Raw genomic sequence first — 57,671 nt, 5'->3', positions numbered from 1 at the left:
ATCAAAAGCCAATGCCAAGTAGCTCGTTACGCCTTCTACATTAAGCTGAACATCCGTAATGTTAATGGTTATAGTTTTGCCTTTATAAGGTCCTTTTATTGCTGTAATTTCATGTTCCCCCATATATAAGTTGATTTTTTCGGAAGACGCCTGTTTAGCCTCTTCTATTGGAAGCCCAAAACTCAATGGAACGTCTACCTTATTGGTCTTACCTGATTTCCAAGCAGCTAAGGCTAATCCCGCTAAAGTTGTTACTACATGGATTTCATTCCCTAATTTATCTCTAGCATCACTGCTGGTTTCTCTTAAATTATTTTTGTCATTCGTTGAAATTTGAGCATATTCCCCTACTGTATAATAAGCATTTGTTCGATTCTTTGGTAAGGCTTTACTTTTAATATGTAAATGAAGAATCATATCATCAGGAAAAGATTTATCTGCGCTTTCATCTGGCATATCTTCTGCAGTCGTTTCCGCGTTTTCCCCGATAATACTCGCGATATTTAATGAAACAACATTTCCTTTTTGATCGATATATGTAATTTTATTAGAAATGTTCCCACTATCCACTCCTGCAATTAAATAATCCTCTTTAAATAAAAAATCAAGTTTTGTCATGATCTTCCTCCTTCGGACTAATCTAGTTTAGTCTACTTACTATCCAATATATAGAGATTTCCTATTAAAGTCAACGAAAAACTAGCGCTAAATTGGCGTTATCGATATTCCATCGCCAATATTATATCGGTAAATTAGCGCTATCTCAACGCTTAACACAACCTCTACGAACGGTTATGTCATTTTAACTATATGTTTGCCGACAATTTGGCGTTATCGAATTTTTGACTTCTTTTATCACTAGATAACTGTCCGCGATTTACCGCTAAACTATTCCGCGTTATTGCTACTTATCGTCAAATTAACGTTATCGATCATTTAACGTTGGTTGTATAAGAGAATTCACTCCCATACAAACCATACTAAACTAGATTAGATTGGTTTAGAAATGAGATTATCATCCGTATATTAACGCTAATAATTGTATATTGTTGTATTCTACCGCTAGATTAGCGTTATCGGTTATTTAACGTAAGAAATATAGAAGAAACTCGCCGGAAATATAAACTAGATTAGACTAGACTGGTTATTATTATTATTATCGTGCTTCTAATTTAATCTAGTCTAGATTAAATTAGAAGGAATCGTTAATTATTTCTATTAAAGCAAACAAACTTAGTTGATTAGTCTTTATCTAGTAGGTAAACTATAGATACAGATAAATTGACGCTTAGCGATAGGTTGATAAAAATAAGCTATAGTTAAACTAGCGTTAAGAGGAGGGTTATCGTGTCAAATAGAGTCCAGGCTAATAAAGATTTCATTATAGAAGCACTTCGTGACGATGCTTTATTCACTTCGTTGGTGCTTGATAAGGAATACAGTGCCAAACTATTCAAAAAAGATATACTAGAGTTGGATCCCAATGCCATGTATTCAACTACCGATTGTTCCGATAAGATTTTTAATATCGCTAATTCCACGCTAAGGTATTACGTTAGGATGCTAGAGGGATACTTAGAGATTTATGTAGAAGGTAGAAAGAAGCGTTTGCCATTTCTCACTGTATTTAAAATCCATATGACTTTACTGGCAATTGAGAGGGGAGAAACGATTTCCGATATTCAAGTTAAGTTATCGCTAAAATCGATTCCTCAACAAAATGGTGGAAAAGCAAAAGGGAGTAAATATAACGAGGATACCTTAGATCAATTATTCTCGGAATTTGATAGAAGGCAGAATGTAATGATGAGAACCTTCACGCTACAAAACACAATCAATCTAATTGAAGTGGAGTTGCTGAGAAGGAGAACTGGAATAGCTGATAGACAAAGACAAATTGAAGTTATAGAAGAAAAGATTAAAAATCATCGGTTAAATCGAAAAATGGATCGACAAGCAGCGAATGTGTTACGAAAAAGTTTGGAGCAAAAGAAAAGTACAGGTTTTTTCTCTTTCTTTGCAAAAAAAAATACAGAAGATACTCTGAATATAGAATCTGAAATACTAGTGGATGAAAGGGATATCAAAGCTGATCATATAGAAGTGGAACTCATTGATGAAATTAACACAATAAGGCAGAAGATTAGTCAAATTGAAGAAGAATCACTTGCTTTAGAAAAAAGGTTAAAATCTGAAACAGCACTCCTAACAAATGAAAGGGAAGTATTAGAACAATCTATGGGAGATTAATGATTCTTTTTTATTTTTTCGGTCTATTAAGGAGGAAAATTGGAGCCTCCCAAAGTTTTATATGTAGTACGCTTGCTTGAAGTTGGATATTTAACATTTCATTTTGTAGAGTGAAATTAGGAATAAGCGTGTCCTATTGCTTTGTGAAGATCAATGAGGGTCTATAGCTTCTCTATGAGCTCTGTAGAGCTATATAGCAATTAAGAGGGGCAAAGGGCCCTTGCCCCTTATTTAAATACGTTGAATGCAGGAAAATGATATAAATTTAGGCCACCGTCTTGGGTGGTCTAATTTTGTTACAAAGTATTTTCTTTTTTTAGGTATTACTTACAGAATTTTTGGTGAAAAGCGATTTCGTGAAAGGTGTTATAGAGTGCTGCTCATTTCACTTATGCTGAATGTTCATAGGTGCCGTTTTAAGCTCGCCCCAACTAATTGGAAGGTTATTCTGGTGATTGTTTAAAATTTATAATAAATGAACCTTAATCTAACTAATATGGTTGATTAATCTTTTCATTAGTTTTCAATATGTAATTTTTGAAAGTCACATTGTTTTACATCGAGTACATTATTCTTAATAATCTAATATTTTAAATTCTGTTTAAAGTGATTTATTTCGTAAGTAAACAAATTTAATAAAAAGGCAAATTTAATAAGAGAAAACAGATTTAATAAAAGAAACAGAAGTGATAGGCATTTTTCAATTGTTATGTATATCCATTGAGGGACAAGGGTTCTGGCCATTCCTAAGAGTGGTTTTAACAGAGTTTCCACTTTCCCACATATAGAATGTAAAAGAAGTCACATATACACAAGGCTTTTTTTTAACTATTTACATTTTCACAGGATGGTATTTTTAATATCCACTATTTCACAAGGCTACATTCGGAATCTATTAGGCGTAAAAAAATAATCCTTCTCGAAAACTCTGCCAGAAATCGTGACAGAAGAGGGAAGGAAAGACTTTTGTTTTAAGGGAATACCTCATTATTTTTTTTTTAGTATATTCGAATAGCCCTGTGAATGTCTTATTTTTTCACAAGGCTGGTTAATCTATTAAATTACACCGTGTAGCTCTGGTGTTTGACCGGTTTTGGTGTATTCCCTGATTTTGGCTTCATGGATTAATTCATAAGGAATCTTTTTTAAGGCCCCAGGAAGATACTTTCTAAAGGCCATTCTGAAAAAGGCGCCAATCGAGTAGAAATGGAATGAACCTTTTCGTTGTTTTTCTGTATGTATATGAATTCCTATCTGATCCATTGTTTGTAAAAAGAAGTTTTTCATGAATCGATCACGTATGGTGAAGCTTTCATAGTCCTCATCATCCATAAGATAATTCAGTTTTTTCATTACTTCCTGCTTAAAGGAAATCATGACATCGATTTGGTCTCTTGGTTTAAATTTAATTTGATGTCCATCAAAGAAGTAGGTGAGCTCTTTTGATAGTTTCGCCATGAGTGAGTTGACATTGAATTCATCCGTGTTTTCTTCCACACATTCTGGCTTCAAGGAAAAGGAGGCTTTTTTTATCCATATTTGCTTGCCACGAATCTCCATCCCTGTGAATTCGATGGAAAAAAGAGCTTCTAAAACGCTTAAAGTTTTACGAACCCCTTTTGCATTTTTGTTTAGTTGAAGTTTAAGTGTCTTCATTGTCCGTTCTTGTTTTATTTTCTCCATTTCACCTGTCTTGCTGAAAGACAGACCAGTCCGGAACTGGTTAAGTAAGGATAAGAGTAGTTCGATACCTTCTGGGTTCGAGGTACGTACGAATTCCGCTAAAATATTCGTTTCAAAAAGGGCGTGCGGTATGATTAGGTAGTTGAGAGATACACCATTAAGTTCAGGTGTATTATACTTGTCAACATCTTTTAACATGATAACAGGTAACTCTTCGTGGATTTCCTCTTTTACAAAATGATGATCTTCTAAAAACTTTTTTCCTCCCCAAAGGGTAGAATAAGAGATTCCAAGTTTCTTTGCCCAGTAAGAAAGATTATATTCCTTAAGTATGCCTCGTTGGTTTTGTTCTACTTGTAATTGGTTTAACATGGTCATATATACGACATAGGCAGAGGCAGGAGGGCGCTCAAATGACTGATCACGAAGAAAATGGAATTCTTTTAAGATGGCGTGATGCATTCTAAAACCATCGATTCTTATTCTGGATTCTTTCATTTTAGGCCCTCCTCACGTCTATTTTTCTAGTTTGAATTATAGCAGAATGGAAAAACAGGAAATGCTGTCCTTTATTAAGGGAAATTCAAAGTTGCACAACATGTGCTCATCCCTTGGGGGGCAAGGGATTGAAAAAAACACTAAAAATTTTTGTGTGAAAGGAAACGTCATTTTTTCACACCATTTGTGCATATTGTGAAAGGAAACGTCATGAATTAATAGATAAGCACATTAGGACAAACGCTGATATATCAATGTTTTCATGAAATAGTCCATCCATAAATGGAAAAGAATAAAAAAACTTGCACAGAAACGTGTGCAAGTTTGTGTGAGAGCAAACGTCATTTTTCTTCATTTTAGAACAAAAAGAGATAAATTTAGGCACTATTTTGTTTGGGCTTTTCACTTTTGCTGAATTTTTGTTGGTGATTTAGGGGTGTAAAAGGTTGGTTGATTAAAATGTTTGGAAAAATCTCAATTCAAAAAAGGAGAATTGTGCACATTGTGAAAGGAAACGTCAAACCTGAAAAAGTTGCACAGCTTATTATGGCTGAGGCTAGATGCAAGAAAGAGCCGAGCTTAGGGGAGGTTGTTAACGGATATAAACTTGCATCCCCTTATCATTGTGCACATTGTGAGAGCAAACGCCCATTGAAGGAAAAGTTGCAATCTTATATAATGCTGTGCATATTGTGAAAGGAAACGTCATGCTTTAATCATTTAGGGAGGAGGTTATCCCCGGTATATCAACAATCTAATGAAAAAAGCCATTTATAATCGAACTAAAATCGTAAAACTTGCACAATAACGTGTGAAAGGAAACGTCAATTCCCTTTTATTTGACCAGAGGGGATTCCTTATGCAAGGCTTTAGGTAAAGAACCTATATTTTAATAGAAGTTCAATAATCAGGCTTGTGCACATTGTGAGAGGAAACGTCAAAGGAAAGATAAGTAGCAATTTTATGGAGAGTATCCAATCTGCTGCTTTTTTGATTTATTTTTATCAGTTGCATTCCCAATGGTGAAGCGTCGCAAGCCTAACCTTCTTAGAGCCTTTCCGGCAGGAAGCCAAGAAGGCAGCCAATAGATCAACGGGCACCACACTTTATACTTTCGGACGCTAGCGCAATTTAAAAAACTAAGTGCCCAACTTGCGCAGGAGCGATTGTTTATGCGTTTTTTCATTCTGCTTGCAAATGGGTAAAAGCATCCCCTTTGGTGAACTGATGCGCTTCGCAAGTTTAAAGGGGAAATATTGCAAGTGAACAAAAAAGAAGTTTTTTGTGCACATTGTGAAAGGAAACGTCAAAATAAAAAAAGTTGCACGTTTAAACCGTGTGTTGACAAAAGCAACAATGCTCACTCATAATTACCATATTACTAGATTAGAAGGGAACCTAGATGGATTTTTTAGTAGGAGTTAAAGAGGTGGGGGAAATTCTCGGATGGGATCGGAGAAAGGTCTCCACCTATCAGCTGCGTGGCGTGCTTCCTAAACCAGTGGTCCATTTATACAGTGGTCCCATATGGTTTCGAAAACAAATCGAATTTTTTAAGGATGGGAAAGAATTTGGTGTCAGGACTTATTATATAAAAGATGAGATGGTCTATGAATGTATGCGTAATCAACCTTTCAAAGATACAATCTATTCACCTATGGACATTAAAGAACAGATGGGAAATTATATTCTTTATCAGGAAAAGGACATTCAACAGTTGAAAAATGCCATCTTAGAAAAAAATCCGATCGTTCAGTTCCTTTCTTTTGAGTCCGTTAGCTTTCTGCACGATTTGGGTATTTTGGAAACCGTTATTTTTCAAGATTACATCCAACAGTACTCATTTGAGGACATAGAGTCGACAAAAGAAGGGTGGGTTAAAGAGTAATGTTACAACCCCTGCAAACGAAATTTTTGAATGTCATGAAAACGATTTTCCCGGATTTTCCTCAACTCTTTGTCGATTGGAATATGGATATCAACCATCTTATGTCCGGTCAAGATGATTACCAGCCTAGCCAAACATTAAAAGCATTTTTTGTGATTTTGGATAGCTTGGTGAAAAATTATGGATTGAAGTTCGAGGAAATGGAACAATGGGTTGATGATTACATAGAAGAAATTAGAGATTTTGTCCTTCCATACATACAGATTATAGGAGAAGAGAATTCAGCACATTCCCCAAAGTCAAACAACAGGGAAGTGATAAATGCCTTGTTGAATCAAAATTTTGCTGAGTCCGGTTCGGCCTTATTATTTCATAAATTAAGGGAGACCATCAGTAAAAATGAATTCGACATTACGACTGATATTCCTACTGCGAGGATTGCGGAGAGGGCTTTAGAAGCGACGGCTCAAGTGAGGGCAGAAAATGATTATCTGATGATGAAATCCAATGTAGCCATCGAACAATGGAAAAATCTCACCTCTCAAGCCATCACGTCGATGGACGACTTAACCGCAGATATTTTTGATATTGTCTCGATTCTTTGGATGCAACAGGCTACTCATAAGGACCAAATGATTCATTTTCATACGGATGATGCTTTGAATCTAAGGAGATTGCAAGGTCGGAAAGAAGATTTAGACGGATATCAAATGTCTTATCGAAAAAAAGAACGTGATGATATCATGAAAAGGTTGGCCGCTCTCACAACGATATGGATAAGAATTGAAAAAGAGAATTTGAGGTTCATTAATGAGGACCAGGGAGATTTTGAAGAACTTGGACAAGTCCAGTTTAATCCCTTGTTTTTGGTGGATAGCGTGACGGTAGCCTATCGGGGGGATAACCCGATTGGTATTTATGAATGCAGCATTCGACCAGGGGAAATGCTCGCAAACTTTTTATACGGTTCCCAAAGGAGCAGTGGGCTGCTTGCATTAAAGACGCTAGAATACCATCCAATTAAACAAAAGTACCATAAACGGTTATCCAGGTACCTGTCCTGGCAGTGGAGGATTCGCCAGAAGAGTGCAGATTATCTCAGGGCTTATCATATTGGGGGAGACAAAGGGCTTTTAAAAGTCATGGATTTGGACGTGAATCCGCGATACGGTTCAAGGATTAGAGAACAATTTGAGGAAATATTGGACACCCTGCAACAGGATGGAATCATTAAAGGGTGGAGCTATAAGGAAAAAAACCTAGAGAAACAAATTGAGCAGGAGAGAAATTGGTTCGCGAATACTTGGTTGAGGGCACGTGTCCAAATCATCCCACCTACTGAAATCACGGGAATGGGAGATGACCAGGACTTATTATTGATCGAGGATCAGCACAATTTTCTAACTATGTTGAAGGGGATGACGGACAGGGAGACTGGTGCAACCAAGGAGATGGTTGAAGAAAAGCAAGTTTCTCCTGAAACGATAAATAAGGAAAGAACGGATCGGGGATTAAGCATTTTTGAGGCGGCTAAGGAAATGGGAATCTCCCATAGTACCTTGTCCAGGTATGAAAGGAATCTAATTAAACGCCCATATACAGTTAGTTTAGAAAAGATGAAAGAGTGGTTAAATGCAAAATAAGCATCAAAAAGGTGCTTATTTTTTTTGAGAATTTTCTAACATATCATGCGGAGCATCACCTCAAGAAATAAAGATAAAGGCATTTTATTTTGCACTGATATAAATCATGCAGGGTGTATGAAGGATCTGTTATTTCGCTTGTGAAAAAATGGCATTGAATGTTTATGGTGAAATGTGTGTTTCAAGGGATGATTTTAAATAATTTAAACAAGAATCAATAGAACGTTTATAGTTTATTGAACAAGCAAAAAAGGTTCAGGACATTAAAATTTTTTGTGATTGAAGCAGAGAGCAAGGATCGCTGGTGAAAGTGCTATTGGTGACTAGGTTGCCTTGCTCGGAATATACTATTCCCGCAAAAGGTTAATGTTACATAGCAGCAACAAACTGTGAAAAGATAGAAGAGAGGTTATTGGTTTAACGAAGGGGGCTAGTGCAGAACACCAAAAAACATAGGTAATGAGCTTGGAGAAACTTATACAAGTTCATACCTATGCGAATTGCATTGTGAATGCATTAGTTCATATTTTGAAATTTAGTCTGAGATTAATCGATTTTCCCCTTCAAATGTTTTCCCTAGCCTTTCGGATATATTCTATTCGGTTTCATCATCAAGCAGGCGCAGGATATTTTCTATGACGCCCGCATGATCACCTTTTCGAAATTTATCAATAAAGTCTATATAAAGAAGCTCAAATACTTTCTCAAGTGTGTAGCCATGTTCAGGCTGAACTTCCTCCATATCGGCAAGCAACACCTCTCCACGCAAGGCGAATTTCCTTCTCATGCGTAAATTCAATGTTTTCATTTCTTGATTCTTATCTATATGGATTAATTTAAAGGTAGATTCACCATACTTTTCAAGTCTTGAATTTTTATCAGCATATTTATCCAATGAGGTGAGCAATCGGAATAAGGCCCTTGAATCTGGATTTTTTTTCGCAAAAAGTAAGAAGTCATTATATAAAAGATTCATTAAGTCGTTTTGTTCGAAATGCATGTCTGATAGGTCTTGAATATCTTCACAGAAAACTTCTGCTCTTAAAAATAGATTCAAGGGAACTTCTATACTCAGTATGACAGTTGAAGATTTATTTGCTTTATGGAGAAGTTTTCCGATAAAGTTTGATGATCCGATCAAAGATAGTTCTTCATCTATAAGATTGACTTGGCTATATTTCCCCATCGGTTACGCCCCCTAGTTGTTTTTTATTGTATGCTTCTACAAATATTCGATGAGCTGCTTTTCGAACGCTACATTTCCAAACGGCCGCATAATCGCCTATTTTTTGATAAGTTTCATGATTTACTTTGCAATGAACTGTGTAATTTTGGTCTGTATAGGTGACGTCAGGATAAACGAGCACCTCTTCAAGTCCAAATAACAGTATTTCCGTTCCCAAGGCTGTTTTAGAGCCATTCCAGTATCGTCGGGATTCCCTTCTTAATATTATGTCCACGCGTTCGTCTACGGGAATTTTTATGTCATGCAGCTTATCCGAACGAACTTTTCTTTTTTGTGGTTCAATCATTTTTTTTTTAGAAGAAGAGAGAACTGGATTTAAATGGTTAACCTTTCCCATTTGTTATTCCCCTTTCAAAATCGTCTTTTTCTTTGGGTTGGTTGGTCAGTTGGTTACGTCGTTATGCAATCCCAAGAGTGAAGGGAGGTATATTTGCTATGAATTGTGGCAAGGCTTTTTTTAAGTGAGGTGATACGAAATGAGTAAAAATATATCAAAAGAACTGGCTGAAAAGCTTGCTAATAAGGCATCCACGTTACATTACGTAAAGAGCACAAATGAATCTAAAAAAAAATAATTAACCCAAAATAATCTTAATTCCACCCTGTTCAGTGATTTTAAATGGAGCTAGATTCTGTTTTTTTATATAGTTTTGATCTTTCCAGTAACCATCTTCATCCTGCCCCCAATCCGGGCAGGGGAGAGGGACGTCAGCAATTTTATGTTTTTGGAGGATAGTTTTATACTCTTTTGAATGTGCGGCGACAAATAAGGCTAAACGGATAATTTGATTTCGATCTAGATCGGTCGCTTTATAAACATTCTCTATATAATTTTTATAAGCATCGGGGTATCTTACGGTAGGTCTATACACCATTTTCCTGCCTCCCTTTTACCAATAGTATATGGACGTCCTCTGGTTAAAATGCCATTTGGTCATATATCATCGGACAAGAAAATTAGTTTGATCTGGAAATAATTAAACTAGTTTAGTCTAAACTGGTATTTGGAATTGTACAATAGACTAGATTAGATTAGATTATTATAAAGTTATGAGGTTTTTTCTTGTAATAGCCAAAGTATGGATTTCAATGGACGAGAAACGGACTAGTTTTCTTTAAATCAAAGTACTTTTGTTTCGACAATATAGTTGCTTGAGCACCTTCTAACCCCAAAAACTCCGTAGTTTAGTTTCAGACCCAATTTTCTATCCTATACAGAATTTAACATCCCCCAAAACTAACTGCTCCCTATTCGTACATAGTAGGATTTATTGTTAAAAAATATTAAATATATCCAATTTATTAAAAGGGGATTCTTTAATTTTATTAATGAAATTACCAGGGGTCCTTCTGTTATCAGGAAAAAGTTAACATAGTCATAAAGCTTGTAAGGTATATATTGCGAATTTTGTAAGGGTGGTTCTAAGCAAATACCTAGTTTAATTAATTTTGAAAAGAGCGAATAATGAAAAAAGTTTATTATTTTAGTTATTTTATAGACAAATATCAGTACGAAAAATGTGATCAAAGCAGTTATTGGAAACATTGTTAAAAAAGTTTTATATGTTACAACTGTTAAAGTTGCGGACCGCTTTTTTAGTATTCTATTTATGTTCCATGTGACATCTATCCAAAATAAGAGCATCCCTTCAAATAAAAGATGATTTAATTTTAAACGTACCAAACCCCTATATGGTTAAATCCAAGTTTTTAATTACAAAAATAAGTATTTAAAACATTATTATCCATTTAATATTGACACGTTCCAATAAAGTGTTAAAATTCTATTTAAGAAAGCGTTAACAATTTGGCGTTTCGATGTTAAAAGTATAATTTAATTATTTCTATGGTGGATTTTTTTTAGTACGTACCTGATAAGGTTCTGAATAGACAAAATAGGAATCTATGCTTATGAACATAGAATTAATTATTAATGGTAACTACTCCAATAAATACTTTATTCAAGAAACGAATGCGATTATTGTAGCTTTCTGTTTAGCATTGGGCAATTATTTTTAGAACTATAGGTGTTGAAAAGGGGGGAATAGGTATCTAAATTTGGAAATGAGCCGACACATTGAACTCAATTTTTGCTTTCTAATAATTCGGTAATTGGGAAGTGGAATGTCTTCACTTATATTCATAAAAGATAACTAAAGGGCTCATTCCTTATACGAGTATGAAGTAATTTTAGGTACAGTACTAAGCGGTTAGATTTTAGCCAGAGTGTTCCGTGAACGGCGTGCACTAACAGGGGTAAACTTCATGCTAGGAAAATAATTGTTTACCTAATTATTAGATCAAAATAAATTTTTAGTTGGCTATATTGCTTAGTTGCAATTAGATTCTTTATTTATAAGACCGTTTGTTAAGATGATTTCTAGTTCTGGCTTTGGTACCCAAAAGGCTATACGAAAAGCTGCGGATTAATTGCCTATCTTATTGGAGCAACATTCGCGATAGGGGCGATAGGTTATATTGATAATTAGTATGAGGATGAAGGTCTTACTTATATTCTTGTAATTTGTTTACTCGCTACTTTTTTCTTCGCTTTAACTTGGAAAATTAAGCTTGCTTAAAATCTATCTAGAATATTAGCATTCATTTAGGGAGAACTCGGGATTAAAAGAGTGAATATTCAGACTTAATATGTCTTAACTCGTTGGACATCTGACTTTATCATAAAAAAATTAATTCTTAATTTATTTGGATTTAATCTCTGAAAGTTCATCGGATGTTTATCTCTAAAGTGTAGTGCTGGAGAAAAAGACGGAGAAGTGATATCAAAATGTGACTTAGAATCGAAATCATTCTGTTCATGTTACATTTCTAAAAAGTTTAAGTTAATGTCTAATGAAAAAACTTAAATTAAAATTTTGGAGGTCGTTATGAAAAAAAAGAAAAAGTTCTTAGGTATGGGTACAGTTTTGATGGTGTTCTTTTCATTAACCGCATGCAGTAGCCAATCCGAAACAAAAGCGCAGCCCGCACCTCAAAAAGAAATGAACGAAGAAAGGTATGGAGAAGAATCTGTCATGGCTGTTTTATGGTATCAGAATTCAGGGGAAGCAGAAGCGTTGTACTACCAAGGGTATAGTCTCGGTAAAGTGAAACTGGATGAGGTTTTGGAGAAAGAGGTAAGTCAAAATCCAGCTATAGTACTTGATTTGGATGAAACAGTGGTGGATAACAGCCCATGGCACGCGTTAGTGGTTAAAACAGGGAAGGGATACCCGTATAAAAGGGATGAATGGGTAAAGAACGCAAGTGCAAAAGCACTTCCAGGAGCAGTGGATTTCCTAAATTATGCAAATGAAAAAGGAGTGGAGATTTACTATATTTCTAACCGGAAATCTAATCGACTAGACCGAACGATTAAAAATCTAAAGATGATTGGAGCTCCACAAGCAACTAAGGAACATGTATTACTGAGTGAACCCAATAAAGAAGGAAAGGAATCCCGAGTTCAACGGGTTGACCAGTCGCATGACATTTTGTTGTTCTTCGGTGATAATTTATCAGATTTTCCTGGTTTCAAGGGGAAGTCTCTAGAGGAGAGAAATAAAATAGTGAATGAAGAGAAAGACAAATTTGGTAGTAAATTTGTTATTTTTCCAAATCCGATGTATGGAGACTGGGAAGATGTACTGTATGACTTCAAGGACAAAACAAATCAACAGAAAGTGCAAATACGCAAAGAGAATTTGCAATATTTCGTGAAGTGAACCAAAACATAAAAATGAATTAGAATTATTGAGACCCAAGGCTTCTTACATTTTCTAATTAGCGGACGTACAGACATGTTCCAAACCACTTCCCGTTTTTTAGTGTGAAGGGAACAGGTAGGGGAGGTAGTTTTTTTGAGTTTTTTTAGTATTGATAGAATTAAAGATTCTAATATTTCTATTGAATTTCAACGCAAAAACTGGTTGAAGCAGTTTTTGAAAGCGTTCTTAGTTGTTTTTTTTTCCTATATGGCAATGTATCTAATACGAAATAATTTTAAGGCTGCTCAACCTTTATTAAAATCGCAATTAGGTTTTTCAACAAGCGAATTAGGATACATTGGTTTGGTTTTTTCCATAACCTATGGTATTGGTAAAACTTTATTAGGTTATTTTATTGATGGTAGAAATACTAAAAGAATTATTTCTTTTCTTTTAATTTTATCAGCTATTATGGTTTTAGGTATTGGTTTATCAATGAGTGCGGGAGGATCACCCATTGGGATAATTATGGTTTTGTGGGGAGTCAGTGGTTTATTTCAATCTACTGGAGGGCCTGCTTCATATTCAACCATTTCTCGATGGACGCCACTTGAAAAAAGAGGAAGTTTTCTTGGGTTTTGGAATACTTCACACAATATTGGTGGTGCAATTGCAGGAGTCATAGCTTTATGGGGAGCTAATGTATTTTTTAATGGACATGTAGTAGGCATGTTTATTTTTCCAGCAATCATAGCGTTGATTATAGGTATTTTCGGTTTATTTTTTGGTAAAGATGATCCTGAAGAATTAGGATGGAATCGTAGTGAAGAGATTTTTGATGAGCCTATTGAAGAAGAAAATATTGAATCTGAATCAATGTCAAAACGAGAAATTTTTGTAAAGTATGTTCTGAAAAATCCATGGATTTGGACTTTATGTGTGGCTAATGTATTTGTATACATTGTTCGCATAGGTATTGATAATTGGGCTCCGTTATATGTTACTGAGCATTTACATTTCAGTCCAGAGAGCGCTGTAAATACAATATTTTACTTTGAAATAGGGGCTCTTGTAGGTAGTTTACTTTGGGGTTATATTTCTGATTTATTAAAAGGTCGTCGAGCCTTGGTAGCAGTTTTTTGTTTATCTCTAACTGCTTTTGCTGTACTAGGCTACCGTTATGCCACAAGTGAACTGATGGTTAATGTTTCTCTTTTTGTTTTAGGTGTGTTAATATTTGGACCACAGCTTCTAATTGCTGTATCAATTGTTGGATTCGCTCCCAAAAAAGCAACAACAGTTACAAATGGATTAAGTGGAACATTTGGATATTTGTTTGGAGATTCAATAGCAAAAGTTGGATTAGCTAAAATTGCAGACCCTACCACAAGTGGCTTATCAATTGTTGGTTTGACATTACACGGTTGGAGCGATACTTTTATTGTCTTTTATGCCGCATTGTTCTTAGGTGTTATATCCTTATTAATTGTATCTTATGGTGAAGAAAAGAAAATTAGATTATTAGAAAACAAAAAGACTAAATTAAATACAAGTATAAAAAAATCGGTCTAATCTAAAATAGCACCTGAATCAATACACAAAAACAGCCTTTTTTCGAAAACTCAATCGGAGACAGGCTGTTTTTGTGTATTGGTTTACATATGATAATATTCGTTCATCGATAAGTGAACTCTGACTAAAATCAAAAATTCTTCTATAAATTATTTGACTGTGTTTGTTGATTTTGAACTCGAAAGAAATGATGCTTGGTTCTGAGTGCTTTTACATTAGAACGGTTTTTTTTTAAGGTTCAAAAAATTCATTTTCAGACAACCTCGAATTTATATAATCAATTGCTTCTTCACTTTTCATAATATTGTTAATAGCATTTTTGATCCCTAACCCAATAATTTTTTCAACTTTTCTTAAATTAAAATTTTGACCTGATTTAAAGGAAGATTCTCTAACACCTTTATAATCCATTTCATTTGCAAAATTTAACCAAGGATACTGTGTCATTATATTTTGATTGCTAAATACAAAATCATTTACAGAAGTACCGCCTAATAAAGTAATCTGCTCAGCGATTTCATTAGTATACACCCATTTGAAAAACTCTGTAACTTCGTTGTCCTTTTGACAAAATTTGGAAACCCCTAGTGATCCCCCTCCTAGTAATGGTTTATCACCTGGTACTGATGAGAAGCCAATTAAAGGAGAAATCGCACTATGTGCTATAGTTGAAAAAAGATTCATATAAACAATTATCATAGCTATATCACCTTTTGAAAATAGAGAAATAGACTCGTCCCACCACTTAGCTGATAAATTTTTCGCTATAATTAAATTATCCATATAATTTTGTAAAGCTTTACTTGCTATTTCTTTAGTTAGTGATAGTGTATTGTTATTTTGAACTATTCGTCCACCTTCAGCATAATAGCGTAATAAAAACTCTGACGCTATAATCTCTGTATTTCCTGTTGTAATACATGATCCGTGTGATAATGGAGATTCTGGATTTTTTGATTGAGAAAAAAATTCCGATATTAGATTAAACTCATTGAAACTAGAGGGCGTTTTTAATTCACGTTTATATTTTTCATAAAACATTCTTCGAACTTTTGTGTCTTCAAAAATATCTTTTCTATAAAAAAGCATTTGTATACTAGGATCAAATGGTATTGCATATGTTATGCCATTAACAAGAGAATATCTATCAATTAGGTCCTTTGGATAATTTGATAGTAAATCATTTATCTCTGTGTTTAAAGAATTTAAAGGCTTTAGTGTTTTTTTTGCAAACCATGATAAGCCCGCCATATCGAGTCTAATAATATCATAATGTTTGTGATTTTCAATATCTGATAAAATGTCATAAATTTCCTCAAAAGAATAAACAGCTAATCTAATTTCAATTCCTGTTGTTTTTTTAAAGTGAGGTATTATTTTTTTTAACGCATCAGTTGTAGGACTAGGGATAGTAAGAATATTAAGTGTTTTATCCGAAAATTGATTATTTATTCTTTTGATATCAAATAAAAAACCTTTATTCTCAACAATAATTGGTGAATAATCTTTTTCTTCATTAGATTCATTTTTAATAATGGTCTCTGCAATTTCTTTTCCGAGTAATTGATAATTCATATGATATTTGTATATTAAATCTTCAATAAGAAAGTCTGAATCGGATAAACTATATATTTCTGGACATTTACCTGTATTGCCTAGGAAGTGGGCATTCTTTATATATCGAGCCTTTTCAATATCAGTAGTGACAATAACATCTAATAAATCTCCAGCAAAAAAGTCAAAAGCATTCTTATACGCTGTTGAATGAGTAGCAGAAATAGTTAGAAATTTTAATTTCTTATTTCGTTTTGAAAGTTCACTCATAAATCCCTTTTTAAAATCAGTTGAGCAAGTATATTCAATTAAGTCAGTAAATATCCCTAGCTTTTGATATTTCTTTTCATTCAATTTTTTTGCAACTGACCTTCCAATTTTTTCAAAATCGAAACTTGCAAATTTTATTGAGTTTTTTACATTGCGATAAACAAAAATTATATTTTCATGATTAATATTTAATTGTTCATAATAATCATTTGCATTACTTAAACAGGAAACAGCTATGACTGCACAATCTCGATTAGCAGCAATTTCTTCAAGAATAGAATGTTCATTTTCTTTTTGATCATTTGTGGTATATAAAGTAGTGGAATATCCATATTTAAAAAAAGTATTCTCTATTGCGACATATAGTTTATTATACTGTTCAGAAGAAATATTAGGTAATATTAAAGAAACTGTTTTAGTACTACCTGCTCTTAATGATTTTGCACGAGCGTTTATTTGGTAACCCATTTTTTTTGCTACATCTTCTACAAGCTTGATTTTTTCTACACTTACATTTCCTCGGCCGTTTAGAACATTTGATACAGTACCATGTGACACTCCTGCAGCTTTAGCAATATCTTTTATAGTAGGCATTTTGTTAAATCCCCCTTTGTAATTAATTCTATTATAACAATGAAATAAAAGAAAATAATTACTGGTACTAATTTCATAGGTATTGAAGAATGTTTGTCAGTAAAAATGAGTGAAAATTAATGAGAACTGATATGGAAAAAACTGTCGATAAGATGGGGGAAGTATATGTCCAAGGGGAGGACTGACTCATTAAAACGTTAACTATCAAAAAACATATAGCTCAATCATTCAACAAGATGTATGATAGGTTATTTCACAAAGATACCCCTATTAATCCTTTTATTAGACGAACCTTCTGAATTACTTCAATATTATGGTTTGATGAAGTCTAAGGGAAATATTTTGAAAATACAACAAGATATGAAATGTACTTTAACCCATTTATAAATCGTATCTCCAGAAAAGCCATATTTGCTACTTAAATCTATTACAAATTGTCCGAGTGTTAAAAATCGAATCTACAATAGTGTCTTCTTGAATTCATTATTATATTTATTCTCCAGTATTCTTACGTTCCAAGACAATGCACTCACTCAAAATATATTGTAAGGCTGTCCATAAGACCTACTAACTCCAATACCTGCTGTATCTAGACTTTTATATGAGCTAATTCAAAAACAGTCTTCTCTGACGATTTTATGATAATGACTGGTGTATGCCTATAATTTTTCAAATCAATTAATTCAACCCTCTATCGATTTAGTGAAAGATTCCTTAACTCCGAAGGTATTAGCCGTAATACAGAAGGAATTTAAAATCTTTAAAAAGCTATGGGCCAATTTGAGAAAAAGTATCCAAACAGATCTTATCGAATTTATCTAGGAACGATGTTCTAATTTATTGTGGATAAAACGAGAAAAGAGACGGTAGCTGGGGTATCACCCTACAAGCTATGAAAGACCGAATTAGGAATAAGCTTATAACTTCTAATAGAAGCCGCTTCATTAAAACATCTATTAGTATAGTCAATAGATTAAGTAATAAATGAACTGCACCCCAATTGTTAGACACATCTAACAATTGGAATTGGCTATCAGTTAATGGAGAAGAGCTTATGAAGCTGTTTTTAAAGGATCATCTAAGCTTTATTATTCTTTATATCATAACATTTATTAGCTTACCCATTCTTATTCATCAACTAGATGGCATTGAAAATCATTATTCTTACTTTATTTTTTTAGCTACTACCTTACTAACCACTCTTCTTTTCTTTCGTTATATACGCCGCAAAAAGATGTACGCACATATGAGTGGAAAGGGCTTGGATACAGGCGATTTTCTGATCCACCAGCCCGGTGCTCCCATTGAAAAAGCTTATGCTACCCAAATGCGAACGATTCAGTCTTTTTTCTTTTCAAAGGATGACGAATATAAGGATTTTTTACAGGAACAGCAATTACTGATTTCTCATGCGGTTCACCAAATGAAGACACCGCTTTCGGTTATTCAATTGCTCATCCAATCTAATCAGTTGAAAGAACCAAGATTATTCCTTGAATGGCAAAAGGTACAAATGGAATGCAATAAGTTGAACTTTTCATTAAATCAATTATTAACCTATAGTCGTTCTACAAAAATACTAGCAGATCTAAAAATAGAATTATTTTCGTTAAAGGGCATAGTACAGGAAGTGATTAATGAGTTAAAGGACTATTTTATTGAAAATGAAATATACCCTAAAAGCAATGTGATGGATAATATATCGATCTATTCAGATCGTAAATGGTTAAAGGTGGTTATTTATCAGTTATTAAGTAATGCTGTCAAATATGGCGAGAAAGATTCCAGCGTGATGATTGAATATGAAAATGGAAAGTTACTCATTAAAAATAGAGGAGAAACGATTCCTGAAAGTGAAATATACCGCGTCTTTGAATTGTTTTATACAGGGGCGAAAGGCCGCACGAAAATTGAAGCAACCGGTATCGGGCTTTACTTAGTCAAGAAAATTCTTACTACATTAAATCATCCCAGCATGTTATATTCTGCTAATCATGAAACAACATTTACAATTGATTTTTCTAGAAGTATAGAAACGGCTGCCAAATAAGGCAGCCGTTTTGAATGTGGCAATTTTGTCATATTGCTGTCATGTTGAGAGATGTTCGAGAATAGGGCATTGTGTCTATACTAATTGTAACGAAAGAATACAAAGGAGTGAAGAACTAATGGCAAAGGTAATTTTAAATGTCAAGAAACTTCAAAAGGAATACACAGGAGAAATCACTTATAAAGTATTGAAGGGCATTGATTTTCATTTAAAAGAAAATGAATTTATTGCCGTTATGGGTCCATCAGGTAGTGGGAAAACAACCTTCCTTAATTGCATTTCCACAATCGATTGTCCTACCAATGGCTCTATTACAATCAATTCTAAAAATCCATATGAACTAAATGACGATGAACTAGCAAAGTTCCGTCGTAAGGAATTGGGTTTTGTCTTTCAAGATTATAACCTTGTTCATACATTAACAGTAGAAGAAAATATTTTATTACCATTGACGCTTGATTCTGTAAATGAAGAAGAAATGAATGCACGTTTGGCGGAAATTGTAAATTTTTTAGGGATTGGGGAGATATTAAAGAAGCGTACATTTGAAATTTCCGGTGGGCAGAAGCAACGTGTCGCAATCGCAAGAGCAGTTATCCATGGTCCCGGTTTACTATTAGCAGATGAGCCAACCGGAAATTTGGATTCTAAATCCGTCAATGGTGTTATGACATTGTTTGAATCAATTAACAAAACATTTAATACGGGTATTTTAATGGTGACCCATGATGCCTATGTTGCTAGTTTTGCACAGCGTGTCATCTTTATAAAAGACGGTATTCTTTATAATGAGATACACAGAGGTGAAAATAAACAGCAATTTTACCAAGAAATTATGGACACAATTACGTTTTTAGGTGGTGGACAGCATGAGTTTTAATCATATAGTCATTCAAAATGTTTTACGTGATAAATGGACGTATATTTCCTACTTTTTAAGTAGTGTCTTTTCCATTTTAGTCTTTTTTTTATTTTCCATTACAGCATTTCACCCATTGCTAAAGGAAATGGATACTGATAGCACACTTGGTATTACAATGATTCTCGCTAGCTTTATTGTGTACATTTTTTCATTTGTTTTTATCATCTATTCGCTATTCGCGTTTTTAAAGAAGAAGACAAAAAGCCTGGGTATTTTTTTGATCACTGGGGCATCCATGAAGCAAGTACGAAAGATGGTTTTTAGGGAAAATATGCTTATTGCCAGTGCAGCTATTGTAACAGCGATGGCGTTGGGGCTTTTAATCGCACCCTTATTTTTAATGGGTGCCAAAAAAGTGTTACAGGCGGAAAGCTTTGGAATGTACGTTCCAGTACAAGCTATTGGATTAACGGTATTTCTTTTTGTAATTTTATTCTTTGTCGTTTCAAAATTTATGACACGCTTTATTAACAAAGAAGAAGCTGTCCAGCTGTTAAAAGCAGATGTAACCCAGGATAAATTAATTATACCTGCTCCGAGGAAATTGATTTTATCGCTATCTGTGAGTGGCTCCCTATTACTAGCCCTAAAATGGAATATGAATTGGGTTGAATCAATTGGATTACTTTATTTTATCGCGCTGTTTATCAGCTTGCTACTTTCCATTTACTTTATTGTAACTCAAGGAATGTTGGTGGCGATTCTTCTATTACAAAAACGACCATCTTATTACCAAAAAACAAAGATGCTTTTTGTCTCCAACTTGAAGGCGAAAGGACGCTCACATGCGCATATCATTTATTTATTAACGGTATTACTGCTTGGGGTGTTTGTATGTACAAGTGTGCTCTATAGTTCTTATTATAACGTAAAAAAAAATACAGAAGAAGTATATCCTTATAGCTATCAATACATTTCACTCCCTGAAAATAAACTGGAAGATGAACAAAAAGATATCACGTTTATAGAAACGACCCTTGCTAAAGCAGGTGTATATAGGGCATACAATTCGGAATTTAGGACGGATGAGGATCAACGAATCGCCTTCATGTCCGTTTCGAGTTATAATTCGCTCGGCATGCATAAGGAACTAACACTAAAAGATAATGAGTATTATGTTGCAGCGGGTAATGAAGGTGTACTTCCGAATACGGAAACAATACACGAATACCCGTTTGCTAACCTTCGTTTTGCTGGACTAGAGAAACAAAATATTTTAACGACAGGTTTGCAGAATGTGTATTATATTGTCCCTGATGAAGTTTATAAAACAATCGATTATCCAGTATATAAAGTATTTGCATATGAGCTTGAAAATTGGACAGAGAAAATTGATGTTGCCAAAACGATTTCATCTAAGGTTCATTTAGACCCTAATGTTCATTTAATTGCTTCTAAAATTGAATTATATGATGCAGAAAAGTCAGTGAAGAGTATCATGTTCTTTATCGGATTTATGCTTAGTTTGATTTTTTTGAGTGCTACGATGAGCATTCTTTATTTTTACTTGCAATCAATACTTGAAGGGGAACAGGAAAAATATGCAGGTATTCGTAAAATTGGTCTATCTGTTAAAGAATTAGCTTCTGTTGTTAGGAGAGAGCTGGGCATTTTAATTTTTATCCCGTTTACATTTTCAACCCTCATTCTTTTTACTGCGATGTTCAGCTTGCGTAATTTTATATCAATGACATTTTATCAGATGACAGCTATTGGAGTAGGGGTATTTTTACTACTGTTTGTCATAAGCTTTTTCATCATTCAGAGAAGCTATTTAAACAAACTTGTGAAACAATCATGATTGGTCAAACGACAACTATGAAAGATTAGTCAAAGGTACTAAAGAAAGTTCAAATACAAGATAAAAGAATGCACGAGGAAGAGAAGATTAAAAATTTCACAATATATTCAATCCTTCTAATCCCTAGACTTAAAGGAAATCAAAGCGAAAGACTTTGAGTTGTTAGTACGATATATGTTTGACTATACTAAATCCGTACAACCGGGCAAGAAGGAGGATTACGAATGAAAACTATTAAATTTTTATTAACAGTTTTTAGTTGTTTAGCAGTTTTTATGTTAGTTAGTTGCGGTAAGGATAGTGCTATGTTTGAGAAAGACTATTATGTAAAAATTGGTGAGAATGAACAAACTCCTGATGATAACGGAGAATATGTTTATATTTTAAAAGGATTTGATAAAAGTGGAAAGGAAAAGGTTGTAACATTTTTTGTTGATAAGCCTTTTAAAAAAGGAACGATTGTACGTGTTCCTAGAAGTTATAATGGGCATACTGGGATTGCCGAAGAAATTAAAGTTAATGGGTTACCGCAAAATATTAAAAAGAAAGCAACGGAATCTGTATAGCTGTTCGACTATAGACTATGGAAGAGGGGGATTTCACCCCCTTTCCACACTTTTCTGAAGAAAGCAAACAGCTATAACCGATGGTAGACGATTTATTTGAAAATGGTAGAAGTGACAGACAATAAATAAGTGAGTGTATAATTAATTGTCCATTATTGTCATCTTCTCATATTTGAATAGCACATCACACTATATTTCGGGTAAATTCAATTTAAAAAAACCTTGAAAGGTCATAGCCAATCAAGGGAATTAAATAAAATTAAATCTCATTCGAGACCTTCAGTCCTTCAATAAAGGATTTGAAACTTTCTGCAACCTTATAGATATTTTCGTCTTGGCTTGATGGATCCGAATACCACCCTTGATCCCAGAAGTAGATTCCTTTCTCCTCATCATTATTTATTAATAGGATTTTACCTGCACACATATCACTACTACCTATTATGATGCAATTCGTATGTAAGTCTTTCTTATACTCCTCATGCCATTTCAGCAAATTAAGCTCTTTTTCTTTAACATCTATTCCGTATAATACTTTTAATGAAACAAGTGTGTCTAACGCATCGACATAAAACTTACCTTGTTGCACAGAGGTAGTACCTTCATTATTTTCAAGGAGAAATTGTTTATAATCGGGAGGGAATTCAAAATCAACATATCGCTCAAAGTTATTGATTGCTTCCTGTGTTGCTTTTTTATATCCAGTAATATTCATTTTATCACTCCAGTTCAAATTTCTATAAAACATTAAGATGAGCCATCTGTTTTATTTAGAAAGCCGGGTTCCTTCTAGTAACCTTGTTTCCTTAAATTGACAAAAAGTGACCGGGTATTTTGCCCGGCTTTTCTATAGTTATTTAATCTGTTGCATGCATTTCTTCTTTAATTAAGTGTTTTACATTTCAAGTTCATTAAAGTCAATTTGAGGTGGTTCTTTTTTGAAAAATCCTGTGGATAATGCCAAATACAAAATACCAAGAAAGGTCCAAAAAAGCCCAATTTTAATAGAAAACAAATCAAGGTTACTCCATAGATACAAAATAAAGAATAGACCAATTAAAGGGCCTATCAAGTTGCTTAGGGTAAATCCTAAAGTGCGTGACTCTTTAGACCTAAAGTAGTTTGTTATTACACATATATTCGCAAAAGAAAAGGAAGTGAAGGCACCAACATTAATAAGAGACGTTGCTGTACGTAAATCTAAGAAAAGAGCTGATAGAGCTAATAACCCAATTAATAGAATATTTGGAACTGGTGAGTTTAATTTGGGATGTAAATATCCAAAGAAACGTTTAGGTAGTACATCATCTCTTCCCATTGCATATAACAATCGGGAAGCACTTACTTGTGCTGCCAAACCAGAAGCAAATACTGAAAATAAGGCACCTGCTGTAAATAACGAGAGGAATAAGTTCCCTCCTATAGTAAAAGCTATTTCAGGGGATGCGCCTTCGATATTATTAAACACAGATACATCAGGGAAAAGAGACTGCATAAAGTAGGTAACAGTGAAGAAAAAGATCCCACCTATTGATGCAACTATTAATATAGCCCTAGGAATATTTTTTTTAGGATTAATCGTTTCTTCAGAAAGGGTAGTTATGGCATCAAACCCTATAAAGGATAAGGAAAGCAGAGCTGCTCCTGCGATTACCCCTGAAAATTCAAAATTGGCAGGAAATAGATTCGTTAGGGAAATGAAATGTTCAGGTCCATTTATAATAGAGCGAACATTAAAGTAAATGAAAATAACAACAACTAAAAATTGAAAAAGTACAAGCAATATATTGATAGACGCAGCGATTTCGACCCCAATGATATTTAAAATACTAATAATACCAATGAGACCAATAATCCATATCCAACCAGGGACTTCAGGCAATACTGCTGAAAGGTAAATTTTTATTAATAAGGCATTAATCATTGGAAGAGCTAAGTAAGCTATAAAAGTGACCCATCCAACCATAATACCTATATAAGGATTCAGAATATTTTTTGTGAAGGTGTAAATAGACCCCGACGTGGGATATTTTTTTACTAACTTTCCATAACTTAAAGCGGTAAAAAGTATTGCGGTAAAGACCACAATATAGGATGCAGGCACATGCCCTGAAGATACATCTGAGGCAATTCCAAAAGTGTCAAATACAGCAAATGGCGACATATACGCTATTCCTATTGCTATCAAATGAACTAACTTTAGCCTTCGTTGAAGTTGATTCGTATCATTCATAAACCCATTCCTTTCAAGTCTGCGTTGGTTCTGTTTGTGTTATGTCCTGATAATAAAAGATAGTAAATTCTACTTTCGTATCATAATTTAAAAGAGTTTGGATAGAAAAGAAAAAACTTGTTCTATCGCCACCAGTTCTGGCAAAGTCCTCTCTTTCTGATGATTCGAAATGTCCGGGTTGAATGGAAACGATTGCAACCTTGGAATATCATCTGGATGAATAACTTCTAAATGTTCCAATGATGGCATGAAGCTCCTCTACCGTTTGTTTCTGAGCGACTTCAAAAGCGTCTAATGCTAATCAGTTTGCTTCACCGCACACATAATGGAACCAGCTAGTCACCTCAATGTTCACTTTTATTAGTAGGGGGAACTGTCTTCAAGGATGCTTTCTCCTCAATTCGTACTCTTGATTAAACTGACGAAATCAATAAGTAACTTTTACAGTTTAAACTTGATATAGAGAAGGGGGGAGGGAATTCCGGATCCCCCCAGTTTCATCTTTAGTCCAAGTTCACCCAAACACTTTTCACTTCAGTATAATTATCTAGTGCATAGGATCCCATTTCGCGCCCGAATCCTGATTCTTTATATCCTCCAAAAGGAGCAGCTGAATTGGTGATATTATAGCAATTCACCCATACAGTTCCTGCTTTTAATTTTCTGGATATCTTGTGAGCGTTTTTTAGATTTTCAGTCCAGAGTCCTGCTGCCAAGCCATATTGACTAGAATTGGCACGTTTGACAACCTCATCTATACTGCTATACGGCATTGCTACTACAACAGGTCCGAATATTTCTTCTTTAGCAATTGTCATTTCATCTCCAACATCTGCAAATACTGCAGGTGAAACAAAGTAGCCTTTTTCTGACCTTTCTCCTCCAACTAATAGGGTGGCACCTTCTTCAATGCCCTTTTTTATATAAGAAGTTACAGTTTCTTGCTGTCTCTCTGAAACTAGTGGTCCCATTTCTGTAGTTTCGTTTAATCCATTACCTAATTTTACCTCTTTAGCATAATCTACTAATCTCTCAACGACTTCATTATATAGATGATCTGGAATAAACACTCTTGAACCAGCGCAGCATACTTGTCCTTGGTTAACCATTATTCCAGAAAACACGCCTGGAATAGCTTTATCTAGATCGGCATCAGGTAATATGATATTCGGCGATTTTCCTCCAAGCTCTAATGTTACTCGCTTCATGGTGTTTGCCGCCTCTTTCATGATTACCCGACCGACAGGCGTTGACCCAGTAAAAGCAATTTTGTTCACTTTTGGATGTTTCACAAGAGCGTCACCAGCTGTTTTCCCAAAACCATTAATAATATTGATTACTCCTTTAGGAAATCCAGCTTCTTCTATAAGAGTAGCCAAGTATAAAGCAGATAAAGGTGTTTGTTCTGCTGGTTTCAATATAATTGTACAACCTGTTGCCAGGGCAGGAGCTATTTTCCATAAGGCCATCATGAAAGGGAAGTTCCAAGGGATAATTTGTCCGACCACACCAACTGGCTCATGCTCAGTATAATTGAGATATGAGTGTGAAATGGGGATTGTTTGGCCGGTCATTTTAGTAGTCCAGCCAGCATAATATCTGAGAGTTTCAATAGCATTAGGTATATCGCCATTTTTCAACTCGTTAATAGATTTACCATTGTCTAAGGTATCCAGTTGTGCGATAACATCAATATCACGCTCTATTAGATCGGCTAATTTATGCATTAGTCGAGATCTATCATAGGAACTCATTTCAGGCCAAATGCCCTCTTCAAAAGCACTAGAGGCAGCTTCAACCGCCGCATCGACATCCTTTTCACCAGCCTCATGAATGGTGGCTAATACTTCTCCTGTTGCTGGATTTATGGTTTTAAACGTGTTGCCTTCTATGGATTCTTCCCATTCACCATTAATATATAATTTTTTTTTTGTTTCTTTTAAAAATTCTAATGTTTTTGGGTGTAATTTCAACGCATAATCAATCACAAATATACCTCCTATTCAACTTTTGTATCTCTTGCTATTCTGAGTTTCTATTAGGTATTCTCCTAAATTTTTTTTGAAAAGGCGGTTAGTGAGTCATCTACAATACTAATGATCCGTTCCAGTTCATCCTTATTAATAATAAGTGGAGGGGCAATAGCTACAATATTCATACCTGGTTCAAAGTCAAATGGTCTAATTAGTAAACCTCTTTGATAACACTCATCTACAAGGGTAACTGATGCCTTTACAGTGTCATTAAAAGGAGTATCTGTATCAGGGTCCGCCATTAAATCAAACCCAGCTAGTAGGCCCTTGACTCTTCCTTTTGCAAAGAAATGATACTTATCTTCTAAGTAGCGAATCCCTCTTTCTAATTCTTGTCCCATTAAGCTTGCATTTTCAACAAGACCATCCCGTTCTAGAATTTCAATATTTTTCAACCCGACTGCACAAGCAGTTGGATGACCGCTATACGTGAATCCATGTGCTAACATACCATCATACTCTGTAATCGCATCTCTAATCTTTTCTCTCATTACTACGCCGCCAAGTTGAGCGTACCCACTTGTTATACCTTTTGCAATCGACATGAAGTCAGGAACAATATCCCAGTGATCGACACCAAACATTTTTCCGGTTCGTCCAAAGCCACAGATTACTTCGTCAGCAATTAAGTGAATATCGAATTCATCACAAAGATCTCTTACGGCTTTCAGATATCCTTCAGGAGGAAGGTGAACTCCACCAGCACCTTGAATAGGCTCTAAAATTACTGCGGCAATTTTATCTTTACCCTCTTTTTCAATGATGCTTCTAATACATCCTTCATATTCAGGATGACTTTTATTCCCCAGTTCACAGTCCGTAAGGTGTGCTTTAGCGTTTACAATATCGGGATCAGTTGAGCCAGAAAATTCCCGGTAAACATCTATTCCTGTTGCTCTTTGTGCAGAGACGGTTACGCCGTGGTACCCTCTTTTTAATGAAATAATCTTTCTTTTTTCTGTATATCCTTGTAACTGCCAATAAAATCTTGATAACTTGAAAACTGTGTCATTTGACTCTGAACCGCCAGAGGTAAAGAAAACGGTATTTAAATCTCCTGGTGTTAAAGATGCTATTTTTGCAGCTAAACGGACTGTTGGGTCAGTGGCGTAACCATAAAATGTTGTAGAATAAGCAATATCTCTCATTTGTTGATAAGAAGCATCAGCTAGTTCTTTATTTCCATGTCCTAGGTTTACATTCCATAATGTAGACACACCATCAATATACGTTTTGCCCTTCATGTCATGGAGATGGATACCTTCTCCTCCTGTGAAAATAATCTTCGGACCAAATTGGGCCTGAGTTTTAGGGTTGGTAGAAGGGTGAAGAAGATGTTTACGGTCTAATGCTGACAATTCCGCAGCTAGTAATTCGTTATTATTTTTTTGACTAAGTTTACTTTGATTCATATTAATCACTCCTAAAAGAATTTATTGTACAAAACGAGACACTTAATTGTTTGCTAGTTTTTCGATGACATAAAGAAGGACATTTGCTCCTCTTTCTATGTCATCATCTAAAGTAAGTTCTTCTTCATTATGGCTAATACCATTAATACTTGGTAGAAAAATCATCCCAGTATCAGCTAGTTTGTTTATATATTTAGCATCATGCCCGGGACCACTAAATAATCTTATAGATGAGTACCCCCACTTGTCAGCTGCTTCATGTATTACATCGGTAACAATTGGCGAAAATACAACAGCATCAGAGTGCCAGTCTGTAGTGATTGTTACATCCACGTTATACATTAATGCAATAGTTCCTAACTTTTCTTTTAACCATTCAATTGAGTAGGACCTAATTTCGTCATCCTTGTGTCGGATATCAATCATAAATTCTACTTGGCCGGGTATTACATTCGTAATATTTGGTTTGACAGCTAGCTTGCCTACAGTTGTTTTCAAGCCTTCAATTTCTTTGGATATCTCGTTCACCGTTGAAATCATTTTGGATGCAGGAACAAGGGCATCTTTTCGGTTTTTCATTGGTGTAGGACCAGCATGATTTGTCTCACCTGTTACAGTAACATTCAGCCAGCTCATACCTTGTATGCCTTCAACAATTCCAATTGACTTATTTTCATTTTCTAAAATAGGTCCTTGCTCCACGTGAAGTTCAATAAAATTTTTTACGTTTCTTAATCGATGATTTTCATCGCCCATGTAATCAATACCTTTTAATGCTTCTTGGAATGATACACCGTCACAGTCCTTCGAGTTGTATATGAAGTCTTTTCGAAATTCCTTTGCAACACCCCCAGATCCAAGCATCGGTGGTGTAAAACGTGCACCCTCTTCATTTGTAAAGTTAATAATTTCAATAGGGTAATCAGTTTCAATATTATTTTCATTAAGTACTCTAATGACTTCTAAGGCAGTCAAAACCCCAAGAATCCCATCGAAACGTCCACCACAGGGTTGGGTATCTAAGTGAGAACCAACAGCAATAACTGGACCATCATTTAGTTTACCCTTTCTTCTCCCGTAGATATTTCCAAAGTCGTCGACCCTGACATCTAAACTTTCTTCATGTAACCATTTTACAAATAAGTTTCGCATGGTTTGATCTTCTTCCGATAAGGCAAGACGATTTAGACCACCATTTTCAGTAGCGCCAATGGAAGAGCTAATTTCGAGTGTTTCAAGTAAACGACTCCTATTAACTCCAGGCAGTAATGACTTCATTTTTTTCCTCCTCACTAGCATATATGCAAGCTATCTTAAAATTTAATGCAAGTATCATGCCAACATGATAAAGGGCATAAAACATAATAAAAAACACACTACTAATCTGAAAATTTATAATATATAATCAAATTTGAGTCGATTACGGAGCGTAAAAGAACCGAAAACGACTCGAAGTGATTGATTTTTCAAGGAGGTCGTTTTTATGGGTACCAAGTTTTTTGAGGATAAGCATTTTCATCACATTTTTAACCATTTGAAAGACGGAATTTTTATAGCTGATAGTAAAGGAGTGGCTCTATGGGTGAATGATACCAGTACGAAACAGATGGGTGCACCTCGCTCTAAAATAATAGGAAGAAGTGTAATTGATTTGGAGAAAGCTGGATTGTTTAATCCATCTATAACGATAGATGTATTAGAAAGGAAAGAGTCTGTTACAAAAGTTCAAACATCAAAAGGACGGCAGTACCTAGCTACGGGATATTTAGTAAGAATACAAGAAGATAACACCGAATACATACTGGTACAAGTAAAAGACATTACAGAAACAGTCAAAGATTCTTTCAAACTAGAAAAAGCTGAAGCACTCCTTCAAAAATATTGGGATGAACTTCAACAAATGAAGCTTAATCATAATGAAGGTGGAAAAAAGCAATTAGTCATTGGTAATAGTAAGAAACATAAAGAGATGTTTGAATTAATAGGTAGTGTTGCTTCGGTAGATGTAACAGTACTGCTACATGGGGAGACTGGTGTAGGGAAAAGTATGGTTGCTGAGGAAATTCATAAAAAAGGATATCGATCTGATAAGCCTTTTGTTCAGATTAATTGTAGTGCAATACCAGAAGCGCTATTGGAGTCAGAGTTATTTGGTTATAAAAAAGGAGCATTCACAGGGGCTAATAGCGGTGGGAAAATCGGGTTGGTAGAAAAGGCAAAGGGGGGAACTCTTTTTTTAGATGAAATTGGAGAACTCCCATTGAATCTTCAACCAAAACTTCTTCAATTATTGCAAAACAAATCATTTATTCCCATTGGTTCAACGGATTTAAAAGAGGTAGATATTCGTATCATAACTGCTACAAATCAAGACCTCTTACAAATGGTACATGAAAAACGATTTCGAGAAGATTTATATTACCGGCTAAATGTTGTTGCTATACAAATACCAGCATTAAGAGAGAGGAAAGAAGATATTCTTCCATTGATTTTCAATTACTTTGACTTATTTAAAGCAAAGTATAAAAAAACCTCTACCTTAAGCAATGAGTTACTTGATTCCCTACAAAATTACAGTTGGCCTGGAAATATTCGCGAGCTGGAAAATATGATGGAGAGATTAGTGGTTACTGCAAAGTCAAATGTTATCGAAAAAACAGCACTATCCAATAAAGTATTAGAGGAAATTCAGCATAAAGAAAGTTCTAATATTAGTTTAAATGGTCAAAGTCTTCCAACATATTTAGAGCAAGTTGAGCAAAGAGCCATAATGGAAGCGAAAAAGGAACATAAATCAACAAGGAAGGCAGCTCAATCATTAGGAATAACACAGTCTTCTTTCATGAGAAGGTTAAAAAAATACAATCTATGAATACTTACTATAGTCAAGTCAATAATTATAAAGAGTAGAATTGAATCGATATCGAATCGAATTTATTAAAGATAGTATGAACGTTGCTTGGCTTTTAATAAACATGAATCTGTAAAACTGGGGAATAAGTCTTTTTTTACACTAAATTATAGGTTTTTTTAGAAAAATGATAAATGTGGTACGAAATTTGCATGTATTTAAGTGGAGTTTTAAATAGGGGGATGGAAAATGATACAAGATTTGCGCAACACACCTAAACAAGACGGTTTTAGAATGCCTGGTGAGTATGAAACACATAAGGGAACATGGATGCTTTGGCCTCTAAGAACTGATACTTGGAGAGCTGGAGCTAAACCAGCTCAAAGAGTATATGTCGAGGTTGCTAAAGCAATCTCGGAATTTGAGCCTGTAACCATGTGTGTGAGGGCAGAACAATTTGAAAATGCTCGTTCTCTTTTACCAAGCAATATTCGAATTGTTGAGATATCATCTAATGATGCCTGGATGCGTGATATTGGACCAACCTTTATAAAGAATGATAAGGGGGAAGTTCGAGGGATAGATTGGGGATTTAATGCTTGGGGAGGATTAGAAGGAGGACTATATTTCCCGTGGGATTTAGACCTCCATGTTAAACGAAAGGTGATGGAAATCGAACAAATAGATCGTTATGATGCCACGGATTTTATACTTGAAGGCGGAGCAATTGCCGTGGATGGTGAAGGGACATTGATAACAACAGAGCAATGTGTTTTAAATCCTAATAGAAATGGCAATCTAACAAGAGAAGAAGTTGAGGAGAAACTGATTCAATATTTAAATATTGATAAAGTCATTTGGTTAAAAGATGGCTTAGTAGGTGATGAAACAGATGGTCATGTGGATGAAGTTATGTTTTTCGTTCGGCCGGGTGAGGTAGCGATTAGCTGGACAGATGACCCAAGTCACCCACAATATGCTGTACTTCAGGATGCTTATAAACGTTTAGAAGAAGCAACTGACGCTAAAGGAAGAAAGTTGAAGATTAATAAAATACAATTACCAAACCAAATTACCTTAAGTGAAAAAGAAAGTCTTGAAGTTGATTATTCATGCCATAGCTTTGAACGTTCAACAAACGTAACCTTTATTTCAACTTATATTAATTGTTACCTATGTAATGGTGGAGTTATTTTACCGACATTTAATGACCCCCAAGATGAACATGCTATTGATGCATTCAAAAAAATGTTCCCGGATCGTAAAATAGTTACCGTTAACACTCGTGAAATTTCTGTTGGCGGTGGAAACATCCACTGTATAACGCAACAACAACCTTTACCTTAAAATAAATATTTGAATAATATCGAACTAAGAAGAGCTGAGTTTTTCCATAAATTCAGCTATTCTTTTTCTATTTTTGGATCAATAGTTAAACAGGTGCGTTTGTGTAGGCTAAAAAAAATGGTATGAATCTTGCTTGTATATTTATTTAGATTTAAATTCAATTTTTATAAAAGGGGAAGGTGTATAAGTTGAAGTTGTAAATAACAGGAGGATGTCCTTCCTTTTGAAAAGAAATCAAGGGGGATAATGAATTCTTCTAGTGAAGGAAAATGGACGATTGAAAAGGCTCTTGATTTACATAAAGCCACTTTGGTCATCGCCATGTCCTTATAATGGGGAAAATAACTCATAAAAGGGGGGAAATAAAATGAAAAGAAACAATACAGTTGTTCTAAATACAGTAATAGTAGGTTTATATAACGATAAAGAATTAGATAGAATGTTGAATCAATTATCAAATTACTACCAAGTTGACAAAAGAGATTTTATTGTAAGTAAGGTGAATCCAAATAGCAATTAATACCCCACCCACATGTAGCTTCTTAGAAGTATATGCATACTTGTATGAATATTTTCCGTATAGATGGCTGCCTGAAGTCGAAAGCGAGAGTCACTTACTAAATCTATGGCTTCCTCTACAGGATTGATTTTGTTAATAAAAACAATTGAATGACAGAGAGCTTAAACTAGTAATCTTTATCAATAATTAATAGAAAATTAGAAAAAATTAAAAGTTTAATAAGCGTTTATTTAAGTTGATTTTCCTCAATTACTTATCTAATTGGAGTCATATTTTTGATGATAGTTACTGTTTATATAAGGATTTATATATGCAGAAGCATACCGTCTCCGAGAGGGCGAGATTTTGAACTAATTAGGGATTTACATGAAAGGAGGCAATCCATTGGAGTTTGATATTCTTTCCGAAAATAAAGAAAACCAGGCTATTCATCATTATTGCTTATTGTCAAAAAATTATAAATATGATGTGACCATCGCATACTCGGCTCAGTTTTGCGGTAAAGCAATGGTCACATCAATTCAAAGCGGAAGAATGATCCTGCTGTGTGCCGATGATATTAATTTAGATCAGTACTGGGCCCCGAAGCTTGGCATTGAACAAGAAGATATTCCCGAATTTAAAGACTTTCTCAAGTTAATTTTACAATCTCAATTTCATGTTGAAGAATACTGATGGGAGGAATGTTGAACGATGTATATGTACTTTGATGTTATTCATAGCCCTTGTGATGGTATTGTTGAAGAAGTTTCAATAACCAAAAATTCAAGATTCTACGAATGGGAACAATTATTTCGTATTAAGGCGCCAGATGGAAGTGTGAAAGTCATCCATATCGGTGTCAGCGGTGAGGTAGAATCATTGGAGGTCCATGAGGGGGAACAAGTAGTAGCAGGGATGGTCCTGGCCTATTTTAAAGAAGATTTATTCGTGACCGGTAGCGATTAATATACAGCTAAAAGAAGATGAACAAAATCATCTTCTTTTTTCACCTTATTCAGATACTTCACTCTTTTTCTCTTGGATAAAAGCAATATAAATTTACATTTACATATTTAGAGATAATTGAGTTTGACTTAATTTTGTAATTGCTAAAGAAAAGATTTGACTACTCATTAGTAGGTTTTGGTTTATATATTATTTAATTAAAAAGGACTTTTTTAATTTGTTAAATCTCATTTTAATCGATTGTTCAAGCCTCAAATATACACCCTCGAAAATATATTAACCAACAACACTCTAAGTTGAAGAAAATGAGTAATGCTTTAAACAAATTAGTAAGGAATAGGTATATTCATCAAAATTGATTGTGATTTCAAACATTTCTATAACTTTTGGTATTGAATGGAAGTTAATTAGACATAAGGAATAGTTTGACTTTATTAAAGGGTCTTTTTATAATCACACTAACTACCGATAGTTAATGGAGTTTGAGTAGTAAGATTTGTGGATCAATACGATTTTAGTTGTTCAAGTTTCTGAAGAAGGAAGTGATAGTAACAAACAGGAGAAGGTTTTCAATGCCTGTGATCGGCATGTCCCTTATTTCTTGAAATATAGTGACCCATGACTAAACAGTTTGTGAGGCTACTGCGACTATCAAATTTTCTTTTTTTTGGAAATATTGAAACAGGTGGTTATACCGATAATGATATTTCATTCATTGGCTCATGTTTTAAGAAAAAGGTAAACAGTTGTTAGGAGGACGAGAAAATGAACCATACAAAAAAAGTTGCTTTAATTACTGGGGCAGGCAGCGACTTTGGGCGTGACTGTAGTATGATACTATCACAAAACGGTTACAAGGTTGTGCTGGTGGATATTAATAAGGAAAAAGGCGAAGAAACGCTGAATTTGATAAGAGAAAAAGGCGGGGAGTCAATCTTTGTAAAGGCTAATGTTTCTATAGACGCAGATGTTAAAAACTATATAAGCGTGGCAAAGGATACGTATGGACAAATCGATTTATTTTTAAATAACGTGGGTATCATTCAGAAATATGATTTACTTCAGGATATTGAAGAAGACGAATTTGATCGCCTTGTTCGTGTTAATATTAAGGGTGTTTTTCTTGGATTGAAATATGTATTAAAAGTTATGGAAAGTCAGGGTAATGGGGTCATCATTAATACAACTTCGACTGCAGGAATACGTAGCAAACACATTATGAGTGTCTACTCAGCCACAAAACATGCTGCTGTAGGGCTAACTAAATCAGCAGCACTCGAATACGCCAAGAAAGGAATTCGAATATACGCTATTTGTCAAGGTAGTGTAGTAACTGGAATTACAGAAAGTATTATTAAATATTTTGAACAGCCTGGGACCCATATTCCTGAAGAACTTCCCGATATAAGGATTAGTCGATATGCAGACCCACAAGAAATAGCCAAAATGATTTTATTTTTGGCTTCAGAAGGTTCCAATTATATGACGGGTACCATTATTATGTAGACGGGATTTAACCTTGTAATATTGTTAAGTAATGGACATTTACTTAACAGGTTATGTATTTGGAGTATCATATACCATTCCTTAAATGCAAAAAGTTGGCGGGGATCCGTTATTAAATCGGGGGTATGGAAGGAACAACCCTTATACTTCCGCTAAAGGTGCACTACGTTCATTATCAAAGAGAAGTGTCCGCGTCAATTCTATTCATCCAGATATTATTGTTACTCCAATGATTGAAGAGACGAACAATCCAAACAATACTTTACAATTTTAACTTAACCACCCTCTAAGTAAGTCTACCTAAAATAAAAAAATTTCATTCATAAAATATTTGGTCGTGCAAAGAGTGTTTGAAAGGTGTGATTTTTTTACTTTTCTATGGTAATTGCAAAATAACACATAACGAATGACCTATTAATTACAATTTAAAAAAATATTATGAAACTTTAGGTTTTGGTGCAAAAACACCGTTAAAAATATATAGTGTATTTTCCTTTAATTTCTAACTTATGAAAGCTAAGTTAGCCTGTGCCCTTGGCATTTATTTTTTTTATTTTACTTACTATCAACATTAATAAGGGAAAAAAAAGTCCAAAGGGTAGAGAGTAAGATGTCCAAAATTCAGCTTGTTTATTAGATTCAACTATATTTTCATTAATCACAAGTGATAAAACTATGGTGATCATTCCCAGAGGGTAAGTTAGAAATCGATGGTTCTTTAGTTTAAACACTTGGGAAAGGCTTAAAATGGATGCATAAAAATAAATTGTTATCTTGAAATACATAGTAATGAACCAAATAATAGCCATAACTGCTTCTATTCGTTGGAAAAAGTCACCCACGTTTATTTTTCTCGCTAAAACGTAACTTACAAATTGATGTCTCTCTGTGGTCTCCGTCCCGAGAACCAAAATACTTAAAGATGTAACCAGTATTAAAACGATTCCACCGATTAAAGTTCCAAACAGAAAAGATTTTTTTGCTTCTTTTGTTTGGTTGACATAAGGAAATAACATTAACAATAACACTAGTTGTAAGTAAGGAGTGCCAAGGGAATGGAAAGCAACTCTTATTACAGGTTTCATACCTTCTCCAAGTACAGGCTGTATATGTTGAAACTCAATTTGATTTGACAGGGAAATAATAAAAATCAGAACAAGCATCACGACCAAAGGGAAAAAAACCTCTGATGCTCGTGAAAAGGGTTCAATTCCAATACGTACTCCCATTATAACAATCAAAAAAAACAGAATATGAATTGATGTTATTGGTGTATCGGGCATAAATTGTGTGGTTGTAAAATCACCGGCTTGTCGAACAAAGTTAGCAGTACTAAGAAAAAAATAAGTGAAATACAAAAGCGAAACGACTTTTCCAAGCCACTTACCTAATATTTTCTCACTATATTCCGTTATGGTCATATTTGGAAAGCAACTTCCTAGTTCATTATACAATAACACTAACAATAGCCCCATTCCTAAGACAAGTATATTGGCAATCCAAGCATCTTGCCTTGCACCATGAACAAGACTTGTTGGTCCATACAAAATACTGCCTCCGATAATGAAAAAAGTGACTAAAATTGTAAATTGACTGGATGAAATCTTACCATTCTCAAGAATTATATTCACCCCCTTTAAAAGAAATATGGTATTATGAGCTTTTCCATTACCTAAACAATATAATCACTTTCTTCAATGAACGGTAAGTGTTACTGAAAAAAGAACTTCTGACTTATCAAAGTCTATCAATCAGCCTTTGAGTTTTTTCTATTATTTTCACCTCTACTGTAAGATTTATAATAGCATCCATACTCCCCACTTAAATTTGCATAAATAGAATGTTTATTTTTTTTCTCTTGCAATAGGTAATGAAGTGTCGGGGGTTACGGTGTATTAAAACTTGATAATTCCCGAACCGATTGATGTGTGCTGGAGCAAATGGACTTAAATAAGAAATAAGTTGCAAAAAAAATTAAGTTTCCAATGTAACTTTTTCATCCGTTAATTAACTCAAATATGATATTTAATCCACTACGTTAGTGGAATTCCACAAATTCAACTTTTTCATTTTTCTGATTTCTACATATAAACAGTTCCTTTCTCCGATTATACTTATGATACAAATAGTAAAACATATTATTGGAGGAATTAAGATGAGAATAGGAATCCCAAAAGAGATTAAAAATAATGAAAACCGTGTAGCCATTACACCAGCAGGGGTAGTAGCATTAGTTAATGCGGGACATGATGTATTAATCGAAATGAACGCAGGATTAGGGAGCAGTTTTACAAATGAATCATATCAAGAAGCTGGTGCTGTTATAGTCCAGGACGCTGCTAGCGTTTGGTCAAGCTCAGAAATGATTATGAAAGTAAAAGAACCTATTTCTACTGAATATAAGTATTTCCGTAAAGATTTAATTCTTTTCACTTACCTGCATCTCGCAGCTGAGCCAGCTCTTGCTCAAGCATTAAAAGAAAGCGGTGTCTTGGCCATTGCTTATGAAACGGTTGCTGTAAACCGTACACTTCCTTTATTAACGCCAATGAGTGAAGTGGCTGGACGCATGGCTGCACAAATTGGTGCTCAGTTCCTTGAAAAAAGTAACAGTGGTAAAGGAATTCTCTTAAGCGGAGTTCCTGGAGTGAAACGTGGTAAAGTTGCTGTCGTTGGTGGAGGTATGGTTGGAACGAGTGCTGCCAAAATCGCAATTGGATTAGGTGCAGATGTTACTATACTTGACTTAAGTCCAGATCGTCTTCGTCAGTTAGATGATATTTTTGGAAATGAGATAACTACACTCATCTCCAATCCGTATAATATTGCTGAAGCAGTCAAAGGTGCTGATTTAGTGATTGGTGCAGTATTAATTCCAGGTGCTAAAGCTCCTAAGCTCGTTACAGAAGAAATGGTTAAATCGATGTCTCCAGGTTCAGTCATTGTCGATGTTGCAATTGACCAAGGCGGTATCTTTGAAACGGTTGACCACATAACAACACATGATAACCCTACTTATGTTAAACATGGAGTAGTGCATTATGCAGTGGCGAATATGCCAGGAGCAGTACCTCAAACTTCTACGGTTGCTTTAACTAACGTAACTGTGCCATTTGCCCTGCAAATCGCAAACAAAGGCGCCATCAAAGCCATCCTTGAAAATGATGCACTTGAAAAAGGTGTCAATGTGGCGAACGGTGAAATCACGTTTGAAGCAGTTGCAGCAGACCTGGGCTACAACTACGTATGCGTTGAAAACGCATTAAACCCAAAAAATATTATTAACGCCTAATAAAAAAGGAGACTTCGAACAACTATTGTTCTGAAGTCTTCTTTTTATTTTGAACGATGGTCATCTCAAATATCTGTTTTTATGCAAAATAGAACATTATTTCAACGGCAATTTAACTGGTTGTTTAGAACACCGTTCAACAATAGGAGGGTGGGTAAATGAATAAAGGTTGAAGCAAATTTACAGAGCAGTTAAAATGAAATGCATCACGCTGGCAGAAGTATAGAAAGCGTATACGAAAAATAGTGCTTACAGAACGTCAGAGAACATAAAAATGTACACTGGAAGCGGAAAGCTGCGGATCTTATTGTTGTGGATTAAAATCTATTTAAAATTCCTGCTTTTTGGACATAAAAAGATGAGCATCAAACTATACAATATAGTAAGGTTAAAATTGGAGTGGTTGAATTGGGAAAGAGTAACATGACAAAGGATGAAATTAAAGCCATTGCTGTATCTTATTTTGGCAAACATGGCTACGAAGGAACATCCTTATCGGACATTGCAAAAGAGGTGGGTATAAAAAAACCTTCGATTTATAATCATTTCACAGGAAAAGATGAGTTGTTTCTATGTGTCTTTGAAGAAGTGGTTTGGGAGACTGTCCGGCAAATTGAAGGTACTATGAAAAAAACCTCGCATTTGTCTATTGAAGATAGGCTTTACCATATTTTGAACACGATATTTGAATATTTCATGTATCATGAAGAAAAATCTAATTTCATAAAAAGATCGATAATGTTTCCTCCTGAACATTTGAAAGTCATTATAAAAGAAAAATTTTTTCTTTCAGAAGAACCCCTTTCTTGTATCCTTCGGACGCTTTTTACAGAAGGAATCGAAACTGGGGTTATTCGTCGAGCAAAAGTTGAGGATTTAGTAGTCGCTTATTATTGCTTACTTGATGGGTTGTTTATGCACTTATCTTATTATGCGAAAGATGGAGTAGCACTTCAGGTACAAAATGTCTGGAAAAACTTCTTGACCGGAATAATTAACAATTCATAATCATCTACAGATATAATTGAAACAGACGTCTCGCTTAAGTTAGTTTTGTGCAAAAGCTTGGACATACAAATTAACTAAAAAGCCCTATTAATTCAATATGTGACAGTCCCAATAGGTAAAACCAATTGGGACTGTTTTAATTTTTTCGAGAATGAATAATGATCCCCATTTGAGGGGTTCCTTTTCTTTGAAATTGATTTACTTAAAACTTTCTCGAAAGTTTTTGCTTTAGACGAATCTACGGTGTTTATTTGACCGTTTAAACCAAGTATATCTTTTGCTTAATACACTTGTGACAGTAAGGTACTTGCTTCCAGCATTTCTATTGGTTTTTATCATAATAGGAAGTGTAGCATTGGTTATCCAGGAGACTAGAAGATGTGAAGCTGCGATCTTCTTTATGTGTGGACGAGCTTTTCTATTTTTTAGAGGAAGCTCTAGACACCTTTTATAGATTCTTGGTTTATTTACTTGAGTATTAAATATTGAGGAATAGGTTGATAATAGTGAGACAAGTATCTTTAGTGAATAACGATGATTTTTAACTGTCTGTAAATCGTTATGCTGAAGACAAGGTTATTTATTAATGAATTAGCTTATAAAGGGTTCATAGAAGGAATTTTATGTGGCATTAATAATAATGGAAGCGGGAGAATTCTCAGTCACCAAGTCAATTAATAGGAACTACCCCAAAATCAAGCAATGGACCATGATAAATGATGAGATACTTGTAAGGGATATTTGAAATAACACCAATATTTTCATATTCCTATCGACTACATATATCCCGTTTTTTAATATAGAATAACTAAAAAAAACCGTGCAATATATCTATTGGAAGAAATATAAGTTGGATAAAAAAATCATATTAACAATTACGAATGATGTAAAGTGTATACAATTTTGAAAAAGGATTAAAAAACTGTAATTAGGGCTTTATAGAAAAGGAAGTGTGACAAAGTAAAGATTGTTTTTTTAAAATTTTTTTCTCAATAAATTTTAATCTGATCTAATTAGTCTATCTTTAGAAACAGAAAAATACTGAGAGGGGGAAAAAGTAATGAGTTTTTTTAAAAAACAAAGAAAAAGCAGCTTTCACCTTTCCTCAATCGAACAAGAAGATCAAAATAATGAAACAAACAAGGGTTTGTTAAAAACAAGCCTTCAAGAAAATATTCAACATATAAAGCAACAGCTTGGAAATAGCGGCGACATAGTGAGTAGAGAAATTAAAATAGGCAAAGAGAAAATCGTTAAAGCATGTATTTTTTATACGGATGGGTTGGTGGATACAACTTCCATTCAGGACTTTATTATGGAATCAATCATGTTAGATATTTCTCCCGATCAAGAGCAAATGATAGCTTCCCAACAGAACGTTTTACAATTATTGAAAGATCGCATCCTTGCGGTTGGAGACATACGGGATGTTACGGAATTCAGTTCTTTATTTACTTCCCTGTTATCTGGTGATGTAATTCTTTTATTAGATGGATATACACAAGGGTTTACAATCGGTATGCGTGGTGGAAAAGATCGTGGTGTAATGGAATCCACCACGGAAAGCGTCATTCGGGGACCAAAAGAAGGTTTTACGGAGAATTTGCGTACCAATACGGCGTTAATTCGTCGAAAAATAAAAACCCCTCGACTTTGGTTGGAATCAAAAAAAATTGGAGAATTGACCCAAACCGATGTAGCGATCATGTATATTGATGGAATTGTGAATGATAAAGTAGTCAAAGAAGTGCACAAGCGTCTAAATCGAATCGATATTGATGGAATTTTAGAAAGTGGTTATATTGAGGAATTGATTCAAGATGAAACGTATAGTCCCTTTCCGACGATATATTATTCGGAACGCCCTGATGTAATTGCAGCTGCACTTTTGGAAGGGAAAGTTGTCATACTAGTGGATGGAACGCCGATTGTTCTAGTCGTCCCTGCACTGTTCATCTCCTTTATTCAGTCTGCGGAGGATTATTATCAGCGTGCCGATATTAGCACCCTTATTCGTATGCTTCGTTTTTTTTCTATTTTTATTGCTCTACTAGGACCATCCCTATATATCGCTATCACCACGTATCATCAGGAAATGTTACCAACTCCACTGCTGATAGGTCTAGCCGCTCAACGAGAAGGGGTTCCCTTTCCTGCATTCATTGAAGCTGTCATGATGGAAGGGGCGTTTGAAATCTTACGGGAAGCTGGTTTACGAATGCCAAAAGCTATAGGACAAGCTATATCTATTGTAGGAACGCTGGTGATTGGAACAGCGGCAGTAGAGGCTGGAATTGTATCGGCTGCAATGGTAATCGTTGTTGCAATCACGGCTATTTCAAGCTTTGTGCTTCCTGCGTTTACCCTGTCCATGTCGATTCGAATGCTCCGTTTCCTAATGATGGGGCTTGCCGCTTCTTTTGGCATATTCGGGTTAATCGTTGGGGTCATTGCACTTGTTCTTCACATGTGCAGCTTGAGGTCCTTTGGGGTTCCCTATATGAGTCCTCTTGGTCCTTTTATCCGTGAAGACATTAAGGATACGTTTATTCGGGTACCTATATGGAGGATGTTTTCTCGGCCGCGTTTAATCAGCCAGAAAAACAATAAACGCCAACAAAATTCGGCACCTAAACCGCCGCGGAATAAAATGTAAGATTGAAACCAAGTTATCAAAATGGCATAAAAATACATAAAATACTCTTTTAGATTTTTTAGATTTTTTAGATAGGATAAAGTCAGTTATCATAGAAACTCTAACCTACCAAAAAGGTATAAGATGGATTGGAATAAACAATTTTGACTTTTCTGTGATGTATGTATACAGATACAAAAATTTGACGGTACCGTATCCCATTCTGTTATAAGGAGGAGTTGTTGAGAGTGGTAGCTGTTGCAGGAATCCTTGTCATCGTCGCTGTGATCATCGCGATTGATGTTCCTTATCTGTTAAGGGGAAAATTAAAAAAAGAACTATGGGTATTTTCCATTCTGCTATTATTCGGAACCGCGTTAAGCATTGCTCAAGCCCTTAATATCAAGATTCCCAATCCACTAGATTGGATTACTGTAATTTTTAAACCGCTTTCCGACATAATTGAGAAATTTTAAAGTGAATATGAAATAGGAAAAAAAGCTTAGAACGGCATAAATGGGGATGTAATCATTTACGTTATAAATCATCGTATATAGATGTTCGATTCCGTTTTTCCTCCTTCGGGACAAAGAATTTTAAAACCTTGATTCCGATCAGGATTTACGTTTCGAACAATCGCTAGCCTTAATACTTAATATAAGAGAGAAAAAACCTACAAGTTTGGATAAGGAATCAATATCGTCTTAATAGATGCTTGGAAAGGACTATATTTGGAAAATTAACAAAAGATAAGCTAATGATGATCACCCCTAGGAGAAAAAATCAACATCCGGTGGTTCTAATTTTGGGCAAGAGCGAAGATGGATCATTAAATGAATTTGTTACTTTAAAAGGTGATTAACCAAATAATAGAAAAAATCGTACGAAAGGAGTTAAACCTATGAAAAGGAGTTTTCCTATTCTTATCATGCTGATTACATTTCTATTATTCACCACGGGTTGCTGGAATCGTCGTGAATTAAATGAACTTGCGATTACGCTGGCCATGGGGCTAGATATTACAAGGGATGGTCAATATCTTGTAACCGCCCAAGTAGTAAATCCAGGTGAAGTAGCTGCAAAGGGCGGTGGCAGCCATTCACCGGTCGTTATCTATCAGGCGACAGGGAAAACCGTATTTGAAGCAGTCCGAAAAATGACAAAGGAATCCCCAAGGAAAATTTATCCTTCACATCTCCGCATACTCGTGATTGGTGAATCATTAGCAAAAAAAGGAATTGGAAAACCGTTAGATGTTCTTTCAAGGGACTGGGAACTTCGATCAGACTTTTATGTCGTCGTAGCAAAGGGAATGAACGCAGAAGATATTCTGAGAGTACCAACAGCTTTAGAAAAAATACCTGCCAATAATATGTTTAATACCCTTGAAGTCTCAGAAAAAGCATGGTCAGGGACAAGTGCTATTTCATTTGATAAATTGATTGAGGATATGGTAAGTGAAGGAAAACAGCCGGTTTTAACAGGAATCCAAGCAGATATAAAAGGTGGTAAAAAAAATTCTTTGAGCAAACAGAATGTAGAAATAATTGATACCCCTGCTCGGGTAAAGTATGGTAACTTAGCTGTATTTAAAAAGGATAAATTAGTCGGTTGGTTAAATGAAACCGAAAGCCGGGCCTATAACAAAATTACAAACAATGTAAAAAGTTCGATTGTAAACGTTTCTTGTCCAAATGGGGGAACAGCGGCGATACAGGTAATTCGTGCAAAAGCTGATGTGAAAGGAAAAGTCGAGAGTGGAAAACCGAAAGTTGATGTAAATATTCGTGCAGAAGGAAATGTTGGGGAAGTAGAATGTCATCTTGATTTAACGAAACCGAAATCCATTGAACAATTAGAGAAGGCTTATGAAAAGAAAGTAATACAACAAATGGGTAATGCTATACAAAGTGTTCAAGAACAGAAAAAAGTGGACATTTTTGGATTTGGTGAAGCCATCTATCGAGCTGAACCGAAAGCTTGGGAACAGTTAAAAAAAGATTGGGATAACGAATTTCAGGACTTGTCAGTGGATGTTAAGTATGACCTACAAATTCGTCGGGTAGGTACAGTTGGTAATTCATTCCTGGAAAAGTTAAAGTAATTGTCTTGGTTTATACAAGAATGGAGTTATATTTGTTGTTTCCATTATTGGAAGGGTACCTTGCCGGTAGACAGGAACAAACTGTGGTTTGTTTAATACCAAGAAAGTTTATGTTAGTCTGTCAACTTCTTAGTGTTCCCTTGGCCCGCTTCCTCTTAACGGTCGCCAAATGAGCAGCAACTTCTAAGGCTAGAGTTCATTCAAAGAAAATAAGGTCATAACCATTGATAGGGTGTTGAATTATGGTAAAAGGAAATGAAATTAGTGCTCGGCAATTTGAAATATTAGTTATTTTATTTTCTATAGGAACGACCATATTGGTGATACCTGGAAGCTTAGCTCAAGTGGTAAAACAAGATGCTTGGATTGCAGCTGTAATCGGTACAGGCATAGGTTTATTGCTGGTGGCTTTATATATCGCAATAGGCAGGATGTTCCCCACTAAGACATTGATTGAAGTCAATGAAACACTTCTCGGCAAATGGTTAGGTAAGGCGGTTTCTCTTACGTTTGTTTTCTTTTGGCTTTACTCCGCTGCATCACTATTATTTTATGTTGGCAATTTCTTAACAACACAGATCATACCGGACACACCAATTGAAGCGATCAATATTATATTCGCATGCATCTTAATTATGGGTATTCGCCTTGGTCTTGAAACTGTGGCTCGATCGGCCGAGATTTTCTTTGTTTTTTTCATTATCTTATTTATCATTTTGGTAATTTTTGTTGCTCCTCAAATCGAGTTTCAACACATACAACCCGTATTTGAAACTGGAATAAAATCGATGATGTATACTGTTTTCCTTTTTACAAGTATTTTTTCCCTGCCTTTGATTGCTTTATTAATGATTTTTCCTGTTTCAGTGAATCAACCAAAAAAAGCTGAAAAAAGTTTTTTTATAGGAATACTCATAGGGGGAATCTGCTTAATTATCATAATCGCTTTAGCTATTTTAGTTTTAGGTGCTGATGATAGTGCCAGACAGATGTATCCAAGTTATGCTTTGGCTAGGAAGATAAACGTAGGGAATTTTATACAAAGGGTAGAAGCCATAATGGCCATCATGTGGTTTATCACGATTTATTTTAAAATGGTTATTTATTTTTACGCGTCCGTTATAGGTCTTGCACAAACGTTTAATTTAAAAGATTATCAGCCACTTACGCTTCCGTTAGGTGTAATATCGGTTTCGCTTTCTTTAATAATACACCCCAACGTTGCCCAATCAGCTACATTTGACAAAGAAGTTTGGCCACTATATGTTTCAGTGTACGGACTTGTTCTTCCATTACTTTTATTAGCAGTAAATGGATTCAGGAAAAAAATACATAAAAATAAAAAATGTTAACGTTTTTTATAATTAAATTTAGTTAATGGTCTCCTATGCTTTTTTCAACTCTACAATAGGTCTTATGCAACTAATAGGTCCGTTAACTGAAGAGCATAGCTGTCTTTGGTTTTTTCTTTATTGGAACTATCGGGCAGGTTAGTTAAAGATAGTGCTGCTTGATCTAAGTTCTACAATTGGTATGATAGTTAAAGGCAAAGTATTTTTTATGTTGGTATAAGAATTGCATTATAACTTTATTGTATAATTGAAAAATTGGAGGTGGAAATAAAATGAAAATTGTAAACATTAGACCTGCTGTAAAAACGGATATTCCACAACTGCTTGATTTAATGTACCAGTACATCGTGGATTACTATAAGTGTCCTCGCCCAAGTGAAAGATCACTTAAAAATTTGATTAATCATTTACTTGAAAATCCCTATGAAGTATCCAGTTTGTTTCCGAAAAAGAACCACATCACTTAGTTGGTTTTTCCACTTTATATTTTGCTTTTAATACTCTAGAAGTGAAACGAATGGCTGTCCTTTATGATCTATTTGTAAAACCTGATGTAAGAGGGCAAAAAATTGGTGAAAAACTACTTCAGACTTGTGTCACTTATATTAGAGAGAATGATTATACTCATATGATTTGGGAAACAGCACACGATAATCTTGCTGCCCAATCTTTATACGATAAAATTGGAGCTAAAAAAGCAGTTTGGCTAAATTACGAAATCAAGTAATCGGATTAAATGATTGCATTACTGAATAAGTTATTCAAAATATCATAGGTTCCCAATATCTCAAACATATTATAGACTGAAAGTGTTTAAGAAGAGTGAACCTTAAAAAATCGCACCCTATAATCGAAGAAAAAGTTCCGTATGAAATACAATTACCCAACCGTATTTATAACACAAAGTAACTGTTAGTTGAAGATCTGAGCTGTCTTAGGCAGCTTTTTCTTTATGCAACTATAGAGTCAGGTTAACTCCATAGATAAAGTTGTACCATTTAGAGACTGAATTAAAATGTAGTAAATGGTAAAGAAAAAATAGGGGAGAATTATCATGGATAAAGAGAAAATTGCTTTAATTATAGTAGATGTACAAAAAGCTTTTGAGGATAAAAAATGGGGAGAGCGAAACAATTTAAGTGCAGAAGAAAACATTAGAAAGATACTAGCATTGTGGAGGGAGTGGGGCTGTCAAGTAATACATATTCAACACATGTCCGATGACCCTAGTTCTCTATTCTATCCAAAGAATGAAGGATTCGCTATAAAAGAATTGGTTGAGCCTCTTAAAGAAGAAGTAATTATTACAAAGAAAGTAAATAGTAGTTTTATCGGTACAAAATTAGAGGAGTTTCTTAAATTAAACGGTATCACAACAGTAATAATAACAGGTTTTACTACCCCACACTGTGTATCTACGACTACAAGAATGAGTGGGAATTTAGGTTTTAATACATACCTTATTTCAGATGCGACAGCAGCATTTGGCATAAAAGACCAAAATGATAAGTATTATGATGCCGAGACTATACATAAAATTTCTTTAGCTACCTTAAATGACGAGTTCGCTACTATACTTACAACAGAACAATTAATAAACGAAGTATTTTAAGCTTGTTAAACTAACAGGTGCTTTACTTCAAAAAGGGAGGTTGCTACGGCAATCTTTTTTATGGAACTCCCATGAAAAGTAAAATACTCTTAAAACCACAAAAGAGGATATAAAATTAGAGCACATAAAAATAGACCCAGAAAAATGCTTTTTTTAAAGGCTGAGCCTTATGAGTGATCTGATTGAGTTTGGTAAATCGTTAAACAAAATTTCCAATCATAGAAAATTATGTAGAGTCGCACCATAGTTCAACCCTTCTTCAGCCATTAAACAATATTAACCCAGAACCCATTTTCATTCTCTGTGGTGTAGAGCAGGTTTTGCGTTGCATGGATGGCTAATGGGGATAACCTCAGTGGTAAATTGCTACTAGAAGAGTTTTATCTTAGAAATAAATAAACAAGTTAGTCTGGTATGGTTTTTGAGATTGCGATAAACGGTAGATTAGACTAGATTAAATTGAATTATTATCTGTTTTATTGTTATATGAAGCATAGTAACACCAGTTAAAAACAATATTTTTTGAGGAGACTTTTTAGATTGGAAAAATACAGTATAGCAATTCTTTATCTAGTAGGAGGAGGACTATTTTTAGCAATTGGTTATTCAAGTTTTGCTCAAGGTCTATTAGAAGAGCTTACTACGCAAATGAATAATCCTGAATTGTTAATTGGATATGGTTATATTTTTTTTTGATTGTTGGCATTATTCATTTTTCAATTAATAGTCTTAATAGAAGATAATTGATTAACTTAGGATAATGACTAACAAACACATAATTGAACTAAAGGGTCAAGGATAGCTCCCCATAGGGATTGCTAATATTAAACCTAACAGGGACTTATTTTAAGGAGGAAAACATGAGCTTGGATCATGAGTTTATCTTATTTCTAATACAACTGATATAAAAGAAAATTCGATATTCAGAGAAAGAAACAACTGTGTTATTGATAGTGTTGTAATACAGGATGATTTGATTTAATAATACATAATTGACTTATTTGAATGGATTCCAATTAAAAACAAAACACATCATTGGAAGGAATTCCAAGTGACCGAGGTATTAACTATCATGGAGACCCCAATCAGGAGGGGGGACTATGAAAGACTAGTCAACCGAGAAGAAGTGATTACACAATTTGAAAAGATAATGTCATTGTTAGAAGCTTTAGCTAAATGTTAATTTTATCAGTCCATTGCACATATGATTGGTATAAAAATCGCTACTCAACTAAAAGGTGCTTTATTGCAATATCAGAGGTTGCTGCTGTAGTCTTTTTCCTATGGAACTAAAGTGCATTTTAGATTAAGAAGACCTTTTGTGTTATTGTATAATTATTATATTTAGTTGTAGTTTTAAGGATTTAATTTAAAATAAGTTGAAATTTGATGGGATTATTTTTTAAAAAGGGGAAGTACAAATATTACAATGAAAATTTCTCTTTGTTTATCCTTTTTGACATTTCATAAGTGTTGCTATATAATGAATGATAGTCATTCACTTTTTTGGGGAGGAGACTCACAGTATGGCAGGTAGTTCTGACGGAAAATATGATAAAATTTTAAAGGCCAGCATTGAAGTCATATCTGAAAAAGGTCTTGATAAGACTTCCATATCAGATATTGTAAAAAAAGCTGGAATTGCACAAGGAACTTTTTATTTATATTTTTCCTCAAAAAAAGCTTTAATACCAGCTATTGCCGATAACCTTCTTACCATTACTTTAGAAGGAATTAAGGAAAACATTCAAGGGAAAGAAAACTTTTGGGACGTTTTAGAAGTTGTGCTTGATGAAACTTTTAACATAACAGATGCGCACAAAGACGTTATTGTCCTTTGTTATTCCGGGCTTGCTATAGATCATTCAATGGAAAAATGGGAATCGATATACCAGCCTTATTATAGTTGGCTTGAGGACATAATAAGAAGAGCCATCAAAAATCACGAGATAATCAGAGACATTAACGTGAAATGGACAGCTAGAATCATTATTAACCTTATTGAAAGTGCAGCTGAACGATTCTATATAAGTCATGAACAAAACGATACCCTAGAAGTATTTAAGGCTGAGACTTTTAACTTTATAAAAAGATCGTTATTAACAACATGATTAAGTTATTGGATAATTTCCAATACTTTTTCTTTCCTACTAAAATGACTGACATTCATTCATGAAAGGAGGGGTTACTATGAGTTGGTTATTAGTGCTCGTAGCAGGGATTTTAGAAGTAGTATGGGCATCAGGCCTTAAGCATGCAGATACTAGCTTCGATTGGTTTATGGTTATTATCTTAATAGCAGTAAGTTTTATATTACTCATTCGTTCTTATAAAACGATTCCTGTCGCAGCGGCTTATACCGTGTTCGTAGGAATTGGAACTGTAGGCACGTATTTTGTAGGAATATTTTTGGGTGAACCTTTTTCTACAGGTCAAATACTCTTTCTAATGATTTTATTAGCAGGAATTATTGGCATGAAGACGTTTACTAAAGGGGACAATGAGAAAACAAGAGGTGAACATTAATGGTTTGGGGTTTATTATTATTAGCCGGTGTTGAGGAAGTCATTGCTACGATTGCAATGAAATACATGGATGGTACAAGAAAGAAATGGCCTATATTCGTGATGACGATCGGATTTATACTTTCATTTTACTGTCTTTCGAAAGCTATGCAAGTACTCCCTGCTGGAGTTGCTTATGGAGTATGGACTGGTATTGGTAGTGTAGGAATCACTTTAGTCGGTGCTTTATGGTTTAAAGAACGATTTAGTTCTTCTCAATTTATATCACTTGGTCTTATTTTAATAGGGGTCATTGGTTTAAGGATGACATCGTAGTAGCAATTGAAACAAAAAATTCTATTGGATATTATATGGTTCGCTAAGTCTTGCTGTCTTTCAGTATAAGTGATGATTCCGTGTTCAGCGTCCATATCTATAGAAACTTGTGAGTAATGGCAGTTAAACAAATTATGTTAAATAGAAATGGGGAAAAATAAGTTTTTTTGTTCAATAATAGGCTTTAATGTAATAAAAGGAGAAGATATATTATCATGTATAATATATCTTCTCCTTTATTTTTTAAGGTTCTTATAATTTAAATGAAGAAAGCCGAGTTTTCCTACTTATAGGAAGGAAAAAACTAACTTCCGTGTTTGTAAAAAATGAAAATTCAGATATATATTTAAACATCATGCTTAGTTTTCCTGTAAGGTAACTATATATGAAAAAACTATGTTGAACTGTCAAATTACTTCGAAAGATTGAATAAAATATAAATTATTGATTTTGAAAAAATTCTTAAGAAAAGTTGGAGTAATTAGCTAATATGTTATTTGCTTCTGGTGCAAGAACTTCAAGACAATTGAAATTAATCTATAAATCATGGACACGCTGATACCTACAATAAAAAAAGTGTGTGATCGGTATAAAAAATTAAAATTTGTTCAAATGGAAGCACTATCAGCCTGACATTATTTTGCTAACAGTACTTTTTGGTATCTACTGTACAAAATAGGTTTTTCGTAAGTTGGTGGAAATGATAGAGGATTGGCTTATCCATGGGTCATACAATGATTATCCGTTGGGTTCATCAAGGATTGAAGACGTCCAAAATCAAAAATAATTTACCCAAATTATTTGGATTAGCTTCATAAGTTAGCAATTTAAAGAAAACCAAACTCTATGTTTCTAACGAGGTACTTTGCACCTGAAATAGTAATAACTTTAAAATAAACAAATCTTGAATAATTTATTGGAGGGTCCCTTTTATGATTACTCGATTTATGAATATGTCCCTCCAAATGAAACTAATGTTCTTTTTTACAGTAATAGCTATGATTCCTTTAATCTTATTGGGGGTATTTACCTATCAAAAGTCATCGAAAATTGTAAAAGAACAAGTTAGTGAACAAGTACTAGAAAGAATAAAATAAATTAATAAAAATCTTTCTTTTTTACAATAGATATAGAGTAGTTAAGTAATTATGTTTATCGAAATGAGGTAGGATTCCAATTTTCCTAATCCATTGACTTTACTTAATAAGAACCCAATTCCTTTGATGATAAAAGGTAAAATTCTTAAGTGCTGTAGTATCCCAATCAGTATTGAAATGAATACAATTGGAAGCAATGCAGAAAGGAAAAATGGAAATTCTCCCTTATTAGCTATACCGCCAAATACGAAATTAACTCCGGATTCTGCATAATTCAAAAGGGTTCCAAACACATCAGAGCCTCCTTTAATTAAAATAAATCCAATGAATTTACTTAACAAGAAATATGACAATATCAACTGTAGAACAAGCATAATCGCAATCGGTTTGTATTTAATCTGTTTGCGATTGCTACTTACAAGAAATGCTAGTAAAAACGTAATGGTTAATCCAAGTATAAAGAATAGGAAATTTCAAGTTTTATTTCCCCCTCATCAGATGTTTGAACATATATACTGCTTTACAAGATAAAATTTTAAAACAACTGTTCTACAAAATTAAATAAAGCTTTTAAAAGGTAAGTTGTTTTATCAAAAATTATGTAAAAGACTCCTTAAAGCAAATTCGTGAATTTGGTGCATCAAACAAAGCATAATCAGTGCTAGTAGGTCTACATTATTGATTAAACCCATTATATAACTATGGATTATACAAAGGAATATTAAGATAACCCTAAAAGGTTAAAGCCGGAAACTTTTATTGGCGGGTGGTTAAAGGGCAAGTGACTAGAGTTGCCAGGAGCTGATCAGCAGCTCTTTTTTTTATTGAATTAAAGGAGCAGGCTAGCTGAATAGGTCATTATCAACTTCAGAGGATTAATGGTGATATTTAGGTATTGTTGAATTGGTGGTGAAATAAATGGAACCTAAATGGCTTGAATGGGCGAAACAACTCCAATCCATTGCACAGGCGGGATTATCTTATTCGAAAGATGTATATGACTTGTAAAGATTTGAATTGGTAAGAAATATAAGCGTTGAAATATTGTCGCATCAAACAAATATGAACAAGACAGTATTAAAAGATCTGTTTGCCAATGAAACTGGTTATGCGACTCCTAAGGTAGATATTAGGTCAGGTATCTTTAGAGATAATAAAATTTTAATGATTAGAGAAAACACTGATGGAGATTGGTCTTTACCAGGAGGTTGGGGCGACATAGGTTAGCTCCATAATAAACAAGTGATATTTCTATTAAACATATATGTTAATATACAAAATAAACCAATAGAAAAATTGGGGGGATGAGTATGTGCATACATAAGATTGATGAGGAGTTATCATTGAAACTGTTAGAATTAAAGGATGCAGAAAGAGTTTTCGAAATAACAAATCAATCCAGAGAATATCTACGAGAATGGCTTCCTTGGCTGAATAATACAACAAAACTTGAAGATACAAAAGGGTTCATTAATATGTCTTTAAAAAGTTTTGCTGAAAACAAGAGTGTTAATACAGTTATTATGTATAAGGGACAAATTGTTGGTGTAGCAGGTTATAACCAAATAAATTGGTCAAATAAAACTGCATATATTGGTTATTGGCTCGGAGAAGAATATCAAGGAAATGGAATTATGACAAGAGTAGCTAAGGCATTGACTGATTATGCATTTAATGAATTAAAACTAGATAAGGTTGAAATTAGGGTTGCTGTGGAGAATAATAAAAGTAGAGGAATTCCTGAAAGATTGGGTTTTGTTAATGAAGGTTGTATCAGACAAGCAGAATGGTTGTATGACCATTATGTGGACCATATTGTTTACGGTATGTTAGCTGGGGATTGGAATAAGTAGTCATTCATACTTTAATGAACTAAAGGATGAATTTGTAAAAAAATTGAAGGGTGATCAATAATTGAGAAATCCAGTAAAGATTCAGGCCATTATTGAAGAATTGGAAATGCAGTTTGAGGAGTCTCGTACATTTTTAAATGTAAAAACTGGTGAAATCATTTCAGTAACTTTGGATGACTTGAGAGCAGCTGAAGATGAAGAAGAATTCGGGCATTTACCTGAGTGGGAACAAGAAGATAGAAAAGTTGCTAAGGATGTATTTGAAAACTTTGAGAATTACAAGGAACTCCCAACAAAATATGAAGTAAATGAATATGAGATCATAGAAGACTTTTGCTTTACTGTTAGTGATGAAAGAAAGCAAGTTAAATTATTAAGTTCAATTAAGGGGAATGGGGCTTTTAGAAGGTTTAAGGATAAAATCATTGACTTTGAAATGGAGGACCAATGGTATTCTTATCGTGACGAGCGATATAAACAAATTGCGATTAAATGGTGTCTAGACAACAACATAAACTTTATTGATAATTAGAATTTAATAATGTATGGCACGACCTATGGCTGAATAAGGTGATTGCTCTTTGTTCAACTAAAGGGTGGTTAGCTTAAAGATCGGAGCTGTCTTTAAGGCAGCTTTTTCTTTATGGAACTAAAGGGGCAGGTTTGTTGAAGAAGGATTTTCTATTTTACATATCGTATTTACTTAGTAAGTATAAAAGGAGTGTGTAAAATATGAATCAATACCTGATAGGAATCCATAAAGGTGAGTTATCGAATCCTCAGCTAAATGAATTAATGGAATATACCTCAAAAATATCAAAAAACTCAATAACTACGATATCAATTTCTTCCCCAGAAAATCTGACGTTATTGGTAGGTGAAGAAGAGTCTCAATTATCAACTGGACTTACTGACCAATATTACTTACTAACTAATGAATTACAAAAACTGAATCAATATCAGGATAAGTTTTATTTCGTTTATGATTATAGGAATAGAAAGATAGTAAAAAACCCTACGGTAAGATGTTTTCCTTTAATAAAAATAACAATTAGTGGTACTAAGTTACAAAATCTAATTCAAACAGTTAAAGGCATAAAACAAGATGTATTTGCAGGTTTCAAAATAAACTTAGAAGAATCAGATTTACTTATTGTTGAAGTTCTTCTTTCCTCTCCAATGTTAGAAATGATTAATAAGGGTGAAAGAATACCTGAATCCTTACAATGCGATAAACATTATTTATATTTAAGCGAATTAACAGAGTTACTTTCTGATCCTAGGTTATGTAACTCTGTTCAAACTAAGGCTATAACAGATTAGAGTCATTTAAAAAACAAAGTTTGTGAAGAAATGTACTTAAACTAACGGGTGCTTTAGCTGAAGATCGGAGCTGTCTTTATGGCAGCTTTTTCTTTATGCAACTATCGGGGCAGGATAGTTCTATAACGAGTATGGAATATATGGTAAAATAAGGATGTGTATTTATGAATGGGGGAGGTTAAATGCAATACTTTGTACTTGCATTAATTATCGGGGTGATTATTTTTTCTCTTTTTAGGATGTTTAAGAAGAAAAAAACTATACCGAGTAATCAATATACACCTATTGATGACATCAATAATGGATTGGTTCGAAATTACTCAAGCGAACCTCAAGAAATTGAGTCAAGAAAAGAAATACCTTATGAAGAAGTTGATAAAAAGAGTGATTGAAATAAAGCCCTATAGAACTACGGGTGCGTTAGCTAAAGATCAGAGCTGTCTTTAAGGCAGCTCTTTCTTTATGCAACTAACGGGGCAGATTAGTTGATTAAGCATTGGGGAGAGTTATAAGGTGAGATTAAAACTTTTAATGGGGAAGAAATGAACAATTAAAAATTTTTGATGAATACAGAAATCAAATTGGCATTGCTACTCGTGTAGATGTAGACAAATTAACATTTCTTTTGATAAAAACCATCTTTCTTTTACACATATACAATAATTTAACGTATAAAATGACGGAATTTGTGTAGATAGGTCGAAATTACCTTGTTTATCTTTATATGTAAATAGTACTATATAGAAAGTTGGTATATAAAACTTTCCAATATATAAATGTCTTTTTGGGTCTTTTGTAATGAGTGTGAATTTGCTTTTTGTAAAGGGGGATAAACTTTTCGTTTAGGAGGGGGCTATTACTTCAGGCAGGTGAAGAACAAACAAGTTTTATGAAGATTATTGAGTTAAGCTTTATTTGGTTTGTTTAAGAGAAAAAGACTTTTGACAAAATAAATTATTAGGTTATTAAAAAAGCACCTAAAAATGTATAGTTACTATACATTTTTAGGTGCTTTTTAGGATTTAGTAAATAAATTAGATAAATACATACATATATGTGTTGTTCATTATTCTAATTAAGATTTCGTTCAGATCTATATAAATAATCAGCAGGAGGAGTTATATGAAAAGATTGTTGTTTGTAACAGACTTATATTATGAAGCGCAAGGATCACGAGTTTACTGTGAAGAAGATTTATTTCTTACTTCCCAACTAAGGAAAGATTATAAAGTAGTAATTTGTCATCCTGAAGACACCGAATTGTTTGAAAAAGACTTTGACTTAATTGTATTTAGAAATGCAGGGCCGGTTGTACGTTACAAGGATAAATATCAGGCATTTCGTAATAGGGTGGTTGCTAATAATTTAAAAACTTACAATTCCTTTAATGGGAAAGGTGACATGAATGGGAAAGAGTATCTAATTGAGCTAACAAAAGCTAGGTACCCTGTTATTCCAACTATTGACACTTTGGATGATTTAGATAATTTACCTGATGTAGAAAAGTACATTATAAAACCAAAAGATGGCGCAGATTCAATAGGTTTTGAGTTTGTCTCTAAAAGTAAGCTTGATATTAAAGTTGACTCAAATAAAAAAAATATTTTAATACAGCCTTTTGTTAACTTTGAATATGAGGTTTCTTTCTACTTCATTGACAAAGTGTTTCAATATGCCCTTTATGCACCAGACAAATACAAAAGGTGGGAACTAAAAGAGTATATTCCAACCAAGCAGGATTTATCATTTGCACAGCGTTTTGTTGAATGGAACAATCTAGATTGGGGAATTGAACGGGTAGATGCTTGTCGAACTAATAATGGTAATCTTTTACTAGTTGAACACGAAGATTTAAATCCTTATTTGTCTTTATCTATGCTATCGCCTGAAGTATGCGATAAATTTATAGAAACATTGAAAAAATCATTAATAAAGGCACTTGAAATTAATCAAAATAATAAAAGAATACGGGTGCGTTAGCTCCATAAGAAAAAGCTGTCTTTAAGGCAGCTTTTTCTTATGGGGCTAACGGGGCAGTTTAGTTCAAGAGTGCTGTTTGATCTTTAATCAACAATTGGCATGTAAGTAAAGATTAAGTAGTTTTTATACTGGTATAAAAATTGCATTATATATTGATAATTATTTAAAAATTGGAGGTTGAAACAAAATGAAAACTATAAACATTAGACCTGCTGTAAAAAAGGATATTCCACAACTTTTTGATTTAATGTACCAGTACATCGTTGATTACTATAAGTGTCCTCGTCCAAGTGATGACTCACTCAAAAAATTGATTAATCATTTACTTGAGAACCCTTATGAAGGTATCCAGTTTGTTGCAGAAAAAGAACCACATCATTTAGTTGGTTTTTCCACTTTATATTTCACTTTTAATACATTAGAAGTGAAACGAATGGCTGTCCTTCATGATTTATTTGTAAAACCTGAAGTAAGAGGGCAAAAGGTTGGAGAAAAACTACTACAGACCTGTATCACTTTTATTAGAGAAAATGACTATTCTCATATGATTTGGGAAACAGCACACGATAATCTTGCTGCCCAATCTTTATACGATAAGATTGGAGCTAAAAAAGCAGTTTGGCTAAATTATGAAATCAAGTAATAGGATTAAATTTGCATTACTGAATAAGGTATTCAAAATATCATAGGTATATGGAACTTGTGCTTCAATTAAAGGGCGCAATTCTTTAATTTCCTTAATGAACTCCCTCAGTTTAATAGATAATGATCACGAATACTCGCTTATTCGCAGGATTTCAAACCACATGGTATAGGTTGCTTTAGATGAACGAAAGAGATAGGACCGTTTTGATAAGATGAGGGCAGATTGAAATAGGGGATCTGTTGAAAATCCCATATTATTACATATGCTGCACGCATTCTCCACGCTGCCCTGGAGGCTTTCCCTCCCATGTCTCAACGGGTCATAATCCTATGCCCTTTCATTCCTTCGTCATGCCTATCCAAGGGGTGGAGGCCGGTTTTGCTAACGGAACGGGTCATTGCCCTTTTGTTCATTACATCCAGTACTTCGTGCTTTCTTTGAAATCTTACGAATAAGCCAACTTTCGTTAAATAACAATGTGAATGTAAATTTACGCTGCTAGTTGTTCAAGAGGGAAGACCATTTCCGGTTTATAGGCAGAGCCATTACGAGCAATCCCTACTAGGACACGGGCGAGTTTTCCACATAGTTTCATGATGGATTTCATTTTCTTAATCTTCTTCACTTTAACATTGTTCGAGTGTAGGGCTTTAAACTCGGGGTTATTTATCACCAAACTCATGGTCGTAAGGAAGAGGTAACGCCGCAGGCGTGATCTTCCACGTTTGGAAAGAACAATTTGGCCTTTCCACTTTCCCGAGCTTGCCTCAGCGAGATGCAATCCTGCATGACGAAGGAGCGCATTCCCGTGAGCGAACCCACTCAGATCTCCAGC

General features: G+C 34.3%; 47 protein-coding genes and 3 pseudogenes (1 of these 50 running past the window's edge). 36 read left to right on the top strand and 14 right to left on the bottom strand.

Annotated features, from left to right (window positions below; all coding sequences use genetic code 11):
• Nucleotides 1-618 carry the 5' portion of a ParM/StbA family protein gene (locus J7I96_RS26535; protein ID WP_214774423.1) on the bottom strand. It extends 633 nt beyond the left edge of the window, so the window shows 618 of its 1,251 coding nt (coding positions 1-618); its start codon is at nucleotides 616-618; its stop codon lies off the left edge, out of view.
• Nucleotides 619-1,347: 729 nt separating this feature from the next.
• On the opposite strand from J7I96_RS26535, the gene J7I96_RS26530 reads away from it, so the two are divergent.
• Nucleotides 1,348-2,250, top strand: coding sequence for a hypothetical protein (locus J7I96_RS26530; protein WP_214922450.1), 903 nt, complete (start codon nucleotides 1,348-1,350; stop codon nucleotides 2,248-2,250).
• A 1,056-nt stretch (nucleotides 2,251-3,306) separates the two neighbouring features.
• On the opposite strand, the gene J7I96_RS26525 is transcribed toward J7I96_RS26530, so the two are convergent.
• Nucleotides 3,307-4,431: a hypothetical protein gene (locus J7I96_RS26525; RefSeq protein WP_214922448.1), complete on the bottom strand. Its 1,125-nt coding sequence runs from the start codon at nucleotides 4,429-4,431 to the stop codon at nucleotides 3,307-3,309.
• 1,402 nt (nucleotides 4,432-5,833) lie between these two features.
• Here J7I96_RS26525 and J7I96_RS26520 point away from each other — a divergent pair.
• Both J7I96_RS26520 and J7I96_RS26515 read left to right on the top strand, forming a co-directional pair.
• Nucleotides 5,834-6,319 carry a hypothetical protein gene (locus tag J7I96_RS26520; protein WP_214922447.1) on the top strand — a complete coding sequence of 162 codons (486 nt, stop codon included), beginning with the start codon at nucleotides 5,834-5,836 and terminating at the stop codon, nucleotides 6,317-6,319.
• Nucleotides 6,319-7,962 carry a helix-turn-helix domain-containing protein gene (locus tag J7I96_RS26515; RefSeq protein WP_214922445.1) on the top strand — a complete coding sequence of 548 codons (1,644 nt, stop codon included), beginning with the start codon at nucleotides 6,319-6,321 and terminating at the stop codon, nucleotides 7,960-7,962. The genes J7I96_RS26520 and J7I96_RS26515 overlap by 1 nt, the downstream gene beginning before the upstream one ends.
• Before the next feature lie 595 nt (nucleotides 7,963-8,557).
• Here the strand turns inward: J7I96_RS26515 and J7I96_RS26510 are convergent.
• From J7I96_RS26510 to J7I96_RS26500, 3 genes are all read right to left on the bottom strand, one after another.
• On the bottom strand, nucleotides 8,558-9,148 hold the full coding sequence (locus tag J7I96_RS26510) for a hypothetical protein (RefSeq protein WP_214774434.1): 591 nt from the start codon (nucleotides 9,146-9,148) through the stop codon (nucleotides 8,558-8,560).
• Nucleotides 9,135-9,545 (bottom strand): hypothetical protein, encoded by a 411-nt coding sequence (locus J7I96_RS26505; protein WP_214922443.1) that lies wholly within the window; start codon nucleotides 9,543-9,545, stop codon nucleotides 9,135-9,137. Before J7I96_RS26505 ends, J7I96_RS26510 begins: the two co-directional genes overlap by 14 nt.
• A gap of 238 nt (nucleotides 9,546-9,783) precedes the next feature.
• A complete protein-coding gene (locus tag J7I96_RS26500; RefSeq protein WP_251025476.1) occupies nucleotides 9,784-10,083 on the bottom strand; it encodes a hypothetical protein in 300 nt (99 codons plus the stop codon).
• 2,013 nt (nucleotides 10,084-12,096) lie between these two features.
• Here J7I96_RS26500 and J7I96_RS26495 point away from each other — a divergent pair.
• Nucleotides 12,097-12,933: a 5'-nucleotidase, lipoprotein e(P4) family gene (locus J7I96_RS26495; RefSeq protein ID WP_214922441.1), complete on the top strand. Its 837-nt coding sequence runs from the start codon at nucleotides 12,097-12,099 to the stop codon at nucleotides 12,931-12,933.
• 135 nt (nucleotides 12,934-13,068) lie between these two features.
• Nucleotides 13,069-14,487 carry a hexose-6-phosphate:phosphate antiporter gene (gene uhpT, locus J7I96_RS26490; protein ID WP_214922439.1) on the top strand — a complete coding sequence of 473 codons (1,419 nt, stop codon included), beginning with the start codon at nucleotides 13,069-13,071 and terminating at the stop codon, nucleotides 14,485-14,487.
• Between the two features lie 231 nt (nucleotides 14,488-14,718).
• On the opposite strand, the gene J7I96_RS26485 is transcribed toward uhpT, so the two are convergent.
• The gene (locus J7I96_RS26485) at nucleotides 14,719-16,905 is read right to left on the bottom strand and encodes an extracellular solute-binding protein (RefSeq protein WP_214922437.1); all 2,187 of its coding nucleotides are present in this window, start codon (nucleotides 16,903-16,905) and stop codon (nucleotides 14,719-14,721) included.
• A gap of 1,054 nt (nucleotides 16,906-17,959) precedes the next feature.
• Between J7I96_RS26485 and J7I96_RS26480 the strand changes: the two genes are divergently transcribed.
• The 4 genes from J7I96_RS26480 (at nucleotide 17,960) to J7I96_RS26465 (ending at nucleotide 22,244) form a co-directional block, all read left to right on the top strand.
• A complete protein-coding gene (locus J7I96_RS26480; protein WP_214922435.1) occupies nucleotides 17,960-18,955 on the top strand; it encodes a sensor histidine kinase in 996 nt (331 codons plus the stop codon).
• A 118-nt stretch (nucleotides 18,956-19,073) separates the two neighbouring features.
• Complete coding sequence (locus J7I96_RS26475) at nucleotides 19,074-19,835, top strand: ABC transporter ATP-binding protein (protein ID WP_214922433.1); 762 nt, start codon at nucleotides 19,074-19,076, stop codon at nucleotides 19,833-19,835.
• Nucleotides 19,825-21,678 (top strand): FtsX-like permease family protein, encoded by a 1,854-nt coding sequence (locus tag J7I96_RS26470; protein ID WP_214922431.1) that lies wholly within the window; start codon nucleotides 19,825-19,827, stop codon nucleotides 21,676-21,678. Before J7I96_RS26475 ends, J7I96_RS26470 begins: the two co-directional genes overlap by 11 nt.
• A gap of 224 nt (nucleotides 21,679-21,902) precedes the next feature.
• Nucleotides 21,903-22,244: a YxeA family protein gene (locus J7I96_RS26465; RefSeq protein WP_214922429.1), complete on the top strand. Its 342-nt coding sequence runs from the start codon at nucleotides 21,903-21,905 to the stop codon at nucleotides 22,242-22,244.
• A gap of 259 nt (nucleotides 22,245-22,503) precedes the next feature.
• On the opposite strand, the gene J7I96_RS26460 is transcribed toward J7I96_RS26465, so the two are convergent.
• The 5 genes from J7I96_RS26460 to J7I96_RS26440 all read right to left on the bottom strand — a co-directional run bounded on the left by J7I96_RS26460 (nucleotide 22,504) and on the right by J7I96_RS26440 (nucleotide 29,200).
• Nucleotides 22,504-22,959, bottom strand: coding sequence for an SMI1/KNR4 family protein (locus tag J7I96_RS26460; protein ID WP_214922427.1), 456 nt, complete (start codon nucleotides 22,957-22,959; stop codon nucleotides 22,504-22,506).
• Between the two features lie 180 nt (nucleotides 22,960-23,139).
• Nucleotides 23,140-24,477, bottom strand: coding sequence for an APC family permease (locus J7I96_RS26455; protein WP_214922425.1), 1,338 nt, complete (start codon nucleotides 24,475-24,477; stop codon nucleotides 23,140-23,142).
• A 503-nt stretch (nucleotides 24,478-24,980) separates the two neighbouring features.
• Nucleotides 24,981-26,465, bottom strand: a complete 1,485-nt coding sequence (locus tag J7I96_RS26450) for an aldehyde dehydrogenase family protein (RefSeq protein ID WP_214922423.1) — start codon at nucleotides 26,463-26,465, stop codon at nucleotides 24,981-24,983.
• A gap of 62 nt (nucleotides 26,466-26,527) precedes the next feature.
• On the bottom strand, nucleotides 26,528-27,922 hold the full coding sequence (locus J7I96_RS26445; protein WP_214922421.1) for an aminotransferase family protein: 1,395 nt from the start codon (nucleotides 27,920-27,922) through the stop codon (nucleotides 26,528-26,530).
• A 42-nt stretch (nucleotides 27,923-27,964) separates the two neighbouring features.
• The gene (locus J7I96_RS26440) at nucleotides 27,965-29,200 is read right to left on the bottom strand and encodes a M20 family metallo-hydrolase (RefSeq protein WP_214922419.1); all 1,236 of its coding nucleotides are present in this window, start codon (nucleotides 29,198-29,200) and stop codon (nucleotides 27,965-27,967) included.
• A gap of 205 nt (nucleotides 29,201-29,405) precedes the next feature.
• On the opposite strand from J7I96_RS26440, the gene J7I96_RS26435 reads away from it, so the two are divergent.
• The 6 genes from J7I96_RS26435 to J7I96_RS26410 all read left to right on the top strand — a co-directional run bounded on the left by J7I96_RS26435 (nucleotide 29,406) and on the right by J7I96_RS26410 (nucleotide 35,094).
• Nucleotides 29,406-30,794, top strand: coding sequence for a sigma-54 interaction domain-containing protein (locus tag J7I96_RS26435; RefSeq protein WP_214922416.1), 1,389 nt, complete (start codon nucleotides 29,406-29,408; stop codon nucleotides 30,792-30,794).
• 231 nt (nucleotides 30,795-31,025) lie between these two features.
• Complete coding sequence (gene aguA, locus J7I96_RS26430) at nucleotides 31,026-32,120, top strand: agmatine deiminase (protein ID WP_311315155.1); 1,095 nt, start codon at nucleotides 31,026-31,028, stop codon at nucleotides 32,118-32,120.
• 367 nt (nucleotides 32,121-32,487) lie between these two features.
• Nucleotides 32,488-32,640, top strand: a complete 153-nt coding sequence (locus J7I96_RS26425) for a hypothetical protein (RefSeq protein WP_214922412.1) — start codon at nucleotides 32,488-32,490, stop codon at nucleotides 32,638-32,640.
• A gap of 384 nt (nucleotides 32,641-33,024) precedes the next feature.
• Nucleotides 33,025-33,315 carry an SAV0927 family protein gene (locus J7I96_RS26420; RefSeq protein WP_214922410.1) on the top strand — a complete coding sequence of 97 codons (291 nt, stop codon included), beginning with the start codon at nucleotides 33,025-33,027 and terminating at the stop codon, nucleotides 33,313-33,315.
• Between the two features lie 24 nt (nucleotides 33,316-33,339).
• Nucleotides 33,340-33,588 (top strand): biotin/lipoyl attachment domain-containing protein, encoded by a 249-nt coding sequence (locus tag J7I96_RS26415; RefSeq protein ID WP_214922478.1) that lies wholly within the window; start codon nucleotides 33,340-33,342, stop codon nucleotides 33,586-33,588.
• Nucleotides 33,589-34,353: 765 nt separating this feature from the next.
• Complete coding sequence (locus tag J7I96_RS26410; RefSeq protein ID WP_214922408.1) at nucleotides 34,354-35,094, top strand: SDR family NAD(P)-dependent oxidoreductase; 741 nt, start codon at nucleotides 34,354-34,356, stop codon at nucleotides 35,092-35,094.
• 521 nt (nucleotides 35,095-35,615) lie between these two features.
• On the opposite strand, the gene J7I96_RS26405 is transcribed toward J7I96_RS26410, so the two are convergent.
• Nucleotides 35,616-36,725 (bottom strand): GerAB/ArcD/ProY family transporter, encoded by a 1,110-nt coding sequence (locus J7I96_RS26405; protein ID WP_311315152.1) that lies wholly within the window; start codon nucleotides 36,723-36,725, stop codon nucleotides 35,616-35,618.
• A gap of 524 nt (nucleotides 36,726-37,249) precedes the next feature.
• On the opposite strand from J7I96_RS26405, the gene ald reads away from it, so the two are divergent.
• The 14 genes and pseudogenes from ald to J7I96_RS28655 all read left to right on the top strand — a co-directional run.
• A complete protein-coding gene (gene ald / locus J7I96_RS26400) occupies nucleotides 37,250-38,386 on the top strand; it encodes an alanine dehydrogenase (RefSeq protein WP_214922406.1) in 1,137 nt (378 codons plus the stop codon).
• A 423-nt stretch (nucleotides 38,387-38,809) separates the two neighbouring features.
• Nucleotides 38,810-39,394, top strand: a complete 585-nt coding sequence (locus tag J7I96_RS26395) for a TetR/AcrR family transcriptional regulator (protein WP_214922404.1) — start codon at nucleotides 38,810-38,812, stop codon at nucleotides 39,392-39,394.
• A 1,060-nt stretch (nucleotides 39,395-40,454) separates the two neighbouring features.
• Entirely contained in the window at nucleotides 40,455-42,050 is a 1,596-nt protein-coding gene (locus J7I96_RS26390; protein WP_214922401.1) for a spore germination protein, read from the top strand.
• 227 nt (nucleotides 42,051-42,277) lie between these two features.
• Nucleotides 42,278-42,505 carry a hypothetical protein gene (locus tag J7I96_RS26385; protein WP_214922474.1) on the top strand — a complete coding sequence of 76 codons (228 nt, stop codon included), beginning with the start codon at nucleotides 42,278-42,280 and terminating at the stop codon, nucleotides 42,503-42,505.
• Between the two features lie 425 nt (nucleotides 42,506-42,930).
• Entirely contained in the window at nucleotides 42,931-44,133 is a 1,203-nt protein-coding gene (locus tag J7I96_RS26380) for a Ger(x)C family spore germination protein (protein ID WP_214922399.1), read from the top strand.
• 242 nt (nucleotides 44,134-44,375) lie between these two features.
• The gene (locus J7I96_RS26375; protein WP_214922397.1) at nucleotides 44,376-45,485 is read left to right on the top strand and encodes a GerAB/ArcD/ProY family transporter; all 1,110 of its coding nucleotides are present in this window, start codon (nucleotides 44,376-44,378) and stop codon (nucleotides 45,483-45,485) included.
• Nucleotides 45,486-45,757: 272 nt separating this feature from the next.
• Nucleotides 45,758-45,952 carry a hypothetical protein gene (locus J7I96_RS28245; RefSeq protein WP_251029258.1) on the top strand — a complete coding sequence of 65 codons (195 nt, stop codon included), beginning with the start codon at nucleotides 45,758-45,760 and terminating at the stop codon, nucleotides 45,950-45,952.
• Complete coding sequence (locus J7I96_RS28240; RefSeq protein WP_311315154.1) at nucleotides 45,916-46,212, top strand: GNAT family N-acetyltransferase; 297 nt, start codon at nucleotides 45,916-45,918, stop codon at nucleotides 46,210-46,212. The genes J7I96_RS28245 and J7I96_RS28240 overlap by 37 nt, the downstream gene beginning before the upstream one ends.
• A gap of 327 nt (nucleotides 46,213-46,539) precedes the next feature.
• Entirely contained in the window at nucleotides 46,540-47,097 is a 558-nt protein-coding gene (locus J7I96_RS26365; protein WP_214922395.1) for a cysteine hydrolase family protein, read from the top strand.
• Nucleotides 47,098-47,637: 540 nt separating this feature from the next.
• Entirely contained in the window at nucleotides 47,638-47,793 is a 156-nt protein-coding gene (locus J7I96_RS26360) for a hypothetical protein (protein ID WP_215048197.1), read from the top strand.
• 830 nt (nucleotides 47,794-48,623) lie between these two features.
• Complete coding sequence (locus J7I96_RS26355; RefSeq protein WP_214922394.1) at nucleotides 48,624-49,208, top strand: TetR/AcrR family transcriptional regulator; 585 nt, start codon at nucleotides 48,624-48,626, stop codon at nucleotides 49,206-49,208.
• Nucleotides 49,209-49,287: 79 nt separating this feature from the next.
• Nucleotides 49,288-49,623: a DMT family transporter gene (locus J7I96_RS26350; RefSeq protein WP_214922392.1), complete on the top strand. Its 336-nt coding sequence runs from the start codon at nucleotides 49,288-49,290 to the stop codon at nucleotides 49,621-49,623.
• Entirely contained in the window at nucleotides 49,623-49,937 is a 315-nt protein-coding gene (locus J7I96_RS26345) for a DMT family transporter (RefSeq protein ID WP_214922390.1), read from the top strand. The genes J7I96_RS26350 and J7I96_RS26345 overlap by 1 nt, the downstream gene beginning before the upstream one ends.
• A 604-nt stretch (nucleotides 49,938-50,541) precedes the next feature.
• Nucleotides 50,542-50,695: pseudogene (locus tag J7I96_RS28655) on the top strand (IS6 family transposase); the annotation flags it as partial.
• A gap of 407 nt (nucleotides 50,696-51,102) precedes the next feature.
• Here the strand turns inward: J7I96_RS28655 and J7I96_RS26340 are convergent.
• A pseudogene (locus tag J7I96_RS26340) lies at nucleotides 51,103-51,492 on the bottom strand (Na+ dependent nucleoside transporter N-terminal domain-containing protein); the annotation flags it as partial.
• 460 nt (nucleotides 51,493-51,952) lie between these two features.
• Between J7I96_RS26340 and J7I96_RS26335 the strand changes: the two are divergent.
• From J7I96_RS26335 to J7I96_RS26305, 7 genes and pseudogenes are all read left to right on the top strand, one after another.
• Nucleotides 51,953-52,258: pseudogene (locus J7I96_RS26335) on the top strand (NUDIX hydrolase N-terminal domain-containing protein); the annotation flags it as partial.
• A gap of 86 nt (nucleotides 52,259-52,344) precedes the next feature.
• Nucleotides 52,345-52,887 carry a GNAT family N-acetyltransferase gene (locus J7I96_RS26330; protein ID WP_214922388.1) on the top strand — a complete coding sequence of 181 codons (543 nt, stop codon included), beginning with the start codon at nucleotides 52,345-52,347 and terminating at the stop codon, nucleotides 52,885-52,887.
• Between the two features lie 61 nt (nucleotides 52,888-52,948).
• Nucleotides 52,949-53,419: a UPF0158 family protein gene (locus J7I96_RS26325; RefSeq protein ID WP_214922386.1), complete on the top strand. Its 471-nt coding sequence runs from the start codon at nucleotides 52,949-52,951 to the stop codon at nucleotides 53,417-53,419.
• A gap of 200 nt (nucleotides 53,420-53,619) precedes the next feature.
• Entirely contained in the window at nucleotides 53,620-54,210 is a 591-nt protein-coding gene (locus J7I96_RS26320) for a hypothetical protein (protein ID WP_214922384.1), read from the top strand.
• 182 nt (nucleotides 54,211-54,392) lie between these two features.
• The gene (locus J7I96_RS26315) at nucleotides 54,393-54,602 is read left to right on the top strand and encodes a FeoB-associated Cys-rich membrane protein (RefSeq protein WP_214922382.1); all 210 of its coding nucleotides are present in this window, start codon (nucleotides 54,393-54,395) and stop codon (nucleotides 54,600-54,602) included.
• Nucleotides 54,603-55,332: 730 nt separating this feature from the next.
• A complete protein-coding gene (locus tag J7I96_RS26310; RefSeq protein ID WP_214922381.1) occupies nucleotides 55,333-56,190 on the top strand; it encodes an ATP-grasp domain-containing protein in 858 nt (285 codons plus the stop codon).
• A 187-nt stretch (nucleotides 56,191-56,377) separates the two neighbouring features.
• A complete protein-coding gene (locus J7I96_RS26305; RefSeq protein ID WP_214922379.1) occupies nucleotides 56,378-56,833 on the top strand; it encodes a GNAT family N-acetyltransferase in 456 nt (151 codons plus the stop codon).
• A gap of 493 nt (nucleotides 56,834-57,326) precedes the next feature.
• Here the strand turns inward: J7I96_RS26305 and J7I96_RS26300 are convergent.
• On the bottom strand, nucleotides 57,327-57,671 hold a 345-nt coding region (locus tag J7I96_RS26300), incomplete at its 5' end, for a transposase (RefSeq protein WP_215048195.1).

The organism is Bacillus sp. ISL-78 (assembly GCF_018613455.1).
Taxonomy (GTDB): Bacteria; Bacillota; Bacilli; order Bacillales; family DSM-1321; genus Peribacillus; species Peribacillus frigoritolerans.
This window is presented reverse-complemented; position numbering and strand designations above follow the sequence as displayed.

What these genes read in the sequence shown, in the direction of transcription:
- J7I96_RS26500 (WP_251025476.1), bottom strand. Translation starts at nt 10,083, where the DNA reads ATGGTGTATAGACCTACCGTAAGATACCCCGATGCTTATAAAAATTAT.
- J7I96_RS26320 (WP_214922384.1), top strand. Translation starts at nt 53,620, where the DNA reads ATGAATCAATACCTGATAGGAATCCATAAAGGTGAGTTATCGAATCCT.
- J7I96_RS26375 (WP_214922397.1), top strand. Translation starts at nt 44,376, where the DNA reads ATGGTAAAAGGAAATGAAATTAGTGCTCGGCAATTTGAAATATTAGTT.
- J7I96_RS26350 (WP_214922392.1), top strand. Translation starts at nt 49,288, where the DNA reads ATGAGTTGGTTATTAGTGCTCGTAGCAGGGATTTTAGAAGTAGTATGG.
- J7I96_RS26525 (WP_214922448.1), bottom strand. Translation starts at nt 4,431, where the DNA reads ATGAAAGAATCCAGAATAAGAATCGATGGTTTTAGAATGCATCACGCC.
- J7I96_RS28245 (WP_251029258.1), top strand. Translation starts at nt 45,758, where the DNA reads ATGAAAATTGTAAACATTAGACCTGCTGTAAAAACGGATATTCCACAA.
- J7I96_RS26495 (WP_214922441.1), top strand. Translation starts at nt 12,097, where the DNA reads ATGAAAAAAAAGAAAAAGTTCTTAGGTATGGGTACAGTTTTGATGGTG.
- J7I96_RS26465 (WP_214922429.1), top strand. Translation starts at nt 21,903, where the DNA reads ATGAAAACTATTAAATTTTTATTAACAGTTTTTAGTTGTTTAGCAGTT.
- J7I96_RS26390 (WP_214922401.1), top strand. Translation starts at nt 40,455, where the DNA reads ATGAGTTTTTTTAAAAAACAAAGAAAAAGCAGCTTTCACCTTTCCTCA.
- J7I96_RS26395 (WP_214922404.1), top strand. Translation starts at nt 38,810, where the DNA reads ATGACAAAGGATGAAATTAAAGCCATTGCTGTATCTTATTTTGGCAAA.
- J7I96_RS26310 (WP_214922381.1), top strand. Translation starts at nt 55,333, where the DNA reads ATGAAAAGATTGTTGTTTGTAACAGACTTATATTATGAAGCGCAAGGA.
- J7I96_RS26415 (WP_214922478.1), top strand. Translation starts at nt 33,340, where the DNA reads ATGTACTTTGATGTTATTCATAGCCCTTGTGATGGTATTGTTGAAGAA.
- ald (WP_214922406.1), top strand. Translation starts at nt 37,250, where the DNA reads ATGAGAATAGGAATCCCAAAAGAGATTAAAAATAATGAAAACCGTGTA.
- J7I96_RS26315 (WP_214922382.1), top strand. Translation starts at nt 54,393, where the DNA reads ATGCAATACTTTGTACTTGCATTAATTATCGGGGTGATTATTTTTTCT.
- J7I96_RS26505 (WP_214922443.1), bottom strand. Translation starts at nt 9,545, where the DNA reads ATGGGAAAGGTTAACCATTTAAATCCAGTTCTCTCTTCTTCTAAAAAA.
- J7I96_RS26380 (WP_214922399.1), top strand. Translation starts at nt 42,931, where the DNA reads ATGAAAAGGAGTTTTCCTATTCTTATCATGCTGATTACATTTCTATTA.
- J7I96_RS26510 (WP_214774434.1), bottom strand. Translation starts at nt 9,148, where the DNA reads ATGGGGAAATATAGCCAAGTCAATCTTATAGATGAAGAACTATCTTTG.
- J7I96_RS26480 (WP_214922435.1), top strand. Translation starts at nt 17,960, where the DNA reads ATGAAGCTGTTTTTAAAGGATCATCTAAGCTTTATTATTCTTTATATC.
- J7I96_RS26305 (WP_214922379.1), top strand. Translation starts at nt 56,378, where the DNA reads ATGAAAACTATAAACATTAGACCTGCTGTAAAAAAGGATATTCCACAA.
- J7I96_RS26515 (WP_214922445.1), top strand. Translation starts at nt 6,319, where the DNA reads ATGTTACAACCCCTGCAAACGAAATTTTTGAATGTCATGAAAACGATT.
- J7I96_RS26460 (WP_214922427.1), bottom strand. Translation starts at nt 22,959, where the DNA reads ATGAATATTACTGGATATAAAAAAGCAACACAGGAAGCAATCAATAAC.
- J7I96_RS26345 (WP_214922390.1), top strand. Translation starts at nt 49,623, where the DNA reads ATGGTTTGGGGTTTATTATTATTAGCCGGTGTTGAGGAAGTCATTGCT.
- J7I96_RS26410 (WP_214922408.1), top strand. Translation starts at nt 34,354, where the DNA reads ATGAACCATACAAAAAAAGTTGCTTTAATTACTGGGGCAGGCAGCGAC.
- J7I96_RS26470 (WP_214922431.1), top strand. Translation starts at nt 19,825, where the DNA reads ATGAGTTTTAATCATATAGTCATTCAAAATGTTTTACGTGATAAATGG.
- J7I96_RS26425 (WP_214922412.1), top strand. Translation starts at nt 32,488, where the DNA reads ATGAAAAGAAACAATACAGTTGTTCTAAATACAGTAATAGTAGGTTTA.
- J7I96_RS26475 (WP_214922433.1), top strand. Translation starts at nt 19,074, where the DNA reads ATGGCAAAGGTAATTTTAAATGTCAAGAAACTTCAAAAGGAATACACA.
- J7I96_RS26520 (WP_214922447.1), top strand. Translation starts at nt 5,834, where the DNA reads ATGGATTTTTTAGTAGGAGTTAAAGAGGTGGGGGAAATTCTCGGATGG.
- J7I96_RS26355 (WP_214922394.1), top strand. Translation starts at nt 48,624, where the DNA reads ATGGCAGGTAGTTCTGACGGAAAATATGATAAAATTTTAAAGGCCAGC.
- J7I96_RS26440 (WP_214922419.1), bottom strand. Translation starts at nt 29,200, where the DNA reads ATGAAGTCATTACTGCCTGGAGTTAATAGGAGTCGTTTACTTGAAACA.
- J7I96_RS26330 (WP_214922388.1), top strand. Translation starts at nt 52,345, where the DNA reads ATGTGCATACATAAGATTGATGAGGAGTTATCATTGAAACTGTTAGAA.
- J7I96_RS26435 (WP_214922416.1), top strand. Translation starts at nt 29,406, where the DNA reads ATGGGTACCAAGTTTTTTGAGGATAAGCATTTTCATCACATTTTTAAC.
- J7I96_RS26455 (WP_214922425.1), bottom strand. Translation starts at nt 24,477, where the DNA reads ATGAATGATACGAATCAACTTCAACGAAGGCTAAAGTTAGTTCATTTG.
- J7I96_RS26445 (WP_214922421.1), bottom strand. Translation starts at nt 27,922, where the DNA reads ATGAATCAAAGTAAACTTAGTCAAAAAAATAATAACGAATTACTAGCT.
- J7I96_RS26365 (WP_214922395.1), top strand. Translation starts at nt 46,540, where the DNA reads ATGGATAAAGAGAAAATTGCTTTAATTATAGTAGATGTACAAAAAGCT.
- J7I96_RS26485 (WP_214922437.1), bottom strand. Translation starts at nt 16,905, where the DNA reads ATGCCTACTATAAAAGATATTGCTAAAGCTGCAGGAGTGTCACATGGT.